The 55,673-nt window shown below is 60.1% G+C and carries 54 protein-coding genes, 1 tRNA gene and 1 pseudogene; 26 read left to right on the forward strand and 30 right to left on the reverse strand.

Going from position 1 to position 55,673, the window contains the following annotated elements:
• From Q0O99_RS11250 to Q0O99_RS11260, 3 genes and pseudogenes are all read left to right on the forward strand, one after another.
• Positions 1 to 385: pseudogene (locus Q0O99_RS11250) on the forward strand (CoA ester lyase); the annotation flags it as partial.
• The gene (locus Q0O99_RS11255; protein WP_293751516.1) at positions 382 to 1,617 is read left to right on the forward strand and encodes a GDSL-type esterase/lipase family protein; all 1,236 of its coding nucleotides are present in this window, start codon (positions 382 to 384) and stop codon (positions 1,615 to 1,617) included. The pseudogene Q0O99_RS11250 and the gene Q0O99_RS11255, both read left to right, overlap by 4 nt.
• Positions 1,614 to 2,060, forward strand: coding sequence for a nuclear transport factor 2 family protein (locus Q0O99_RS11260; protein WP_293751518.1), 447 nt, complete (start codon positions 1,614 to 1,616; stop codon positions 2,058 to 2,060). Before Q0O99_RS11255 ends, Q0O99_RS11260 begins: the two co-directional genes overlap by 4 nt.
• A 125-nt stretch (positions 2,061 to 2,185) precedes the next feature.
• On the opposite strand, the gene Q0O99_RS11265 is transcribed toward Q0O99_RS11260, so the two are convergent.
• From Q0O99_RS11265 to Q0O99_RS11340, 16 genes are all read right to left on the reverse strand, one after another.
• A complete protein-coding gene (locus tag Q0O99_RS11265; RefSeq protein WP_293751520.1) occupies positions 2,186 to 2,485 on the reverse strand; it encodes a hypothetical protein in 300 nt (99 codons plus the stop codon).
• Positions 2,486 to 2,511: 26 nt separating this feature from the next.
• Positions 2,512 to 2,766, reverse strand: a complete 255-nt coding sequence (locus Q0O99_RS11270) for a MoaD/ThiS family protein (RefSeq protein WP_293751522.1) — start codon at positions 2,764 to 2,766, stop codon at positions 2,512 to 2,514.
• Positions 2,767 to 2,781: 15 nt separating this feature from the next.
• Positions 2,782 to 4,122, reverse strand: a complete 1,341-nt coding sequence (locus Q0O99_RS11275) for an FAD-dependent oxidoreductase (RefSeq protein ID WP_293751524.1) — start codon at positions 4,120 to 4,122, stop codon at positions 2,782 to 2,784.
• Between the two features lie 106 nt (positions 4,123 to 4,228).
• Positions 4,229 to 6,076: an aldehyde ferredoxin oxidoreductase family protein gene (locus Q0O99_RS11280; protein ID WP_293751526.1), complete on the reverse strand. Its 1,848-nt coding sequence runs from the start codon at positions 6,074 to 6,076 to the stop codon at positions 4,229 to 4,231.
• 23 nt (positions 6,077 to 6,099) lie between these two features.
• Positions 6,100 to 6,576: a 4Fe-4S dicluster domain-containing protein gene (locus Q0O99_RS11285; protein WP_108355295.1), complete on the reverse strand. Its 477-nt coding sequence runs from the start codon at positions 6,574 to 6,576 to the stop codon at positions 6,100 to 6,102.
• Positions 6,577 to 6,788: 212 nt separating this feature from the next.
• Positions 6,789 to 7,601, reverse strand: a complete 813-nt coding sequence (locus Q0O99_RS11290) for a substrate-binding domain-containing protein (protein ID WP_293751529.1) — start codon at positions 7,599 to 7,601, stop codon at positions 6,789 to 6,791.
• On the reverse strand, positions 7,598 to 8,326 hold the full coding sequence (locus Q0O99_RS11295; RefSeq protein ID WP_293751531.1) for an ATP-binding cassette domain-containing protein: 729 nt from the start codon (positions 8,324 to 8,326) through the stop codon (positions 7,598 to 7,600). Before Q0O99_RS11295 ends, Q0O99_RS11290 begins: the two co-directional genes overlap by 4 nt.
• Complete coding sequence (locus Q0O99_RS11300; protein ID WP_293751533.1) at positions 8,323 to 9,066, reverse strand: ABC transporter permease; 744 nt, start codon at positions 9,064 to 9,066, stop codon at positions 8,323 to 8,325. The genes Q0O99_RS11295 and Q0O99_RS11300 overlap by 4 nt, the downstream gene beginning before the upstream one ends.
• A 129-nt stretch (positions 9,067 to 9,195) precedes the next feature.
• Positions 9,196 to 10,983, reverse strand: a complete 1,788-nt coding sequence (locus tag Q0O99_RS11305) for a TRAP transporter large permease subunit (RefSeq protein WP_293751535.1) — start codon at positions 10,981 to 10,983, stop codon at positions 9,196 to 9,198.
• Positions 10,983 to 11,585 carry a TRAP transporter small permease subunit gene (locus tag Q0O99_RS11310; RefSeq protein ID WP_293751537.1) on the reverse strand — a complete coding sequence of 201 codons (603 nt, stop codon included), beginning with the start codon at positions 11,583 to 11,585 and terminating at the stop codon, positions 10,983 to 10,985. The genes Q0O99_RS11305 and Q0O99_RS11310 overlap by 1 nt, the downstream gene beginning before the upstream one ends.
• A gap of 124 nt (positions 11,586 to 11,709) precedes the next feature.
• The gene (locus Q0O99_RS11315; protein ID WP_293751539.1) at positions 11,710 to 12,840 is read right to left on the reverse strand and encodes a substrate-binding domain-containing protein; all 1,131 of its coding nucleotides are present in this window, start codon (positions 12,838 to 12,840) and stop codon (positions 11,710 to 11,712) included.
• A 95-nt stretch (positions 12,841 to 12,935) separates the two neighbouring features.
• Positions 12,936 to 14,015 carry a TRAP transporter substrate-binding protein gene (locus Q0O99_RS11320; RefSeq protein ID WP_293751541.1) on the reverse strand — a complete coding sequence of 360 codons (1,080 nt, stop codon included), beginning with the start codon at positions 14,013 to 14,015 and terminating at the stop codon, positions 12,936 to 12,938.
• Positions 14,016 to 14,235: 220 nt separating this feature from the next.
• Positions 14,236 to 16,083: a 1-deoxy-D-xylulose-5-phosphate synthase gene (gene dxs, locus Q0O99_RS11325; RefSeq protein ID WP_293751543.1), complete on the reverse strand. Its 1,848-nt coding sequence runs from the start codon at positions 16,081 to 16,083 to the stop codon at positions 14,236 to 14,238.
• Position 16,084: 1 nt separating this feature from the next.
• The gene (locus Q0O99_RS11330; protein ID WP_293751545.1) at positions 16,085 to 16,990 is read right to left on the reverse strand and encodes a polyprenyl synthetase family protein; all 906 of its coding nucleotides are present in this window, start codon (positions 16,988 to 16,990) and stop codon (positions 16,085 to 16,087) included.
• Complete coding sequence (gene xseB / locus Q0O99_RS11335; RefSeq protein WP_293751547.1) at positions 16,987 to 17,241, reverse strand: exodeoxyribonuclease VII small subunit; 255 nt, start codon at positions 17,239 to 17,241, stop codon at positions 16,987 to 16,989. Before xseB ends, Q0O99_RS11330 begins: the two co-directional genes overlap by 4 nt.
• 27 nt (positions 17,242 to 17,268) lie before the next feature.
• Entirely contained in the window at positions 17,269 to 17,403 is a 135-nt protein-coding gene (locus Q0O99_RS11340; protein WP_293751549.1) for a hypothetical protein, read from the reverse strand.
• Between the two features lie 122 nt (positions 17,404 to 17,525).
• On the opposite strand from Q0O99_RS11340, the gene Q0O99_RS11345 reads away from it, so the two are divergent.
• Genes Q0O99_RS11345 through Q0O99_RS11355 form a run of 3 tightly spaced genes read left to right on the forward strand, consistent with a single transcriptional unit; the run spans position 17,526 to position 20,428 of the window.
• The gene (locus Q0O99_RS11345; protein ID WP_293751551.1) at positions 17,526 to 18,653 is read left to right on the forward strand and encodes an aromatic ring-hydroxylating dioxygenase subunit alpha; all 1,128 of its coding nucleotides are present in this window, start codon (positions 17,526 to 17,528) and stop codon (positions 18,651 to 18,653) included.
• 13 nt (positions 18,654 to 18,666) lie between these two features.
• Positions 18,667 to 19,554, forward strand: a complete 888-nt coding sequence (locus tag Q0O99_RS11350) for a DMT family transporter (RefSeq protein WP_293751553.1) — start codon at positions 18,667 to 18,669, stop codon at positions 19,552 to 19,554.
• Between the two features lie 16 nt (positions 19,555 to 19,570).
• Positions 19,571 to 20,428: a sulfurtransferase gene (locus Q0O99_RS11355; protein ID WP_293751555.1), complete on the forward strand. Its 858-nt coding sequence runs from the start codon at positions 19,571 to 19,573 to the stop codon at positions 20,426 to 20,428.
• A gap of 212 nt (positions 20,429 to 20,640) precedes the next feature.
• Here the strand turns inward: Q0O99_RS11355 and Q0O99_RS11360 are convergent, their stop codons facing one another.
• Together Q0O99_RS11360 and Q0O99_RS11365 are read right to left on the reverse strand one after the other, a co-directional pair.
• Positions 20,641 to 21,492 carry a ZIP family metal transporter gene (locus tag Q0O99_RS11360; RefSeq protein WP_293751557.1) on the reverse strand — a complete coding sequence of 284 codons (852 nt, stop codon included), beginning with the start codon at positions 21,490 to 21,492 and terminating at the stop codon, positions 20,641 to 20,643.
• A gap of 151 nt (positions 21,493 to 21,643) precedes the next feature.
• Positions 21,644 to 22,540, reverse strand: a complete 897-nt coding sequence (locus Q0O99_RS11365) for a dienelactone hydrolase family protein (protein WP_293751559.1) — start codon at positions 22,538 to 22,540, stop codon at positions 21,644 to 21,646.
• A 142-nt stretch (positions 22,541 to 22,682) separates the two neighbouring features.
• Between Q0O99_RS11365 and Q0O99_RS11370 the strand changes: the two genes are divergently transcribed.
• Positions 22,683 to 23,345: a glutathione S-transferase gene (locus Q0O99_RS11370; RefSeq protein ID WP_293751561.1), complete on the forward strand. Its 663-nt coding sequence runs from the start codon at positions 22,683 to 22,685 to the stop codon at positions 23,343 to 23,345.
• Positions 23,346 to 23,455: 110 nt separating this feature from the next.
• On the opposite strand, the gene polA is transcribed toward Q0O99_RS11370, so the two are convergent.
• Positions 23,456 to 26,326 carry a DNA polymerase I gene (gene polA / locus Q0O99_RS11375; protein WP_293751563.1) on the reverse strand — a complete coding sequence of 957 codons (2,871 nt, stop codon included), beginning with the start codon at positions 26,324 to 26,326 and terminating at the stop codon, positions 23,456 to 23,458.
• A gap of 349 nt (positions 26,327 to 26,675) precedes the next feature.
• Between polA and Q0O99_RS11380 the strand changes: the two genes are divergently transcribed.
• On the forward strand, positions 26,676 to 27,638 hold the full coding sequence (locus Q0O99_RS11380; protein WP_293751565.1) for a homoserine kinase: 963 nt from the start codon (positions 26,676 to 26,678) through the stop codon (positions 27,636 to 27,638).
• Between the two features lie 4 nt (positions 27,639 to 27,642).
• A complete protein-coding gene (locus tag Q0O99_RS11385; protein WP_293751567.1) occupies positions 27,643 to 28,437 on the forward strand; it encodes a BPSS1780 family membrane protein in 795 nt (264 codons plus the stop codon).
• Between the two features lie 35 nt (positions 28,438 to 28,472).
• Here Q0O99_RS11385 and Q0O99_RS11390 read toward each other — a convergent pair whose 3' ends face one another.
• From Q0O99_RS11390 to Q0O99_RS11400, 3 genes are all read right to left on the reverse strand, one after another.
• A complete protein-coding gene (locus tag Q0O99_RS11390) occupies positions 28,473 to 28,949 on the reverse strand; it encodes a peptidylprolyl isomerase (protein ID WP_293751569.1) in 477 nt (158 codons plus the stop codon).
• A gap of 65 nt (positions 28,950 to 29,014) precedes the next feature.
• Complete coding sequence (locus tag Q0O99_RS11395) at positions 29,015 to 29,608, reverse strand: class I SAM-dependent methyltransferase (protein WP_293751571.1); 594 nt, start codon at positions 29,606 to 29,608, stop codon at positions 29,015 to 29,017.
• Positions 29,609 to 29,669: 61 nt separating this feature from the next.
• A complete protein-coding gene (locus tag Q0O99_RS11400; protein ID WP_293751573.1) occupies positions 29,670 to 32,105 on the reverse strand; it encodes a UvrD-helicase domain-containing protein in 2,436 nt (811 codons plus the stop codon).
• 203 nt (positions 32,106 to 32,308) lie between these two features.
• Here Q0O99_RS11400 and Q0O99_RS11405 point away from each other — a divergent pair, with 203 nt between their 5' ends.
• From Q0O99_RS11405 to Q0O99_RS11415, 3 genes are all read left to right on the forward strand, one after another.
• Positions 32,309 to 32,515, forward strand: coding sequence for a hypothetical protein (locus tag Q0O99_RS11405; RefSeq protein WP_293751575.1), 207 nt, complete (start codon positions 32,309 to 32,311; stop codon positions 32,513 to 32,515).
• Positions 32,516 to 32,835: 320 nt separating this feature from the next.
• Positions 32,836 to 34,077: an MFS transporter gene (locus Q0O99_RS11410; RefSeq protein WP_293751577.1), complete on the forward strand. Its 1,242-nt coding sequence runs from the start codon at positions 32,836 to 32,838 to the stop codon at positions 34,075 to 34,077.
• A gap of 215 nt (positions 34,078 to 34,292) precedes the next feature.
• Positions 34,293 to 35,270, forward strand: coding sequence for a GMP reductase (locus Q0O99_RS11415; protein WP_293751579.1), 978 nt, complete (start codon positions 34,293 to 34,295; stop codon positions 35,268 to 35,270).
• Between the two features lie 61 nt (positions 35,271 to 35,331).
• Here the strand turns inward: Q0O99_RS11415 and Q0O99_RS11420 are convergent, their stop codons facing one another.
• Both Q0O99_RS11420 and Q0O99_RS11425 read right to left on the reverse strand, forming a co-directional pair.
• Entirely contained in the window at positions 35,332 to 36,063 is a 732-nt protein-coding gene (locus Q0O99_RS11420; RefSeq protein ID WP_293751581.1) for a sulfite exporter TauE/SafE family protein, read from the reverse strand.
• A gap of 14 nt (positions 36,064 to 36,077) precedes the next feature.
• Positions 36,078 to 36,983 (reverse strand): LysR family transcriptional regulator, encoded by a 906-nt coding sequence (locus Q0O99_RS11425; RefSeq protein ID WP_293751583.1) that lies wholly within the window; start codon positions 36,981 to 36,983, stop codon positions 36,078 to 36,080.
• 120 nt (positions 36,984 to 37,103) lie between these two features.
• Here Q0O99_RS11425 and Q0O99_RS11430 point away from each other — a divergent pair, with 120 nt between their 5' ends.
• The 6 genes from Q0O99_RS11430 (at position 37,104) to Q0O99_RS11455 (ending at position 42,728) form a co-directional block, all read left to right on the forward strand.
• The gene (locus tag Q0O99_RS11430) at positions 37,104 to 38,081 is read left to right on the forward strand and encodes a tripartite tricarboxylate transporter substrate binding protein (RefSeq protein WP_293751585.1); all 978 of its coding nucleotides are present in this window, start codon (positions 37,104 to 37,106) and stop codon (positions 38,079 to 38,081) included.
• A 16-nt stretch (positions 38,082 to 38,097) separates the two neighbouring features.
• Entirely contained in the window at positions 38,098 to 39,309 is a 1,212-nt protein-coding gene (locus Q0O99_RS11435) for a M20 aminoacylase family protein (RefSeq protein ID WP_293751587.1), read from the forward strand.
• A gap of 151 nt (positions 39,310 to 39,460) precedes the next feature.
• On the forward strand, positions 39,461 to 40,123 hold the full coding sequence (locus Q0O99_RS11440; RefSeq protein WP_293751589.1) for a site-2 protease family protein: 663 nt from the start codon (positions 39,461 to 39,463) through the stop codon (positions 40,121 to 40,123).
• A gap of 31 nt (positions 40,124 to 40,154) precedes the next feature.
• A complete protein-coding gene (locus Q0O99_RS11445) occupies positions 40,155 to 41,471 on the forward strand; it encodes a tryptophan--tRNA ligase (protein ID WP_293751591.1) in 1,317 nt (438 codons plus the stop codon).
• Positions 41,472 to 41,555: 84 nt separating this feature from the next.
• Positions 41,556 to 42,161: a response regulator transcription factor gene (locus Q0O99_RS11450; RefSeq protein ID WP_293751593.1), complete on the forward strand. Its 606-nt coding sequence runs from the start codon at positions 41,556 to 41,558 to the stop codon at positions 42,159 to 42,161.
• Between the two features lie 9 nt (positions 42,162 to 42,170).
• Positions 42,171 to 42,728 carry a nuclear transport factor 2 family protein gene (locus Q0O99_RS11455; protein WP_293751595.1) on the forward strand — a complete coding sequence of 186 codons (558 nt, stop codon included), beginning with the start codon at positions 42,171 to 42,173 and terminating at the stop codon, positions 42,726 to 42,728.
• Between the two features lie 8 nt (positions 42,729 to 42,736).
• Here Q0O99_RS11455 and Q0O99_RS11460 read toward each other — a convergent pair whose 3' ends face one another.
• The gene (locus Q0O99_RS11460; RefSeq protein WP_293751597.1) at positions 42,737 to 42,922 is read right to left on the reverse strand and encodes a hypothetical protein; all 186 of its coding nucleotides are present in this window, start codon (positions 42,920 to 42,922) and stop codon (positions 42,737 to 42,739) included.
• 379 nt (positions 42,923 to 43,301) lie between these two features.
• Here Q0O99_RS11460 and Q0O99_RS11465 point away from each other — a divergent pair, with 379 nt between their 5' ends.
• From Q0O99_RS11465 to Q0O99_RS11475, 3 genes are all read left to right on the forward strand, one after another.
• A complete protein-coding gene (locus Q0O99_RS11465; protein WP_293751599.1) occupies positions 43,302 to 44,483 on the forward strand; it encodes a 4-hydroxybenzoate 3-monooxygenase in 1,182 nt (393 codons plus the stop codon).
• Between the two features lie 237 nt (positions 44,484 to 44,720).
• Positions 44,721 to 45,143: a BLUF domain-containing protein gene (locus tag Q0O99_RS11470; protein WP_293751601.1), complete on the forward strand. Its 423-nt coding sequence runs from the start codon at positions 44,721 to 44,723 to the stop codon at positions 45,141 to 45,143.
• A gap of 1,030 nt (positions 45,144 to 46,173) precedes the next feature.
• Complete coding sequence (locus Q0O99_RS11475; RefSeq protein ID WP_293751603.1) at positions 46,174 to 46,920, forward strand: alpha/beta hydrolase; 747 nt, start codon at positions 46,174 to 46,176, stop codon at positions 46,918 to 46,920.
• Positions 46,921 to 47,133: 213 nt separating this feature from the next.
• On the opposite strand, the gene Q0O99_RS11480 is transcribed toward Q0O99_RS11475, so the two are convergent.
• From Q0O99_RS11480 to Q0O99_RS11495, 4 genes are all read right to left on the reverse strand, one after another.
• Positions 47,134 to 47,223: transfer RNA gene (locus Q0O99_RS11480), tRNA-Ser, on the reverse strand.
• Positions 47,224 to 47,257: 34 nt separating this feature from the next.
• Positions 47,258 to 48,565, reverse strand: coding sequence for a serine--tRNA ligase (serS, locus tag Q0O99_RS11485; protein ID WP_293751605.1), 1,308 nt, complete (start codon positions 48,563 to 48,565; stop codon positions 47,258 to 47,260).
• A complete protein-coding gene (gene ispH / locus Q0O99_RS11490; RefSeq protein ID WP_293751607.1) occupies positions 48,558 to 49,535 on the reverse strand; it encodes a 4-hydroxy-3-methylbut-2-enyl diphosphate reductase in 978 nt (325 codons plus the stop codon). The genes serS and ispH overlap by 8 nt, the downstream gene beginning before the upstream one ends.
• Positions 49,535 to 49,978, reverse strand: coding sequence for an FKBP-type peptidyl-prolyl cis-trans isomerase (locus Q0O99_RS11495; RefSeq protein ID WP_293751609.1), 444 nt, complete (start codon positions 49,976 to 49,978; stop codon positions 49,535 to 49,537). Before Q0O99_RS11495 ends, ispH begins: the two co-directional genes overlap by 1 nt.
• Positions 49,979 to 50,107: 129 nt before the next feature.
• On the opposite strand from Q0O99_RS11495, the gene radC reads away from it, so the two are divergent.
• From radC to galE, 4 genes are read left to right on the forward strand one after another with little or no spacing between them, the layout of a single operon-like run.
• On the forward strand, positions 50,108 to 50,779 hold the full coding sequence (gene radC / locus Q0O99_RS11500; RefSeq protein ID WP_293751611.1) for a DNA repair protein RadC: 672 nt from the start codon (positions 50,108 to 50,110) through the stop codon (positions 50,777 to 50,779).
• A 41-nt stretch (positions 50,780 to 50,820) separates the two neighbouring features.
• Positions 50,821 to 51,819, forward strand: a complete 999-nt coding sequence (locus Q0O99_RS11505; protein WP_293751613.1) for an adenosine kinase — start codon at positions 50,821 to 50,823, stop codon at positions 51,817 to 51,819.
• Between the two features lie 2 nt (positions 51,820 to 51,821).
• Positions 51,822 to 52,958 carry a formate-dependent phosphoribosylglycinamide formyltransferase gene (gene purT / locus Q0O99_RS11510; RefSeq protein WP_293751615.1) on the forward strand — a complete coding sequence of 379 codons (1,137 nt, stop codon included), beginning with the start codon at positions 51,822 to 51,824 and terminating at the stop codon, positions 52,956 to 52,958.
• A gap of 4 nt (positions 52,959 to 52,962) precedes the next feature.
• On the forward strand, positions 52,963 to 53,973 hold the full coding sequence (gene galE, locus Q0O99_RS11515) for a UDP-glucose 4-epimerase GalE (protein WP_293751617.1): 1,011 nt from the start codon (positions 52,963 to 52,965) through the stop codon (positions 53,971 to 53,973).
• Positions 53,974 to 54,073: 100 nt separating this feature from the next.
• Here galE and rfbA read toward each other — a convergent pair whose 3' ends face one another.
• Positions 54,074 to 54,946 (reverse strand): glucose-1-phosphate thymidylyltransferase RfbA, encoded by an 873-nt coding sequence (rfbA, locus tag Q0O99_RS11520; protein WP_293751619.1) that lies wholly within the window; start codon positions 54,944 to 54,946, stop codon positions 54,074 to 54,076.
• 420 nt (positions 54,947 to 55,366) lie between these two features.
• Between rfbA and Q0O99_RS11525 the strand changes: the two genes are divergently transcribed.
• Complete coding sequence (locus tag Q0O99_RS11525; protein WP_293751621.1) at positions 55,367 to 55,651, forward strand: hypothetical protein; 285 nt, start codon at positions 55,367 to 55,369, stop codon at positions 55,649 to 55,651.
• The last annotated feature ends 22 nt before the right edge of the window (positions 55,652 to 55,673 follow it).

Genomic DNA, 55,673 nt, shown 5'->3' on the forward strand with positions numbered 1-55,673 from the left:
CGGCGCCTTGGGCGTGCCTCCCGAGCCGGTTGCGCTGGCCTGGCCTGCACATCAGGTCTTGACCTGCGCTCATGCCCATGGCCTGGCTTGCTGGGGCCTGGCGGGGAGCATCGCGGCTGTGGACGACGTGGCAGGCTTTGAGCACACCGTGCGCGCCGGACGCGCCATGGGTTTCACGGGCTCGGTTTGCATTCACCCGCGACAAGTCCCCATCGTCAACCGCGGCTTCTCCCCTTCGGCCGAGGAGCTCGCCTGGGCTGAACGTGTCGTGGCTGCCGATGAAGCCGCATGCCGTGCGGGCCTCGGTGCGGTGCTGCTGGACGGTCGGATGATCGACCGGCCCATCGTCCAGCGGGCGCGCCGCTGGTTGGGATTGACCCCATGAGCACAGCGCTGCCATCGGGGTCCCACTGGGTGACCGCCTGGGCGGCGTCTGCACAAGGCGCCTACCCGGTGGGTTCCACGATCGCGCAGCCCGACCTGAACAGAGCCTTGCCTGAAATGAAACAAGGCCTTGTCAACCAGTCCCTTCGCATGGTGCTCAGGCCTGCTTTGTGGTCACCGCGTTTCAGATTGCGCTTGAGCAACCGCTTTGGCAACAAGCCGCTGCTGTTGCGTGGGATGAGTCTGGCCTTGCACATGGGTGGCGGCGCCTTGGTACCCGGTACGCGCATTGCATTGCCCGACCAGACGATTGCTGCCGGCTCATTTGAATGGACACCTGCCATAGAGTGGGCAGCGCTGCCCGAATCAGCGCAATCGATGCAGGGCCGCAGCCTGGCCTTCAGTGCCTGGGTGGAGGGTTCCAGCGGCCCCATCACCTGGCATGCCAAGGCGATGGCAACGTCCTACTTGTCCCAGCCAGGCGACCAGAGTGCTGCCGTTTCTGACAGCGAGTTAGGCTTCCCGCACACCACCACTTCCAGCTTTTTCATCGACGCGCTGGATGCTTGGCTTTCGGCCGAAGCTTGCACGCTGGCCGCTTTTGGCGATTCGCTCACCGATGGCACGGCTACGACTCTCAATGGGCATGACCGCTGGACAGACGTGCTGCAACGCGAATTGTGGGCCGCAGGGCGCCAAGATCTGGCGGTTGTGAATGCAGGCATCGGCGGCAACCAGGTGACAGGTCCAGCACCTGGAGCAAGCCCCTGGCGTGGCGGCCCAGCGGCCACAGAAAGACTGGCGCGAGACGTGCTCGACCTGTCTGCCGTTCGTACGATCTTCTGGCTCCAAGGCATCAACGACTTCAGCGACAATGGCCAGGCCGAAGCAGCTGCCGTGTTCGAGGCCATGGCGTATTCAGTCCAGCGCATGCGGGCGCAGGGGGTACGCGTCTTAGGCGCGACAGTCCCAAGTGCCCTTGGCAGCACCCGGCCTGGCCATGGCAGCGAGCGACAGAACAGCCGACGTCGGGCCTTCAATGCCGAAGTGGGCAAAGGTGCGCTTTTCGATGACTTCGTCGATTTGGATCTTGCCCTGACCGACCCGCTCACCGGAAGGCTTCATTCCGCTTTCAACGGTGATAGCACTTTAGGCGAACCTGGCGACGGCCTACACCCTAACCGTGCGGGGCATGCTGCCATGGCCCGCTGCATCCTTAAAAAACTACCGTGAATCCCATCCCGAACCCCTACGACCCTCGGTTGCGCGATGACCTGAGCACCAATGAAACCACTTTGTTGCACTTCATGTCCGACTGCATGCACGGTCACGACATGAGTCTGGTCGATCGATATGTGGCCGAAGACTACATCCAGCACACGCCGGGTATTGGCCAGGGACGAGCTGGCCTGCGTCGTTACCTCGAGGAGGTGGCATGGAAGCGTCCTGGCCGATTGGTATGGCGGCCCATTCACCTGTTCGCTTGCGGTGATTTCGTCATCTTGCACAAGCTGTTGCCTTCCACGGTCATCGCAGACTTCATGCGCTTCAATGCGCAGGGCCAGATGGCCGAACACTGGGACGTGGTGCAGCCCCTGCCAGAGCCCGACTACGACCCGATGCGGCTGTCGGCTGAGAACCTGTCGCGGTTCTCTGCGTTGTTCAAGATCAGCTGAAACCTTGGCGCTTCCACATGCCTACCTGTCGCCCGATTACCTCGCCACCGCGGACAGTGTAATTCCGTGGCATCGCGCCTGCTGCTGTCGTCCGCTTCCAGCCTATTTCAGCCACTCGCCCAAACTCACCCCCCACCCCGCTGCATCGTCAAATCAAAGTGCTTCATGAAGCGCTGGCGCGCTTCTTCTTCTACGTCTTCGAACACAAAAGAGACCGCCAAGCGCTGCAGGCGCAGCAGCGCGATCAGGCGTGGCGGCAGGGTGTGCCATTGCAGTTGCAGATGGCCTTCACCGATCTGCACACGCACCTGGCCGGTGCCCATCACAAAGGCATGGAGGCCCAGTGCGCGGGGCAAGGCCGTCAACCATTCGGTTTCGCTGGTGCCCATGTCGCGCTCGAAGCGCTCGGGGTAGTAGGACTGCACGAAAACAAGACCTGCGTGGGCAGACTTCAGCCACCGGCCACAGGCGGCCAGATGGCCAACACATCGCCCTCGGCCAGGGTGGTGGTGTCCCGGTCTTCGGGTTTGATGTATTTGCCGTTGACCAGCACCAGATGCACGAGCTTCGGGGGCATGCCGAAGGGCTCGATGATCTGGCTGATGCTGGTGTCCTGCGCCACATCCAGCGTGACTTGGTTGCTGCGCCGGGCTTCGGCGGGCAAATAGTCGGTCAGCGTGGCAAACAGTTTGAAAGTGATGTTCATGCGCAGATTGTCGCTTCAGCGGCGACGCGCATCGGCGGCACCACTCCAGCGGCCCTGGCCCTGAGCGCAGTCCAGATAAGCGTCCACCAGCTTGGTCGGATCGTGCATCAGGCGGTCTTTCCAGTCGCCCAGGTGCACCTGGCCTTCAACCAAGCCGCGCATCACGCCCACATGCTCGGTCCAGCCCACGCTGTTGCAGCCGACCATCACATCGTCCTTGAACTGCAAGCTCAGGTGACGGCCTGCGGCCTTGTCGGTCAGCACCGCCGACTGGCCACCGGCCACGCCTTCCCAGTTGCCAAAACTGGTGGAGATCAAACCAAGGGTGTCGAGCACGTTGATTTGCGTCACGCCCTTGAGCACAGCGTTTTGGCCCAGCATGTTGAGCGCGGCCACACGGGCCTGCTCGGCCGCATTGGGCTGGATGGCGCTCACAATGGTTTTGCCGCTGACCATGTCAAAAGCTTCGGCGCAGTCGCCTGCGGCGAAGATGCCGGGCACATTGGTTTGCAGGTGCTCGTTGGTCAACACGCCTTGCAGGCAGGTGATGCCGCTGTCCTTCAAAAAGCCAATGGCCGGACGCACGCCGGTGGCGCTGATGACCAGATCGGCTTCGACGGTTTGGCCATTGGACAGACGCACCTGCAGCGCACCGCTGGCATCGTCAGACCCCAGGCCCACAGCTGCGGCCAGTCTGCCCAGCAAGCTCTTTTCAGCACCTTGGCTGATGGCTTCGACCTTGGTTCCGGTGAACACCTGCACGCCCTTGACTTCACACCAGTCGCGGATCATGCCGCCCGCCACCGGGCCCATCATGCGGGGCACCATGCGGTCGCCCATTTCCACCACGCTGAGCTTGACGCCGCGCGCCGCCAGCGATTCCATGATGATGCAGCCAATGAAGCCCGCGCCCATTTGCAGCACACGGGCACCGGGCTTGGCCAGCGCCTGGATGGCCCGGGCGTCTTCGAGCGTCCAGCAGGGGTGCACACCGGGCAGGTCCATGCCTGCAATCGGGGGGCGCACGGGGTGCGAACCGGTGGCGATCAAGAGCTTGTCAAACGCCAAAGACTTGCCATTTTCGAGGTGCACGGTTTTGCCCGCTGAATCCACACGCGTCACTTTGGCTTTGACCTGAGTGATGCACAGTTCGTCAAAGTGGGCGTCGCTTTTGCGCAAGTAAGTGCCGCGCTCGTCGATGTTGCCAATCAGCAGATAAGGGATGGCCATGCGCGAGTAAGGCGCATCGGGCTCGTCGCCAATCAAGGTGATGGTGTCACCCGGGGCATGCTTGCGGATGGTTTCAGCGGCGATCACGCCAGCAGGGCCTGCGCCCAAAATCACGTGGTGGGTCATGGTGTTCTCCAAAAAAGAAACAGCGGCCCCGGAGAGCCGCTGCGTCGTTGATTTCAGCAAGGCCCAGTGCTGCCCTTGAAGGCGACACTGAGACTTTGGCTGAGCATCACAGGCCCAGACGTTCCCGGGTGGCCGATGTGGGGTGGCCTTCGCCGTCCCAGCCGCGCGCCTCGTAGTACTTGGGCAGCATTTCGTCCAACTTGCTGACCATGCCTTTGCCGGGGCCGGTTTTGGCGGCTTCGGTCATCAGGCGCTTGGGCAGGTTGTCGTCGGCCTTGGTGAAGCCGGCGGCGTTGTTGAACTCGCGCTCCATGTTCCAGATGCGCTCGCCGATGTGGTTCAAGTGCTCCATGGTGAACTCTTCGCCACAAGCGGCTTGCACCTGAGGGGCCACGTCGGCCAGGGTCCAGGCAAAGCTGGTGAAGACGCAGATGCCTGCCGAATCAAAGGCGGCTGTTGCGTCCTGGAAGGCCTTGACCAATTCGGGCTTGCCTTCGTGCTCGGTGGGCTCTGTCTTGACCGGGATGCCCAGCACTTCAGAGGCGATGGTGTAGCCGCGCAGGTGGCAAGCACCGCGGTTGGAGGTGGCATAAGCCAAGCCGATGCCCTGGATCACGCGACCGTCATAGGCCGGGAACTCTTGGCCTTTGACGCTCATGGACAGGTCGGGGTGGCCGTATTTGGCGGTCAGGCGCTTGGAGCCCATGCCAATTTCCTTGCCAAAACCAATGCCCTTGGCGGTCATGTCGACAAACTCGCACAAGGCTTCGGCCGAGCCAAAGGGTGCTTCGACACCAATTTGCTCTTTGGTCAGCACACCCATTTCATACAGCTCCATCACGGCGCCAATGGTGGTGCCAAAGCTGATCGGGTCAAAGCCTTCTTCGTTGCAAATCATGTTGGCGTATTGCAAGGCTTCGAGGTCATTCACGCCGTTGGCTGCGCCCAGTGCCCAAGCCGCTTCGTATTCCAGGCCGCCGTTGGCGCCCCAATACTCAGGCTTGTTTTTGACGGAGAAGTGGCCTTCGTCGATCTTGCTGATGCGGCCGCAAGCGATGGTGCAACCAAAGCAGGCTTGGTTGGTCACCAGGTGCTTTTTGCCGTCGGTTTCGCGGGGCGTGACCATGGCTTCGGCCGAGATGTCTTTGGCGCCTTCAAACTGCACATCGCGGTGATTGCGTGTAGGCAAACCACCGACTTCGTTGATCACGTTCATCAGCACCTGGGTGCCGTACGCTGGCAGGCCCTGGCCCGTGACGGCGTTGTCGGCCAGCACCTTTTTGGCCGCCTTGGCCGCCGCCATGAACGCCTTGGGGTTTTGCATGTTGCCCACGCCTTTGGTGCCGCGCACCGCAATGGCTTTGAGGTTCTTGCTGCCCATGACAGTGCCCACGCCCGAGCGGCCAGCCGCACGGTGCAGGTCGTTCACCACCGCAGCATAAAGCACGCCGTTTTCACCGGCCTTGCCGATGCTGCAGACACGCAGCAAGGGGTCTTGCAAGCTGGACTTGAGGATTTCCTCGGTCTTCCAGACGCTTTGGCCCCACAGGTGGCTCGCATCGCGCAACTCGGCTTCGTCGTCGCTGATGTGCAAGTAAACCGGCTTGGCCGATGCGCCTTCAAAAATGACCATGTCCCAACCGGCCATTTTGAGCTCAGCGCCCCAATAGCCACCCGAGTTGGAGCAGGCAATGGCCCCGGTGAGCGGGCTCTTGGTGATGACGGTGTAGCGGCCACCGGTCGAGGCCATGGTTCCGGTCAGCGGGCCGGTGGCCCAAATGAGTTTGTTGTCAGCCGATAGCGGGTCAACTTTGGGGTCGATCTCGCTGATCAGGTATTTGCTGCCCAGACCGCGTGAGCCGAGGTAGGCTTTGGCCCACTCCATGTTCAGCGGTTCAGACTTGACGGTGCCAGCCGTGAGGTTGACGCGGAGGATTTTTCCAGCCCAAGACATGTTGATGCTCCTTGTGGGGGGATTTAAGAGGCCGAGGGCTGATTGCCCAACTTGTCGGCCCACTGCTTCATCTTGTCGATGCCGGTCCAGTTGGCATCCACAAACGTGATGGCGCCGGTCGGGCAAGCGTCGGCGCAAGCCGGGTCACCGCCGCACAGGTCGCACTTTTGCACCTTGCCGGTCTCTTGCACATAGTTGATGGTGCCGAAGGGGCAGGCGATGGTGCAGACCTTGCAGCCCACGCAGGTAGATTCGTTGACCACTTTGGCGCCGGTGACTTTGTCGACCGTGATGGCTTCCACAGGGCAGGCATGCAGGCACCAGGCTTCGTCGCACTGGGTGCAGGTGTAGGGCACTTTTTTGCCGGTGTGATGGAAATCAAACACCTTGATGCGCGATTTGGAGGTGGCGTAAGTGCCGTAGTTCTCGAAAGAACAGGCCATTTCGCACTGCAAGCAGCCGGTACATTTGTCCGGATTGATGTGCAGGACTTTCTGCATGTGTAACTCCTGTGAGGTGACGGGCTGTTCAAGCCCGCGCTTATGAATCGGGATGCATAGGTATTGTTAATCCAAGCCCCTGCAAACCGATCCGTATTTACCCTATGTTTAGCAGGCTTGTCCTCAAAATTCTCAGCTTGAAACACATCTGACAGGCCCCTGACTGCCCACCCCAGCGATCTATCGCCAAACCAGCTTGCCCAAAGCCGGAATCACTTGACCGCGTTCGGGAAAAACAACTGCTCGCCGCCAATTTTGTAATCGGCAATCACGCCCTGCCCAGCGGCCGAGGTGATCCAGTCGACAAACTTTTGCGCATCGGCTTGTTTGACGTGCGCATGTTTTGCGGGGTTGACCACCATGACGCCGTATTGGTTGAACAAGCGGTTGTCGCCCTCCACCAGGATGGCCAAATCCGCGCGGTTCTTGAAATTGAGCCAAGTGGCGCGGTCGGCCAGCACATAGCCGCCTGAAGACGCCGCGATGTTCAAAGCCGGGCCCATGCCGCAGCCGCATTCCTTGTAGCCGCTGCCTTTTTTGTCAGCCAGATTGGCCATTTTCCAAAAGCGCAATTCGGCCGCATGGGTGCCACTCTTGTCACCGCGCGAGATAAACGCCGCGTTGCCTAAAGACAACTTGGCCAAGGCCGCCACGATGTCTTTGCCTTTGGTGGCTGCCGGGTCGGCTTTGGGGCCAATCAGCACAAAGTCGTTGTACATGACGGGCAAGCGCTTGAGGCCAAAGCCATCGGCCACAAACTTTTCTTCGGCCGCTTGGTCGTGCACAAACACCACATCGGCGTCACCCCGGCGCGCCATGTCAAGCGCTTGGCCGGTGCCCAGCGCCACCACTTTCACGTCCAGCCCACTGGCTTTTTTGAAGGCAGGCAGCAAATGGGCGAACAAGCCCGATTGCTCGGTGGACGTGGTGGACGACATCACGATCGATTGGGCTTGCGCCCACACCGAGGTGGTGGCCAAAACAGCGCACACCAGGGCGCGGCGGGTGAAAGTTTTAAAGGTCATGAAAGTTCTCCTTGAACAAAAGCATGGGCTGCCGGGCTGCACTCGGCAAGCAAAGTAGGGTCGAAAAAATCAGAAACAGGCAGGTCGGCCAAAACGCGGCCGAACTCCAAATAAACCACGCGGGTGGCCAGGCGTTTGACTTGGCCCAAGTTGTGGCTCGCCCAGACCAAAGTCAAAGGCTTGTCGGGTGCTGGGCCTGCGACAAATTCGGCCATCAAGATCTCGATCTCACGCTTGGCGTGCGGGTCCAGACTGGCCGTGGGTTCGTCCAGCAGCAAGACATCGGGCTGACGCGCCCAGGCGCGGGCCAAGGCCAGGCGCTGCTGCTGCCCGCCCGACAACTGGCGACCGTTTTGCTGCGCTACAGACTGCAGGCCCACACGCTGCAAAGCCTGCAGAGCCAAGGTCTTCGAGGCGCGCCAATTCAAAGCCCGCGAACGGTCCAGCCACACACCCAGCGCCACATTGTTCAGGGCCGACAGGCGCAGCATGTGCGGTCTTTGGAACAGCATGGCCTGGCGCACACCCGGTGTTTGAATCACCTGACCTTGAGTGGGCGGCACCAAGCCGTGCAAGGTGCGCAGCAAGCTGCTTTTGCCCGAGCCGTTGGCCCCCACCAGTGCCACGCGTTCACCCGCCGCCATGCGCAAACTCACGCACTTCAGGGCCTGTTGCGCCCCCAGTTGGACGCTGACCGCGTCAAGCGTGATATGCACGTTGCTCATGGCTGCGCGCCCACCAGACCATCGGCCGCCGCTGGCCTCGCATGGCGTGTCTCACCCCAGCGCCGCAGGCCCGCCACCAGCGCGTTGAGCAGCAACACCACCGCCAGCAAGACCATGCCCAGCCCCAGCGCCAGCGGCAAATCGCCCTTGCTGGTTTCCAGCGCAATGGCGGTGGTCATCACGCGGGTGAAACCATCGATGTTGCCGCCCACAATCATGACGGCCCCCACTTCAGAGATGGCGCGGCCAAAAGCCGTCACGCCCACCGTCAGCAAAGCCAGGCGCTCATCCCAAGCCAGCAACAAGCTGCGCACCCAGGGGCCTGCGCCCAAGGATGCCCATTGTTCACCATGCTGGCGCTCCACGTCCTCCACCACCTGGCGCGTGAGCGCCGTGACCACCGGCACCACCAAAATGAACTGGGCCAGCACCATGGCCTGAAAACTGAACATCCAGCCCAAAAAGCCTAAAGGCCCGGTGCGCGACAACAAGAGGTACACCACCAAACCCACCATCACCGAGGGCAGCGCCAGCAAGGTGTTCAGGCCCACCAAAACAAGGCCCCGGCCACGAAAACGCGACACCGCCAACCAAGCGCCCAGCGCCACGCCCACGCCATAGGCCAGCAGGCAGGCCGTGGCACTCACGGCCAAGGAGCGCGTGACCACCACCCACAGGGCAGGGTCGAAAGAAGTGACGAGGTTCAGCGCCGTCAGGACGCTGTCGGAGAAGGTGTTCATACAGCGCTTTGGATGCTAAGGGACAAGCCCCCCGCAAGGTATGAGGGGTGTCCACTATGAACAAGTTTGCATAGGTCAGCACCAATAAAAAAGCCCGGCGAACCGGGCTCTTCTTGGTGCGACAGAAGCTTACTTCTTGCTCGCCTTCATATCGGCTTCCAAGGCTTTGGCCGGGTCGTCCTCATCAGGCTTTTCACCGTCCAACTGAGGGTCTTCCTCTACACCGTCTTGCGACTGGCCTTCGTTTTGCAGCATTTGCTCCAACGCGGCCTCGGCATCGACCTTCACACCCTCTTGCAGGCCACCGGTAACCAAAGACGGCACCATGATGATGGCCGCCACCATGATCAACTGAAGGATGATGAAAGCGATCGAGCCTTTGTAGATTTCGGAAGTCGTCACAGCGCGGATGTTCTCCCCAGTGACCCGGTCTTTGTAATCGTTCTTGGGCGCAACACTGCGCAAATAGAACAAAGCAAAACCAAAGGGCGGCGTCAGGAACGAGGTCTGCAGGTTCATCGCCACGATCACCCCGAACCAGATCATGGCCTGGTCGGCAGTCATGCCAGGCACCAACCCGGGCAAGATCTTCTCGGCCACAGGGGCCAGGATCGGGATCACGATGAAGGCGATTTCAAAGAAGTCGATGAAACAACCCAAGATGAAAATCAGGATGTTCACCACGATCAAGAAGCCGATCGCACCACCCGGCATGTCGACAAACAGATGCTCCACCCAGATGTGGCCATCGGCTGCATTGAAGGTGAAGCTGAACACGGTCGAGCCGATCAGGATGAACAGCACAAACGAGGCCAGCTTGGCCGTGTTTTCCAGCGCCTGGTTCATCAAAGGCATGCTCAAACGGCGCTTGCCAATGGCCAAAATCAAGGCACCCAAAGCCCCCATGGCACCGCCTTCGGTGGGCGTGGCGACACCCAGAAAGATGGTTCCCAGAACCAGGAAGATCAAAATCAGGGGCGGCATCAGAACAAAGGTTACCTGCTCAGCCAATTTGGACAACAAGCCCATGCCGGTGACGCGGTTGACGATGGCCAAGGCCAAAGCCACCAAGGACGCCACAGTCAAGGACATGATGACCATTTCATCGCCGGGGGACTCTTGGGTGCGGTCGAGCCAAGCGGTCATGATGGCATCGTGGGACGAAGCCCATGAAAAACCCACCACCGCGCACAAAATCAAAAGGAACATCAAGGACACATGGCCTGATTTGCCATTGGCTTCGCGGTAAATGCGGGCTTCGGGCGGCAAGGCGGGCACCATGTCCGGCTTGAAAATGGCCACGGCCACTATGAACAAGACGTACAAACCGACCAACAGCAAGCCGGGCACCAAAGCACCGGCGTACATGTCACCCACCGAGCGGCCCAATTGGTCGGCCAACACGATCAACACCAACGAAGGCGGAATGGCTTGCGCCAAGGTGCCCGAAGCCGTGATGGTTCCGGTGGCAATGACACGGCTGTAACCGTAGCGCAGCATGATGGGCAAAGAGATCAAGCCCATGGAAATCACGGCCGCAGCCACGACACCAGTAGTGGCCGCCAACAAGGCCCCCACCAAAATCACCGCGATAGCCACGCCACCACGCACAGGGCCAAACACCTGACCCACCGTCTCCAGCAAATCTTCGGCCATGCCGGATTTTTGCAAAATGATGCCCATGAAGGTGAAAAACGGAATGGCCAGCAAAGTGTCGTTTTGCATGATGCCAAAAATGCGCAAGGGCAAGGCCTGAAACAAGGAAGGCGGGAACAGTCCCGCTTCCATGCCGATGTAGCCAAAGCCCAGACCGCAAGCGGCCAGCGCGAAAGCCACCGGAAAACCGGTCAGCAGCAGCACAAACAAACCGGCAAACATGATGGGCACAAAGTTCTGTGCCAGAAAAGTCGCTTCCATCAACGTGCTCCCTGAACTTGTTCTTGCGCCAGTTTTTCCAGTGCAATCAATTCTTTTTGCTCATCCGACATGGCCTCTTCAGAAGACAAAACGTCTTCGCCCTGCCCCACCAAAAAGTCCAAGCGTTTGATCAGTTCCGACACACCTTGCAGCATGAGCAAGGCAAAGCCGGCAGGCACCAGCGCATACACAGGCCAACGGATCAGGCCACCCGCGTTGGAGGACATTTCGCCGCTGATGTAAGCCTGCATGAACAAGGGCCAAGACAAGTAAATGCACAAGAAACAAAACGGGAACAGGGCCAACAAAATGCCGCCCACGTCAATCCAGTTGCGGGCACGCGCCGTCAACATGGACGAAATGAAGTCGATGCGTACGTGCGCATTTTTAAGAAAGCCATAGCCAGCCCCCAACAAAAACACAGCGGCAAACAGGTACCACTGGATTTCCAGCAAGGCGTTCGAGCTCGAATCAAAAGCCTTTCGCACAATGGCGTTGCCTGCACTGATCAAGGTCGTGGCCAGAATCAACCAGGTGGTGAAAAGTCCCACGCTTTGATTCAAACGGTCAATGCCCCGCGAAATCAACAAGAAAAAAGACATGTTGTCCTCCAGAAATTCAGGTGCTATTGTAATTCTGCGTTAACCGGCCACAGCGTGTTTACACCAAATGCTTGGGTTGATATTTGTCACGGGCGCCATGAGCACATTTCACAGCTGTAAAAAATCAAGGGTTAACCCCAAGGGGGACGCGCGCCGCTCTGAATTGCCACCAAGGCAGCATGCTGCGCAAGGACTGCACCTGACCCGCATCGGCGGTGGTGGTGTATCCGGCCATCGCTTGCAAACGTTGCTGCCAAGCCGACTCGCTGAGCAAAGCGCGCAATTGCCGCACGGGTTCGCTGTCCAACGCCGATGCCAGGCACACCAGCCAATAACGCTCCGGGTACAAAGGCACGAAATCGAGCCCATGCACCTGCGCCGCACTGGCGATGCCCAAGCCTGCGTCGGCCTGACCCGCAGCAATGCAAGCAGCCACCGCGCTGTGCGAATTTTCTTCGTGCGCATAGCCTGTCAGGTCCGATGCCTGCAGACCCAAAACTTGCAGGCACTGGTCCAGCAGCAGGCGTGTGCCTGTGCCCGGACTGCGGTTGACATAAAGCGCGCCGGCCTGGGCCACATCCGCCAAGCTTTGCAAACGCAAATGGTTGCCCGGCGCCACCATCAAACCTTGCGAACGTGTAGCAAAACCAATCAGCTTATGCAACCCAGGCTTGAGCAAAGGTTTGTAGGTGCGGGCCACCAACGAATCCGCATCGGGTTGCCAAGGTGCATGAAAACCCGCCACATGGCAGCGCCCCTCGTTCAGGGCGCGGATGGCGTCGACGCTGCCGCAAAAGCGCAAGTCAAGGTGCAAGGACTGGGCTGCGGCTTCTTCCCGCAGCATGACCAATGCATCGTCGTGGCTGGCATAGATGGCCAAGGCCTGGTGCGTGGGATCAAAGGCCACTGCAAACGTTTTTTCCAGCTCGGCCTGCAAAGCGCTGATTTGGGGCGCCAACCGGGCTTGCGCTTGTCGCTCGGCCCAAAGCAACTTGTCGGCAAAACCGGTCAGCCGGGCGGCCTGGCCCTTCTCCCAAACGATGAGAGGTTGCCCCAATGATTGCTCCCAGCGCTTGAGTTCGCCCCAAACATGGCGGTAGGACAAGTCCAGATGTTTGGCTGCACCGCCAATCGAGCCGGCGTGGCGCACCGCTTGCAACAAGTCCATGAGGGGGTTGCGCAAGGGGCTTTGGCGATTGCGCGCCGTTTCATGGCCCGGCTGGGTCCATTGGTACGAGAGATCGATGTGCTGCATGGATTGAAGTTTGCCCTATAGCCAAGCACCGAGCTGGCTTGGCCAAAACAAAAGGCCCCGAAGGGCCTTTTGTGGTGCATGCATGCGGGCCTGAATTACAGTTTGGCCGATTGCATGTAGTTGTCGAAGCGCGCTTCGGTGAAGCGGAACCACTGGTTGGCTTCCTTGCGGAAAGCCGAGTAGTCGCCGTAGATTTTTTTCCAACCTGGGTTCTTTGTGCCGATTTCTTCGTAAAGGGCCATGGACTCTTTGAAAGCCGCGTCCATCAAATCCTTGGGGAAAGGGAACAACTTGGCACCACCGGCGACCAAGGTCTTGAGCGATGCAGCGTTGCGTGCGTCGTAACGGGCTTGCATGTCGGTTGCTGCAAAACTGGAAGCCGCCTCGATGATTGCCTTGTACTCGCTGGACAGACTGTCGTAAGCTTTTTTGTTGATGTGCAGGTCCAACTGAGGACCGCCTTCCCACCAACCTGGGTACGCGTAGTTCTTGGCCACTTTGTAGAAGCCCAGTTTCAGGTCATCGTAAGGGCCCACCCACTCGGCCGCATCGATCGTGCCTTTTTCAAGCGCTTGGTAAATCTCGCCGCCAGGAATGTTTTGTGGCACGCCACCGATGCGCTCAACCACTTTGCCTGCAAACCCGCCCACGCGGAATTTGGTGCCCTTGAAGTCGGCCAAGGACTTGATCGGCTTGCGAAACCAGCCACCCATTTGAGCGCCTGTGTTGCCCATCACGAAGTTGACGATGTTGTAGTTGTTGTAATGCTCGCGCATCAATTTCATGCCGTTGCCATGCAGCATCCAAGCCGTCATCTGGCGGCTGTTCAAACCAAAGGGAATGGCACAACCCAAGGCAAACACTTCGTCCTTGCCAAAGTAGTAGTAAGGCGCGGTGTTGGACATTTCCACGGTGCCGTCTTTGGTGGCGTCGATGGTGCCGAAAGCGGGCACCAATTCACCGGCCGCGTGGGTGGTGATCTCGAACTTACCGCCGGTCATTTCCTTGACCTTGGCTGCGAACACATCGTTCACACCAAACAAAGTGTCCAGCGCCTTGGGAAAGCTGGAAGTCAGACGCCAGCGCAGGGCTGCTTGGGCGTGAACCGCAGGTGCAACACCGGTAGCCAAAATACCGGCCATGCCGGTGTTTTTGATGAGGGAACGACGATCCATGAATGGACTCCTTGTGAAAATTTGAAAACCACCCGAAACATCGGGCCATGAAAAACAAACACCGGCTTATTGTAGAAAGTGAATCGCCCCCTAAATCTGGGGGTTTACCCTTTTTAAACCAGCAAAAACTTCAAGGTCTTTGAAGATATCTCAATCTTCAGTTGGACACTTGGGAGGGGCACAAAAGCCAGCCCCCCTAAAAAAGGCCATCTCCAAGGCCTCAGTCCGTCCAACGCTGTCGAATTGACGCCTCGATGCCCACCGCATCCAGCCCTTGTAAAGCCAGCAGCTTGGCCGGGTCGCCATGCTCAATGAACACATCGGGCAAGCCCAGCTGCAACACCGAGCGCTGCAGGTTCAGCTGCTGCAAGGCCTCGGCCACCGCGCTGCCCGCGCCGCCCATGGTGCAGCCCTCTTCCACCGTCACCAGGTGCTCGTGGCTTTGCGCAATTTGCGACAGCAGCTCGGTGTCCAGCGGCTTCACCCAACGCATGTTCACCACGGTGGCGTTGAGCTTTTCAGCAGCCTGCAAAGCCGGGGCCAGCAAGGTGCCAAAGGCCAGAATGGCCAGCTTCTCCCCCTGACGGCGCACTTCGCCCTTGCCAAAGGGCAAAGTGTCCAGATCGCGGCCGGGCTCGGTGCCCACGCCTGCGCCGCGCGGGTAGCGCACCGCCACCGGGTGGTTTTGCGCGTAAGCGGTGCTCAGCAACTGGCGGCACTCGCGCTCGTCGGCCGGACAAGCCAAGCTCATGTTGGGGATGCAGCGGATATAAGCGATGTCGTAAGCCCCAGCGTGGGTGGCTCCGTCAGCCCCCACCAGACCGGCACGGTCAATTGCAAACACCACCGGCAAGTTTTGCAGCGCCACATCGTGGATGAGTTGGTCGTAACCGCGCTGCAAAAAGGTGGAATAAATGGCAAGAACAGGTTTGAGCCCCTCGCAGGCCAGGCCTGCGGCAAAGGTCACGGCATGCTGCTCGGCGATGCCCACGTCGTAATAGCGCTTGGGAAAGCGCTGGTGAAAAGCCACCATGCCCGAGCCTTCGCGCATGGCAGGGGTGATGCCCACCAAGCGCAGGTCTTTTTCGGCCATGTCGCACAGCCACTGGCCAAACACCTGGGTGAAGGTGGTTTTGGCGGGCGTGGCGGCAGGCACCAAGCCCACGCTGGGGTCGAACTTGCCGGGGCCGTGGTAGGCCACCGGATCGGCTTCGGCTTTTTCATAGCCCTGGCCTTTTTTGGTCACCACATGCAAAAACTGCGGGCCGCTCAAGTGCTTGATGTTTTCCAGTGTCGGGATCAGCGACTCCAGGTCGTGCCCGTCGATCGGGCCGATGTAGTTGAAGCCGAATTTCTCGAACAGCGTGGCGGGCACCACCATGCCCTTGGCGGTTTCTTCCAAGCGCTTGGCCAGCTCAAAAAGCGGGGGGGCGTTTTTCAGCACGTTCTTGGCCCCGGCCTTGGCGGCCGAGTAAAAACGCCCGCTCATCAGTTGGGCGAGGTAGCGGTTGAGCGCGCCCACAGGCGGGCTGATCGACATGTCGTTGTCATTCAGGATCACCAGCAGCTTGCACTCTTCCACGCCCGCGTTGTTCAGGGCCTCAAAGGCCATGCCCGCCGTCATCGCGCCGTCGCCGATCACCGCAATCGCGTGGCGCGACTCGCCTTTTTGGCGGGCCGCCACGGCCATGCCCAAAGCGGCCGAAATGCTGGTGGACGAGTGGGCCGTGCCAAAGGTGTCGTATTCGCTTTCATCCCGGCGCGGAAAGCCCGACAAGCCATCGAACTGGCGCAGCGTGGGCATGCGTTCGCGCCGACCCGTGAGAATTTTGTGCGGGTAAGTCTGGTGACCCACGTCCCAGACGATGCGGTCTTCGGGGGTGTTGAAGACGTAGTGCAATGCCACGGTCAACTCGACCGTGCCCAGGTTGGAGCTGAGGTGCCCACCGGTTTTGGAGACGTTGTCCAGGACGCAGTGGCGCAACTCGTCGGCCAGTTGGGGCAAATCTGAGCGCTGCAGGCGGCGCAAATCGGCCGGGGAATCGATGTTCTTGAGCAAATCGGTCATGTCAGTTGTTTCTGGTGATCACCATGGCGGTCAGGGCACGCAAAGCGGCCAAACGGGCCTCGGGCAAGCCGGTATCGGCCAGTGCCTGCATGGCCTGAGCAGCCAAAGAGTCGGCATAGGCTTTGGCCGCGTCCAGCCCCATCAGGGCCACATAGGTCGGTTTGTCGGCGGCTTCGTCCTTGCCCGCCGTTTTGCCCAGGGTGGCCGAATCGGCGGTCACATCCAGCACATCGTCTACCACCTGAAAAGCCAGGCCCAGGGCCTCGCCAAAACGGGTCAAAGCCTCTTGAACTGGGGCCGACACGCCCGGCACGCAGGCTGCGCCCATCTGCACGCTGCACAAAAGCAGCGCCCCGGTTTTGAGTCGGTGCATCTGGCGCAATTGGTCCTCCGTCAAGCGCTGGCCCACACTGGCCAGGTCAATCGCTTGGCCCCCGGCCATGCCTTGGTAGCCCGAAGCCCGGGCCAGCAAGCCCACGCAGGCCGCTTGTTCTGCAGCGCTGACGCTGGCATCTTGGGGGGTGAGCATTTCAAAAGCCAAAGTCTGCAAGGCATCGCCCGCCAGCAGGGCTTGCGCCTCGCCAAACTGCACATGCACTGTGGGTTTGCCGCGCCGCAAAACATCGTTGTCCATGCAGGGCATGTCGTCGTGCACCAACGAATAAGCGTGGATCAATTCGATGGCACAAGCGGCGTTAAGCGCCGAGGGGCCGTTTGAAGCACCGCCCACCGCCTCGGCTGTGGCCAGCACCAGCAAGGGCCGCAAGCGCTTGCCGCCGTCCAACACGGCATAGCGCATGGCCTCGCCCAAAGCGGCGGGCGAATGGGCCTCAATGCCTTCAGACAAGGTGTTTTCAACACGATCGAGGTGCGGCTGCATCCATGTTTTGAGGTCCAACGGACTCATGCGCCACTCCACGGTTTGAGTTGTCCGCCATCCAGCACCTGAATTTGGTCTTCGACGGCTTTGAGCTTGTCACGGCAAAAGCACAGCAACACAGCGCCGCGCTGGTAACCCGTCAGCAGCTGGTCCAAAGGCATTTGCCCCGACTCGAGCTGCCCCACCAGTGTTTCCAGCTCCGACAAAGCCGCTTCGTATGAGGCAGGCACATCCGCCGCAACGGCATCGGCGAGGTCAGCTTGAACAGCCTTGGGCATGGGGTCTTCCAACAAAAAGAACCGATTTTAGGCTTTAAGACTGAACTTGGCTGACGCTTGGGTAGTCCCATCCAGCAGCAGCAGGGTGTTGCCCAGTTTGATCTGGCTCAGCATCGACTGCAGGCTTTCCATTGGATTGGCCTTGTCAGCCCCTGCTAGCATTCCCCGGGGTTAGAATGATCAACCCGCGACAGTAATTTCTGTTATTTTTTTGCGCCGTTTTCCATGAATTCAGCGCTTTGTTCCTGCCCCTTCATAGGGGGAGTCTCTAGGTCAGGTCATCCATGTCTGATTTAAGTCTTCAACTGCAGCAGGCCGCAAGCCAACTACCAGTTTCTGCTTATTTCGAAGAAGCGCTGTTTCAGCGCGAATTGAACACGCTCTTCCGGCAAGGCCCTCGCTATGTGGGCCACCAGTTGGCGGTGCCCCACCCGGGCGACTATTTCACCCTGCCCCATGAGGCCGAAGGCCGAGCCCTGGTGCGCAACGCCCAAGGCGGGGTCGAACTGGTTTCCAATGTCTGCCGCCACCGCCAAGCCGTGATGCTGAGCGGCAGGGGCAACCTGAACACCCAACAAAAAGGCAGCGCGGGCGGCAACATCGTTTGCCCTCTCCACCGATGGACGTATTCGCCCAGCGGCCAATTGCTGGGCGCGCCGCACTTTGCCCAAGACCCCTGCCTGAACCTGAACAACTACAAGTTGCAAGAGTGGAACGGCCTGCTGTTCGAGGACAACGGCCGCGACATTGCCACCGATTTGGCAGGCATGGGGCCACGCTCTCAACTGAGTTTCGACGGCTATGCCCTCGACCGCGTGGAGCTGCACGAGTGCAACTACAACTGGAAGACCTTCATCGAGGTGTATCTGGAGGACTACCACGTCGGCCCCTTCCACCCGGGGCTGGGCCAGTTTGTCACTTGCGACGACCTGAGCTGGGAGTTCAAGGAGCACTATTCGGTGCAGACTGTGGGCGTGTCGGGCGGCTTTGGGCAGCCAGGCTCGGACACCTACAAAAAATGGCACGAGGTGCTGCTGAAATACCGCAATGGCCAACTGCCCGAGCGCGGTGCGATCTGGCTGACGTACTACCCGCACATCATGGTCGAGTGGTACCCGCATGTGCTCACCGTCTCCACCTTGCACCCGATCAGCCCGATCAAAACGCTGAACATGGTGGAGTTTTACTACCCCGAAGAGATCGTGGCCTTTGAGCGCGAATTCGTTGAGGCCCAGCAAGCGGCTTACATGGAAACCTGCATCGAGGACGACGAAATTGCCGAGCGCATGGACGCGGGGCGCAAAGCCCTGCTGACCCGTGGCGACAACGAGGTCGGCCCTTACCAAAGCCCCATGGAAGACGGCATGCAGCACTTCCACGAGTGGTACCGCCGCCAGTTGAACGCCCTCTGAACCGAAGGCAACGATGCAAGCCTCCTGGATGATCCTGGCATCCTTGTTCTTTTCGATGATGGGGGTTTGCGTCAAATTTGCATCGGCCCATTTCCACGCCTTCGAGCTGGTTTTTTTTCGCGGCCTGATTGGCGTGCTCTTCATGGCCAGCTTGTGCCGAATTCAGGGCGTCCCCTTGTGCACTCCGATCCCCATGATGCACGTTTGGCGCTCGGTGGTAGGCGTGACCTCGCTTGCGGCCTGGTTTTATGCCATTGGCTACCTGCCTCTGGCCACCGCCATGACACTCAATTACATGAGCAGCATCTGGGTGGCGGTTTTTCTGGTGGGGGGTACCTTGGTCATGGGCAACCTGCAACACGCGACCCGGCAAGGGCCCATCGTGCTGACGGTGATCGCTGGGTTTGTCGGCGTCATCTTGTTGTTGCGCCCCACCATCGAACAAGACCAGTTATTTGCCGGCATCGTCGGTCTGCTCTCGGGCCTGATCGCGGCTTTGGCTTACATGCAGGTGGCCGCTTTGGGCCGTCTGAACGAGCCCGAAGCCCGCACGGTGTTTTATTTTTCCGTCGGCACCGCCGTGGTCGGCGCCGCGCTGATGCTGGTCACGGGCATGAGTCTCTGGGTGTGGCCCAGCGTGCTGTGGTTGCTGCCCATTGGCGTGCTGGCCGCTCTGGGGCAGTTGTGCATGACCAACGCTTACAGCCGGGGATCGACCCTGGTGGTGGCGAACCTGCAGTATTCGGGCATCGTCTTTGGTGCCTTGTTTGGCCTGATGTTGTTTGGCGACTACATCCCGCTCATGGGCTGGTTGGGTATGGCCCTGATCATGGCCAGCGGCATCGCCTCCACCGTGCTGCGCAACCGTACACTGCCCAGCGCCCCTGCTGAAAACCATTGAACCTTGGAGACACACCATGTACAACCTGCTGATCAACGCCCCCCAATTGCAAACCCTGCTGGCGCAAGGCACACCCTGCGCTGTGTTCGACTGCAGCTTTGACCTGATGAAGCCCGAGCTGGCGGGTGGTTTTTTTGCAGACGAGCGCCTCGCGGGTGCCCTGCCCGCCGACCTGGACAAGAACCTGAGCACGCACGAGGTGGGCCTGGCCGTGAATGGCGGTCGCCATCCCTTGCCCCAGCGCGAAGCCTTGGCCCGGTGGCTGGGCAGTCTGGGGGTACACAACGGCATGCAAATCGTGGTGTATGACCGCAACAAAAGCATGTACTGCGGTCGTTTGTGGTGGATGCTCAAATGGCTAGGGCATGATGCTGTAGCCTTGCTGGACGGCGGCTTGCAGGCCTGGAAGGACGCGGGTGGCGCCACCGACTCGGGTCCCTTCACACCGCCTGCGCCCGCGTCATTTGAATTGAAAACACCATTGCGCCAACTGGTGCTAACCGATGCCGTTTCGGCCGCCTTGGGCCAAACCACTCAAACCGTGGTCGACGCCCGCGCCGGAGCCCGTTATCGGGGCGAAATGGAACCGCTGGACCCTGTGGCGGGACATATTCCCGGCGCACTCAACCGGCCTTTTGCCGATAACTTCACCGAAGACGGCCGTTTCAAAAGCCCCGAGTTGCTCAAAGTCGAATGGGACCGGGTACTCGCTGGCCGCCCTGCCAGCAGCGTGGTGCACCACTGCGGATCTGGCGTGACGGCGGTGCCCAATTTGATGGCGATGGAGATGGCCGGTTTCGGCCCCACCGCGCTGTATGCCGGCAGCTGGAGCGAGTGGTGCCGCACGCCGGGCCTGCCCTGCGCCAAGGGCTAAGACGGATGGCATGAAGCTCAGCAAGGCCAGTCCAGTGGGGGTGTCAGTTTTTGTAGGTCGGCGCCTTCATGTCCGACTTTGTGCACCAACGCCCCTTGAAAATGTCGCTTCGCGAGAGCATGGCTGTCGGACCGTAAAGGCCCGACCTACGGGGGAAAGTCGGTCATCAAGTCCCAACCGACGGAATGCCCTGACTCCGCGCTGTAGCCGCGTCAGTGCTGGTGCCCTGCCAAGGCGCTGACGATGACCACCATGCCCATGCCCAAGCCTAGCCACAGAATTTGTGCGGCGGTTTCGCGTGCGGACAGGCGCTTTTGCAGTTGCGGGATCAAATCGGCCAGAGCCACATAAACAAAGCTGCTGCTGGCCACCACCAGAAAATACGGCAACCCGTCGTGCAGGGCATCAACCAGCAAATAGCCCACCGCCCCGCCCAAAGCGGTGATGGCCCCGGCCATCGACACCTTGACGATGGCCGCCTGGCGGCTGCTGCTGCCTTGGCGCAACACGGCCAAGTCGCCCATGTGGTGCGGCACCTCGTGTGCCAACACGGCCAAGGCCGCAATCACGCCCAAGTGCATGTCGGCGATGAAGGCCGAGGCGATCAGGATGCCGTCGCCAAAGCAATGCACGCTGTCGCCCGCGAGCACGGCCCATTGACCGCGCACTTTCTCTTCGGCATGGTGCGCATGTGGGTGTCCGTGCGCTTCGTGGCCATGGCTGGAGGCCTGCGCATCATCATGCCCATGGGCATGGTGGCCGTGGGCATGGTGGCCATGGCCATGGCCATGTTCGTGCCCGTGGTGCCACAGCTCAGCCTTGTCGAGCAAAAAGAAAAACACCAGGCCGATCAGCAAAGTCATGAACAAGGCGTGGGCCCCGGCTTCACTTTCAAAGGCCTCGGGCAGCAAGTGCAAAAAAGCTGTGGCCAGCAAGGCCCCGGCGGCCAGGCTGAGCATGTGTTGGGTGTAGCGGCTGAGCACGCCAAAACTCAGCCAAGCAGCCAGCCAGACGCTGCCAATGCCCGCCACCAAAGTGCCCACCAAAATCGCCAATAAAGTCATCTTGCTTCCATGAAGTGCTTGGCACTCCAAAACAAACCGCCCTAAAGGGCGGTTTTCAAAGTTCTCGCCCTAAAGGACTGTTTTCAAAGTTCTCGCCCCAAAGGACTGTTTTCAGAGTTCTCGCCAAAAGGGCGGTTGTTGCATCAAAAAATCAGGCCACCCCCTGGCGTTTGAGCCAGGCCAACAAGCGTTGCCAACCGTCTTCAGCGGGCCCCTTGCGGTAGCTGCCACGGTAATCGGCATGAAACGCGTGCGGAGCCTCAGGATAAACCACAAACTCACTGGCTTTAGCCGCTGCGGGCCCTTGGGCCAGTGCTTGTTTCATCTTATCGACCGTGTCAAGGGGGATACCGGTGTCGGCCGCGCCGTACAAACCCAGCACCGGGGCCTTGAGTTGGCCCACCAAAGCCAGTGGGTGCGCGGGGGTTTGCGCCGTGGCATTGCCCACCAGTCGGCCATACCAGGCCACGCCCGCCTTGAGCTTGGGTTGGTGGGCCGCATACAACCAGGTGATGCGCCCGCCCCAGCAAAAGCCGGTGATCGCCAGCTTGTCGGTGTTGCCGCCGTTGGCTGCGGCCCAAGCCACGCAAGCATCCAGGTCGCCCATGACCTGCGCATCGGGCACTTTCGAAATGATTTCAGCCTGCAGCTTAGCAATTTCGCCGAACTCATTGGGGTCACCCTGGCGTACAAACAGCTCGGGGGCAATGGCCAGATAACCGGCCTGGGCCAAGCGGCGCGTCACGTCGGCAATGTATTCATGCACGCCAAAAATCTCAGAGATCACCAGCACCACCGGCAAGCCGGTCTTGCCCGCCGGTGCGCTGCGGTAGACGGGCATCTTGAAACCATTCACGTCAATGGTCACTTCACCCGAGACCAAGCCCGTCAACGGGGTTTTGATGGCAGTCTGCGCCATGATGGGCATGGCCGCTGCGGCGTAACCCACGCCGAGTGCCGCTTGCAGTGCCACGCGGCGGGTCGCTCCGGCATCAGCCAGGCGCCCACCCAGCAGGGCTTGCGTGTCTTCAATCAGGTTATGGTTCAAGGCATGTCTCCTCGGTCGTGCAATAAAAAGGGCTTTATCTTGGCACAGTCGCTTCGGGCTCGCACAAAAGTGGCAATGGGCGGCCGGGATGGGGAGCCCTGGTGTGTCGTGGGCGCTTGAGTCAGGCATTTACACTGCCGCCATGTCGGAATCCGCTCTGCCCGTTCTTTACTCGTTTCGCCGCTGCCCTTACGCCATGCGGGCCCGCTTGGCGCTGCACGCCAGCGGCATTGCCACCGAACACCGCGAAGTGGTGCTGAAAACCAAACCCGCCCACCTGCTGGCCCTGTCACCCAAAGGCACGGTGCCGGTGTTGTGGCTGCCTGGGGCTGCCGACGGCGGGGTGCTGGAGCAGAGCCTGGACATCATGCTGTGGGCCCTGCGCCAGCACGACCCGCTGGGCTGGTTGCCTCCGTCGGATGCGGGCATGGCCGATGCGCTGGCCCTGATCGCGCACAACGACGGGCCTTTTAAGCAGCAACTGGACCGCTACAAATACCCCAACCGCTCGGGTCTGAAGAGCGGTGTGGCCGACCGCGATGAGGCGGCAATTTGGTTGCGCACGCTGGATGCGCGGCTGCAGGCACAGCCTTTGTTGTCTGGCGAGCACTTCGGCCTGGCAGACGCAGCACTGGCCCCCTTTGTGCGGCAATTCGCCCACACCGACCCCGGCTGGTTTGCAGCGCAGGCTTGGACAGCGATGGCAAAGTGGCTGGCCAGTTTTGAGTCCTCCGAGCTGTTCAAAGCCATCATGCACAAACACGCACCTTGGCAAGCGGCCCATTCAGAAAATGTCGGGCCATAAAGGCACCGACCTACAAAATGCGGCCTTCATGGTCCGACGTTTGACAAGATGCGGCCTTTGTAGGTCGGTGCCTTCAGGTCCGACATGAGACCTGTGCCCCAGAAAGGGGTTCAGTGCGCCTGCTCCCAATTCGGCCCAAAGCCCACTTCGGCCAGCAGCGGGACCTTCAGGTCGGCCACACTGGCCATGATGCGCGGGATCTCGGTGCGCACCCATTCCACTTCTGATTCCGGCACCTCGAACACCAGTTCATCGTGCACCTGCATGATGACTTTGGTGGCCTTGCCTTGTTCGTCCAGCGCTTTTTGTACCGCGACCATGCTCAGCTTGATCAGGTCGGCGGCGGTGCCCTGCATGGGCGCGTTGATGGCCGCGCGCTCGGCCCCGGCGCGGCGCGGGCCGTTGGGGCTGTTGATTTCGGGCAGCACCAAACGGCGGCCAAACACGGTCTCGACATAACCCATCGCCTTGGCCTGCTCGCGGGTGGCGTCCATGTAGTGCTTCACCCCGGCAAAGCGCTCAAAGTAGCGGGTGATGTAGTTCTTGGCCGCCGTGTTGTCGATGGAGAGCGCCTTGGCCAAACCGAACGCACTCATGCCGTAAATCAGGCCAAAGTTGATGGTTTTGGCGTAACGGCGCTGCTCGCTGCTCACCGTGTCGGGCGTCATGCCAAACACCTCGGCCGCTGTGGCCTTGTGCACGTCCAGCCCTTCGTGAAAGGCTTTGAGCAAGGCCGGGTCGTCGCTCAGGTGCGCCATGATGCGCAGCTCGATCTGGCTGTAATCGGCACTCGCAATCACGCAGCCCGCAGGCGCCACAAAAGCTTCGCGCACCTTGCGCCCTTCTGCGGTGCGCACCGGGATGTTTTGCAGGTTGGGCTCGTTGCTCGACAAACGGCCTGTGACGGCCACGGCCTGCGCGTAATGCGTGTGCACCCGGCCGGTGCGCGGCAAGGCCAGTTGCGCCAGCTTGTCGGTGTAGGTGCCCTTGAGTTTGGAAAGACTCCGGTGCTCCAGGATGCGGGCGGGCAGCGGGTAGTCTTCGGCCAGTTTTTCCAGCACTTCCTCGTCGGTGCTGCGTGCGCCGGTGGCGGTTTTCTTGACGACGGGCAGACCCAGCTTGTCAAAAAAGATCTCGCCCAGCTGCTTGGGGCTGGCCAGGTTGAAGGGCTGGCCCGCAATCTCGTAGGCTTCGGTTTCGAGCTGCACAATGCGCTCGCCCAGCGCCTGGCTTTGTGCGGCCAAAGTCGGCGCGTCAATCAGCACGCCGTTGCGCTCGATGCGGTACAACGATTCGCTGGTCTGTATTTCCAGCTCGTACACATATTTGAGCCCCGCATGGGCCGCGATCTGCGGCCACAGCGCCAGGTGCACGTCCAGGCACTGGTCCGAGTCTTCGCACGAGTAATGCGCCGCCTTGTCCACGTCCACCTGCGCAAACGGGATCTGGTGCGCGCCTTTTCCGCACAGGTCTTCATAGGTCACGCCCCGGCGCCCCACATGCCGCTCGGCCAAGCTGGAAAGGCCGTGCGGCTTGTGCACTTCGAGCACATAGCTTTCCAGCATGGTGTCGTGCGCATAGCCCTGCACTTCGATGCCGTGGTTGGCGAACACATGGCGGTCGTATTTGACGTGCTGACCCAATTTCAGGCGGGCCGGGTTTTCCAGCCAGGACTTGAGTTTGGCCAGCACATCGGCCAGCGGCAACTGCTCGGGCGCACCGGGGCCGTTGTGGGCCAACGGAATGTAAGCCGCCTGGCCGGGTGTGACGCTCAGCGAAATGCCCACGATCTCGGCGCGCATGGCGTCCAGAGACGTGGTTTCGGTGTCGACGGCCGTGAGCGGCGCTTGCTCGATGCGGGCCAGCCACGTGTCGAACGCGGCCCAGTCGAGCACCGTGTCGTATTTCAAATCGCCCTGCACGGCGCTGGCCGCGCTGTCCAAGGCTGGCAATGCGGCAGGTTCATCTTCTTGAGCCGAGCCAAACAGATCCCCAATGCCCGTGTCTACCCCCCGACTTGGTGGCTTGGCCGTTTTGACTTTGGGCACGGGCGCGGGCGCAGGCACAGCCCCGCCCAGCGACTGCACCAAGCCCTTGAAGCCATAGGTTTGGTAGAAGTTGAGCAATTTGTCTTTGTCAGGCGCGTGCAGGTGCAGACTGGCCAATGACGGCAAGTCGGGCACCCAGTCATTCAAGTCGCAATCGGTTTTCATGGTCACCAGCGCCCGGCCCTTGGGCAACCAGTCCACCGCTTGGCGCAGGTTCTCGCCCGCAACGCCTTTGATGTCTTGCGCGTTTTCCATTAATTTGTCGAGCGAGCCGTATTCCATCAGCCACTTGGCGGCCGTTTTGGGGCCGACCTTGGCCACGCCGGGCACGTTGTCCACCGTGTCGCCCACCAGGGTTTGGTAGTCGATCATGAGCGAGGGCGGCACGCCAAACTCGGCCGTCACGCCGGCCACATCGCGCACCTTGCCGTTCATGGTGTCGATGATGGTGATGTGCTCGTTCACCAACTGGCTCAGGTCCTTGTCACCGCTCGACACCGTCACCCGAATGCCCTGCTGCGCGGCCACATGGGCCAGCGTGGCGATCACGTCGTCGGCCTCCACGCCGGGCATGTCCAGCACGGTCCAGCCCATCAGTCGCACCAGTTCATGGATCGGCTCGATCTGCGAGCGCAAATCGTCGGGCATGGGACTGCGGTTGGCCTTGTACTCGGGGTACAGCGCATCCCGAAAGGTCGGCCCCTTGGCGTCAAAAACGCAAGCCGCATAGACGGCGGGCACATCTTTGCGCAGCCGCTCCATCATGTTGATCATGCCGCGAATGGCCCCTGTGGCGGCGCTCGTCGGGTCGCCCGGAACCGCCCGCAGGTCGGGCATGGCGTGAAAGGCACGGTACAAATAGCTGGAGCCGTCGACCAGCAAGAGGGTCGGTTGGGCGGTGTTGGGGAGGGTGTCGGGGGTGGTGTCGCTCATCCCTCGATTGTGTACCGGGTTGACACCCAAGTGACCAAGAAGGATTGGGGGCCGGGCCTGTGACAGGGTGATGTGGCAAAGCGAAGCGCCTCTGAACCTTGGCACAGGCCCGGCCCCCGATCCCCACCACCGAACCACGCAGACCCGGCCACCCAATCGCCCCGCCTGTCCTGGGCCAACCAGGGCAGACCCGGCCAGGGCTGACTGCGCGTGGCTCAGAGGCGCTTCGCTTTGCCACATCGGCCCCGCGCAGTCAGCCCTGGCCGGGTCATTGAGGGCTTTGCGCGCTCTACAATCGTCACTTTCTCACCTCAGCCAGCCTTCCTCCTGGCGCTTTGACCCTCTTCCCATGGCGGTATACACCGAAGTCACCGAAAGCCAGGCCAACGACCTGATGCAAGCCCTGAATCTGGGCCAGCTGACCGCTTTGCGCGGCATCAAGGGCGGCATTGAGAACACCAACTACTTTGCGTCGACCGATCAGGGCGAGTACGTGCTGACCTTGTTCGAGCGCCTCACGCACGAGCAACTGCCTTTTTACCTGCTCCTGATGAAGCACCTCGCCAAGCGCGGCATCCCGGTGCCCGACCCGGCCGCCAACCGCGACGGCGATGTGCTGCACACCGTGAACGGCAAACCCGCCGCGGTGGTCAACAAACTCGCGGGCAAAAGCCAGCTGCAGCCCCAAGCCGTGCACTGCGCTGCCGTGGGCGACATGCTGGCGCGCATGCACCTGGCCGGTGCCGACTACCCCCGCAGCCAACCCAATTTGCGCGGTCTGCCCTGGTGGAACGAGACCGTGCCGGTGGTGCTGCCCTATTTGGACGAAACCCAGGCAGGCCTGCTGCGCAGCGAGCTGGCCTACCAAAACCACATCGCTCAGGGCGCAACTTATGCCGCCCTGCCCCGGGGCCCGGTGCATGCCGACCTGTTCCGCGACAACGTCATGTTCGAAGGCGAACAGCTGACGGGGTTTTTTGACTTTTACTTTGCGGGCGTGGACACCTGGCTGTTTGACTTGTCGGTGTGCCTGAACGACTGGTGCACCGACTTGCCCAGCGGGAAACACGACGCCGAACGCGCTCGGGCCTTGGTGCAGGCCTACAACCACACGCGCCCTTTGAGCGCGGCCGAGCGCACATTGTTGCCAGCCCTTTTGCGTGCGGGGGCTTTGCGTTTTTGGATTTCGCGCCTGTGGGACTACCATCTGCCCCGCGAAGCCGCCATGCTCACGCCGCATGACCCGACCCATTTCGAACGCGTGCTGCTGGGCCGCGTCCATCACCCTGTCTGCACTTCTGAGCTCTTGTGACACCATGAACCTGCAAATTGTTCCCGCCAGCGCTGGCATGAAATGGGCCCGACAAGGCATGCGCACCTTCTGGCGTCAGCCGCTGGCCATGTCGGGGCTGTTTTTCATCTTCATGATCACCGTGTCGCTGGTCTCGGTGGTGCCGTTCATCGGCGGCGCGTTGGCCTTGGTGGTTCTGCCCGCGCTCACCCTGGGCATGATGGCGGCCACACAAGTGGCCTCTGATGGCAAATTTCCCATGCCCAGCCTGCTGTTTGTGGCGTTCAAGGCGGGGCCGCACCGCAAAAACATGCTCCAGCTGGGCGGGCTGTACGCGCTCATTTTCTTGCTGGTCATGGGCGTGTCCACGGTGGTCGATGGGGGCACCTTTGCCAAGGTCTACTTTGGCGGCGCACCCATGACGGCCGAAGTGGTCACAGCCGAATCCTTCCAGACCGCCTTGTGGGTGTCGATGCTGTTTTACGTGCCGCTGTCGATGATGTTTTGGCATGCGCCAGCCCTGGTGCACTGGTACGGCATGCCTGCAGTCAAAAGCCTGTTTTTCAGTTTCATGGCTTGCTGGCGCAACCTTAAGGCATTTGTGGTTTACGTGGTAGCCTGGGCCGCGATTTTTCTGACTTCAGGGGTGCTGGCCTTGTTGATCACCAGCCTGCTGGGCAACCCCCAGCTGATGATGGCCACCTTCATGCCCATGGCACTGATGGTGGCGGCCATGTTCTTCAGCTCCATGCTGTTTTCTGTGCGCGACTGCTTTGCCACCAACGTGCTCGACGAAGCGGCGCCCGAGCCGCTCAACTGAGGCGCTCGGCAGAACCGGGAACGGCCCGGGGCTGATCAGTGGTGGTGGCCGTGGGCACCGTGCGCGTGACGGTGCGTCACCTCATCGGCACTGGCGGCGCGCACCTCCAATACCTTGAGCGTCAGCGTCAGGTGTTGACCTGCCCAGGGGTGGTTGGCGTCCAAAATCACCTTATCGCCCTTGATCTTCACCACATTGAAGACCTGCTCCTGCCCCTCAGCAGAGCGCCCACGCAGCTGTCCACCCACCTTCACACCCGGTGGAAATTCGCTTTTGGGGATGGTCTGAACCAGGCTCTCGTCTCGCTCACCAAAGGCGTCGGCCGGGGCCAGCTTGAGCGTAGTGCTGAAGCCCACTTCCTGCCCTTCCAGCGCTTGTTCAATTTTGGGGAAAGTGTTGTCGTAGCCCCCATGCAGGTAAGCGGTGGGCTCTTGCGTCTTGTCGAGCAACTGGCCTTGAGCGTTCACCACTTTGTGGTGCATGGTGACGACGGTGTCTTGGGTGATTTTCATGAGAAGGGTCGGGTTAAAAAGTCATCGCTCAAAGATCGGGTTATGAATTCGTGCATCCATTGGAACTATTTGCCAATGGCCACGAACTCCCAAAGAATGTGTGCCATACCACCTCGCAGTAATTGACGGTGCACACGTCGCATGGTTTTACGCCATGGCGGTTGGTTCAAATCATAAACATTGGCAGGGGCTTCCCAACGAACTTGCAAGGCTTCAAAAGCCCCCTGAAAGCCGTACATGGCCCCGCTGGGCTTGGACCCCACAAAATATTCGTGCGTTTTCTCGGTAATGAAGTTCACATGGGTGGGGTCTGTGAAGGCTTCCGCCCGGGGATAAGCAGGCGTAAATGCCAACAAACGCCCGCCAGGCACCAACACTCGGTGGATCTCGCTCATGACGTTGATGAACGGATTGGTCACATCGCCGTTGGGCAAAACCATTTGCCTTGGCATGTGCTCCAGAAAATCAAAGGCCGAGACCGAGTCAAAAAAACCATCGGGGTAGGGAATAGGCTCGACCACGAGATTGACACGCTTGTAGTCAAAGCCAATCTTCTCCACAGCCAGGTCGATGTCGCGCACATCGCAGCCAAAGGTCGCATCGGCCCCGTAGGGGTTGCGCGGTTTCAGGCCACAGCCCAGATCCAAATGTTTTGTCATCGTTTGAGAGTTCCATCAAAAGTGGCTTGCACTGGCCACAAAAAGGGGGGCACAAAGGGGCTCACACCAAGGTGAGTTTAGCCACACTCAGCGCCAGCCATTTGATGCCATGGCGCGGAAAGTTGACCTGGGCTCGGGCATCGTTGCCCACACCCTCAACAGCCAGGACTTTGCCTTCGCCAAACTTGGTGTGGAACACATTTTTGCCTGCGCTGATGCCGTGCTCGGGCTCGGCTTTTTGCACCGGCACGGGCGGGCTTTTGTAGGTTTCGGTGCTCAGGCTGCTTTGGCCCCAGGCAGGACGGACGTGGCGGTTAAAGGCCGGGGTTTGCGGCCAGCCGCCGCCCGAGGTCCCAGCGCCATTGCCACTCCCACCACTCCCACCGCCCGTGCTGCCCAGGTTCGAAAACCCGGCGCTTTTGGGCGTCACCCACTTCAGACACTCTTCGGGCAACTCGTCCAGAAAGCGGCTTTTCAGGTTGTAGCGGGTTTGACCGTGCAGCATGCGGGTTTGCGAATGGCTCAGGTACAAGCGCTTGCGGGCGCGTGTGATGGCCACATACATCAGTCGGCGCTCTTCTTCCAGGCCGTCAAAGTCGTTCATTGCGTTTTCGTGCGGGAACAGGCCTTCTTCCAGTCCGGTAATGAACACCGCGTCAAACTCCAAGCCCTTGCTGGCGTGTACCGTCATCAGCTGCACCGCATCTTCGCCGGCCTGCGCTTGGTTGTCGCCCGCCTCCAACGACGCATGGGTGAGAAATGCTGCGAGCGGGCTCATGGTCACACCGTCTTCTCTGAACTCGTCAACCGTGCCAAGGTTGGATTCGGGAGAAGCGCTCAGACCTTGGCTGGCCGGGCTTTGCGACAAAGCTTGCGGCAAGGCCACCGCGCTGCGGCCAAAGCCTTCTTGGGTGACAAAGCTCTCGGCGGCGTTGACCAATTCTTCCAAGTTCTCCACCCGGTCAGCGCCTTCTTTTTCGGCGCGGTAGTGGTTCACCAGCCCGGTCTTGTCCAGCACCAGGTCGATGATCTCACGCAGCGTCATGCCCTCGGTCTGCTCGCGCAGCACATCGACCATGGCCACAAACGCCGCCAGATTGGCCCCGGCCTTGCCGGTGGTGGCGCTCACCGCATCGTGCAGCGAGCAACCCGCGGCACGCGCCGCGTCTTGCAGTTGCTCGATGCTGCGCGCCCCAATGCCGCGTGGCGGAAAGTTGACCACCCGCAAAAAACTGGTGTCGTCGTTGGGGTTCTCCATCAGGCGCAGATAGGCCAGCGCGTGCTTGATTTCGGCACGTTCAAAGAAACGCAGACCGCCATACACGCGGTACGGAAACCCGGCATTGAACAGCGCGGTTTCCAGTACCCGGCTTTGCGCGTTGCTGCGGTACAGCAGGGCCACTTCCTTGCGCTCAAAACCGTCTTGTTTCACCAATTGGCGCAGCTCTTCCACCAGCCACTGCGCCTCGGCAAAGTCTGACGGCGACTCCACCACCCGCACCGGCTCGCCCGCACCTTGGTCTGTGCGCAGGGTTTTGCCCAATCGGGTTTTGTTGTGGCTGATCAGGTGGTTGGCCGAATCGAGGATGTTGCTGAAACTGCGGTAGTTTTGCTCCAGCTTGATCTGGTGGCGCACCTGAAACTCGCGCACAAAGTCGGCCATGTTGCCCACGCGGGCGCCACGAAAGGCGTAAATACTCTGGTCATCGTCGCCCACAGCCAGGATCGCACACCCATCTCCTTCAGGGCTGCCCTCACCCGGCAAACCCGCCAGCTGCTTGAGCCAGGCGTATTGCAGTTTGTTGGTGTCCTGAAACTCGTCCACCAGGATGTGCCGGAAGCGTCGGCGGTAATGCTCGCGCACATGCATGTTGTCACGCAGCAGCTCATAGGAGCGCAGCATCAGCTCGCCAAAGTCCACCACGCCCTCGCGCTGGCATTGCTCTTCGTACAGCTGGTACAGCTCCACCTTGCGGCGGGTTTCGTCGTCGCGCACCGGCACATCGCCGGGGCGCTGGCCGTCTTCCTTGCAGCCCGAAATGAAATACTGCACCTGCTTCGGGGGGAAGCGGTCTTCGTCCACATTGAACTGCTTGCACAGCCGCTTGACAGCCGACAGCTGGTCTTGGGTGTCCAAAATCTGAAACGTCTGCGGCAGGCCAGCCAACTGGTAATGCGCCCGCAAAAACCGGTTGCACAGCCCGTGAAACGTGCCAATCCACATGGCGTTCACATTCACCGGCAACATGGACTGCAATCGCAGCTTCATCTCTTTGGCGGCCTTGTTGGTGAAAGTGACGGCCAAAATGCCGCCCGGCGAGACCTGCGAGGTCTGCAACAGCCAAGCAATGCGCGTGGTCAGCACCCGGGTCTTGCCCGAACCTGCCCCAGCCAGAATCAATGCATGCTCAGACGGCAAGGCCACGGCACGGAGCTGCTCTTCGTTGAGCTGGGCGAGCAAGGGGGAAGAAGTGTTCGAGGAGGTGTCTGAGAGCATATTCAAGGATTGTAGAAGCTGCACCGTATGTCCCGGCCTGCTCAGCGCATCCACCAGCCTCTGCCCAATCGCCAGGGATTGATCGCTCAAAAGGACTGACATCTCTGTCAAATCAAGGGTTTACCATAAAGCCAACAGAAACTAAAAGCACCATACTGTATGTGGCGTTTATTGATCGATTTTCATCCCCCAAAGGCCTTCACATGCTTCGCCAATTTTTCTCGCAGCTCATGAGCCGCCTGGCGTGCTACATGTACAAGCCCAGCGCCACAGGCTCCTATGATTGCGGTTCTCCACAACTGGGCATGGTGGCCGCATCCAACGTCGAACATGCCCATTGGCCTGCCGCACCGCAAAATGACGCACCCCAGCTGAAAATTGACTTGCGACCCAAGCCCAAGCAAGACTAATTCAACTCATCGGCTGCAATGGCCCGTATTCAGCTTCACTGTCGCGCTTATTGATCTGGCACCCTAAAAGCAGGTCGGTAGCTTCAGCCGCAACCTTGCTGGCTCCAGCGTAGAAACTTATCTACTCTGTTGCTGCCAAGGTACAAGTTAGAACGCACAGTCGGTCTAATGCGGGACATATCACTTCGTTCTGACGTGCCAACATGCATACAAGCCATGCTCCATGTAAAAGCACACCCCATGACACCGCCAGTTTGGCCAGTCCCAATTCACAGAACCCTCCCTAGACCAGCGCGTGGTTTGCACTTAGGGGGCTCTTGGTGAAGGTGTTTTACGGCTGGCGCATGGTCGGTGCCGCTTGTGGCATCCAGTTCCTGTTGGCGGCTTTCCTCACCCAAGCACTTGGCCTGTACATCGCTGTGCTGTCGGACGAGATGGGCTGGAGCAAAACCACCTTGTCCGGTGCTGCAGCGTTGCAGTCGGTCGAAGCGGCCATCATCGGCCCGGTTTTGGGCTGGGTGATGGACCGGGTAGGCCCTCAAAAAATGATCCGCTGGGGGATCGTGCTGTTCAGCACAGGTTTGTTACTGCTGAGCCAGGTCAATAGCGTGACCACTTTTTATGTCAGCGCCGTGCTGATGGCGGTGGGTGCCAGCTTGAGTGGCTACTTTCCTCTTTCGGTGGCCCTGGTGCAGTGGTTCGAGAAATTCCGTGCCCGCGCCCTGTCCATCATGAGCCTGGGCCTGGCCATGGGCGGGTTGGTGGTGCCGCTGATGGCTTGGTCCATGCAGCAATGGGGCTGGCGTGCCACGGCGGCCGGTTCGGGCGTGCTGGTCCTGCTGACGGGCCTGCCCATGGCCGGCATGATCCGCAGACGCCCCGAAGACCATGGCGAGCACATCGACGGCATCAACCCCGCCATGCGCGCGGCGGCCGAGCGCGAAGGTCACGCAGTGCCCCCGCCCCAGATCGAGTTCACCGTCGCTCAGGCCTTGCGCACCCGCGCCTTCTGGATGCTTGCGATTGGCCACGGCTTGGCCCTGCTGGTGGTTTCGGCTGTCAACGTGCATGCCATCACCCACATGAAAGAAGGCTTGGGCTATTCGGTAGCCACGGCCAGCTGGGTGATCCTGATCATGACCTTTGGCCAACTGGCCGGTGTGCTGATGGGGGCCAGCATGGGCGACTGGTTTGAGAAAAGAAAGGTGGCCGCGCTGTGCATGTTGGCCCACGGCATCGGCATGCTGTGCCTGACCTATGCCACCAGCATGGTCATGCTGTTGGCGTTCGGGGTGTTCCATGGCATCGCTTGGGGCTTGCGCGGCCCCTTCATGCAGGCCATCCGGGCCGATTACTTTGGGCGCAACGCGATTGGCATGATCATGGGACTGTCGGCGGCGATCATTGCTCTGGGGCAAATTGCCGGCCCCATGATCGCCGGGGTGCTGGCCGACCTGACGGGCGATTACCGACTGGGCTTCAGCCTCTTGGCCTTGCTGGCGGCCTTGGGATCGCTCTCCTTCATGCTGGCCACCAAGCCGCAACGGCCTCTTTCCGACTGAAAATCAGCTGTCGTCCGGACCCCTGGCTGGCGGTCAGGCTGATGAAGGTTCGGGCAAATTGAAACGGGTAGAATCAGCCACCGGGCCCAAGATTCTTGCGCCCGGTTTTTTTTGCCCTGAATCTGCAATGGGTTTACTTCAGGGGCCAGAAAACCGGCCAAGCCAAGCGCTCACTCGTTCTTTCAACGAATCCTTTTTTGGAGCTTGGTTTTTTCATGGAAATTTTTGACTACGACAACATCCTGTTGCTGCCACGCAAGTGCCGCGTGGAAAGCCGTTCCGAGTGCGACGCGGGCGTCGAACTGGGTGGACGCAAGTTCCGCCTGCCAGTGGTGCCCGCCAACATGAAAACGGTGATCGACGAAAAGATCTGCCTGTGGATGGCACAAAACGACTACTTTTATGTGATGCACCGCTTTGACCTGGACAACGTCCAGTTTGTGCGCGACATGCATGGCAAAGGTGTTTACGCCTCGATCTCGCTCGGCGTCAAGGCGCCCGACCGCGCCACGGTGGACCAGCTGGCCGCCGAGAACCTGGTGCCCGAATACATCACCATCGATATCGCGCACGGCCATGCCGACAGCGTGCGCGACATGATCGGCTACATCAAGGCCAGACTGCCCAAAAGCTTCGTGATCGCCGGCAACGTGGCCACACCCGAAGCCGTGATCGACCTGGAAAACTGGGGCGCCGACGCCACCAAAGTGGGCGTGGGCCCTGGAAAAGTCTGTATCACCAAGCTTAAAACTGGTTTTGGCACTGGCGGCTGGCAACTCTCGGCGCTCAAGTGGTGCGCCCGCGTGGCCACCAAGCCCATCATCGCCGACGGCGGCATCCGCAGCCACGGCGACATCGCCAAGAGCGTCCGCTTTGGCGCGAGCATGGTCATGATCGGCTCCTTGTTTGCGGGCCACGAAGAGTCGCCCGGCAAGACCGTCGAAGTCGATGGCGAGATGTTCAAGGAGTACTACGGCTCGGCGTCGGACTTCAACAAGGGCGAGTACAAACACGTCGAAGGCAAGCGCATTCTGGAGCCCATCAAAGGCAAGCTGGCCAACACACTCATCGAGATGGAGCAAGACGTGCAAAGCTCCATCAGCTACGCCGGTGGCACCAAGCTGATGGACATCCGCAAGGTGAACTATGTCACCCTGGGTGGTGACAACGCGGGCGAACACCTACTGATGTGAACCCACCGCTGCACTCACAGCAAAGGGAGCCCAAGGGCTCCCTTTTTTGACTTGAAAAGTCTCAGCGCAAAGCCCCCAGCGCCAGCATCAAACCGCTGACCACCAGCAAGGCGCAGATGCACTGGCGCAAACGCGCCACGGGCACGCGGTGCGCCATGCGGTGACCCAGCCAAACACCCGTCAAGGCCACGCCAATCAACAGGCTCCAACGCTGCCACATGTCACCGCTGGACAAGCGACCGTCCGAGGCCATGACCAGCAAGACCGTGGCCGCCGCCGTGGCAATGACCATGGGCGTGCTGGCGCGCAGTTGCTGCACATCGGTCACGCGGCGGCTCAGCCAGGCCACCACCAAGGGGCCGGCCGTGCCAAATAGCATTTCCACCAAGCCAATGGCCCCGCCCACCGGATGCACCCAAACCGGGGCCGGTGGCTGCAAAGGCGCAGCCCTGACGCGCAAGGCATTCAGGCCCACGGCCGCCACGTACAACCCCAGCAACAGCAAAGGCCATCGGGCCTGCAGGTGCTGCATGAGCCACAAGCCCAACAGCGTGCCCATCACCATGCCTGGCAGCAGGCGGCGCAGCTCGCGCCACTGCACCTGCCGCCAATTCAGCCCGCTGTGAAACGCGGAGGCGGGCACGTCCATCAGCAGGGTCAAAGCCACCACGGCAGGCAGTGGCCAGTTCCAGGCCAACAGGGGCACCACCACCAAAGCCGAGCCAAAGCCCGTGAGGCCCAGCACGCTGTACCCCAACAAAACCACCCCCATGGGGTAAAGCCATTCCTGCATCCCGATTCCTTTTTTCAATCGCTCAAATGGTTTTGTACAAACGCACGAAACACCGACATGACGGGCAACTCGGTGCGGCCCGCCAAGGTGATCAGCGCCAACCGCGCCTGGCCCTTCAGGGGTATTTGCATGGGCAACTCCACCAAACGGCCCTGGATAAGGCCCTCTCGGGCCGCGCCCACAATGCCTAAGTAAATCGCATCGGTCTGACTCACCACATCCAGCAAGCTGGCGATGTCTTCGCACTGCAAGGTGGTCATTTGTGCCGGATTGGCCTGCGGGCCATAGTGGTCCACCAGCAAACGGGCCACCTCTTGCGACAGCTGGATGGAGGCGATGGGGTAGGACAGCAGAGCATCAAAAGGCAAGCCCTCGACGGCGCCACCCAGCAACGGGTGGCCCTGGCGGCAGACAAAGCCTGCGCGCATCTCGACCACCTGCGTCATCATCAAATCCGGCGCCGCTTCGACACGCCGCACATCCACCACCAGGGCATCGAGTTGCCGCTCGCGCAGTTGGGTCAGTTGCAGTTCGGTCGACCCGCGCGAGACCGTCACCTGCACCGTGGGGTGGTGCTTGGCCATGTAGACCAGCCAAGGCGTCATCAGCATGGCCCCTGGGCCTGAACCCAGACCCACCCGCAAGGCACCCAAGCCGCCTTGCTGGAGCAAGGCAGCGCCTTGTTTGAGCTCCTGAGCCTCGTGAACGATGCGCCGCGCCCGCTCCAACACAGAGCGGCCCAGAGGTGTGAGTTCGTTTTTTTTGCCCACACGGTCAACCAAGAGGCCCCCCAGGTCGTCCTCCAGCGCCTGGATGCTTCGGCTCAGGGCGGACTGGGTGATGTGCAGTTTTTCAGCCGCACGGCTGAAGGAGCCGGTATCGGCCAGCGCCAACCAATGTTCAAGGTGCCTGAGGTTCATCCATTCATTTTACGAATGGTTACCAGAAAAATAAGTCATTGGACACATTGATTTGTAATTTTTACGATTTGACTATGGTTATTTCAACCATGCAGAACCCTTGAACCTAACGGAGACACCATGAACTTCAAAACCCTCATCACCAGCCTGGCCGTGGCTGCCAGCGCTTTCGGCCCGGCCCTGGCACAAACCTATCCCGCCAAAACCATCAACCTGATCGTGCCCTACCCGGCCGGTGGGCCCTCTGACTTCTTCGCACGCAAGGTCCAACCCGATGCCGCCGCCAGGCTGGGCCAGACCATGATCATCGAAAACATCGGTGGCGCGGGCGGCGCCATCGGCATGGCCAAACTGGTCAACGCCCCGGCAGACGGTTACACCCTGAGTCTGGGCAGCCCCATGGAGCTGGTGCTGGCACCCATGGCCATCCAGGGCGTCAAGTACAAATCTGAAGACTTCAAACTGGTGGCGCAATTTGCCACCACCACGACCATTTTGGCCGTGCGCAACTCGCTCAACGTGAAGACCGTGGACGATCTGCTGGCATTGGCCCGCAAGAACGCCAACAAGCCTCTGAGCTATGGCAGTGTGGGTCCGGGCTCGCTGTACCACCTGGTGGGCGAGAAGTTCTCGCAGTTGACCAAGGTGGATATGCTGCACGTGCCCTACAAAGGCATAGCACCACTTTTGACCGACTTGATGGGTGGCCAGATCGACATGGCCTTCCTGCCCATGGCCGGCTCCATTCCGCAGACCCTCATCGACGGCAAAATCCAGGGCTTGGCCGTGACCGCCAAAACCCCACACGCGCTGTTCAAGCAATTTCCGGCCATGGCCGCCATGAAAGGGCTTGAGGCGATGGAATTTGACATCTGGGCCGGTGTGCAGGTGCACAAAAACACCCCGGACGCTGTGATCAACACCCTGAACAAGGCCTTCTATGCGGCGGCTGAAGTGTCCGAAACACGGAAGGCGCTGGAAGCCAGCGGCAACGAGGTCCTGCCTTCACGCACACCGGCCGAGCTGGCCCGCATTTACCTTGGCGACATCGAGCGCTACCGCGCCATCGCCAAATCGATTAATCTGCAAGCCCAGTAATCGACGAGGTCCCGCCATGAACGCCCCCACCGACGCTTTCCTGCATGACAAACTGCACGCCTTGCAAGCCCAGGCCGACGAATTCATTGCGGTGCGCCGCGACATTCACAAGCACCCGGAGATGGGCTACAAGGAGTACCGCACCAGCGACCTGGTGGCCGAGCAGCTGAGCGCCTTGGGCTACCGAGTGACACGCGGTCTGGGCGGCACCGGTCTGGTCGGGCAGATCAAAAAGGGCTCGGGCCACCGCGCCATTGGCATCCGCGCCGACATGGATGCGCTGCCGATTGACGAGGCCACCGGCCTGCCCTATGCCAGTTGCAACGTGGGCATCATGCACGCCTGCGGCCACGACGGGCATACCGCCATGCTGTTGGCGGCGGCCAAGCACATCGCTCAAAAAGGGGTGTTCTCGGGCACTGTCAATCTGATTTTTCAGCCCGCCGAAGAAGGCTTGGGTGGGGCGAAAAAGATGATGGAAGACGGCCTTTTCCAGCAGTTTCCGTGTGATGCCATCTTTGCCATGCACAACATGCCCACCCACCCGCAAGGCCACCTGGTCTTGCGCGACGGCTCGGCCATGGCGTCGTCGGACAACGTCACCATCACCTTACACGGCAAAGGTGGGCACGGCGCCATGCCGCATGTGGCCGCTGACCCGGTGGTGGCCGGGTCGGCCATCGTCATGGGCTTGCAAAGTATTGTGGCCCGCAACATCGACCCACAGCAAATGGCCATCATCACCGTGGGCGCGTTCAATGCGGGCGTGGCCAACAACGTGATCCCGCAGACCGCCACGCTGCGCTTGAGTGTGCGCTCGCTGGACCGCGATGTGCGCATCCTGCTCGAAAAGCGCATCACCGAACTGGTCCATGCCCAAGCCCAAAGCTACGGTGTGACAGCCGACATCGACTACCAACGCGGCTACCCCGTGCTGGTGAACCACCTGGCTGAAACCGACTTCGCCCGCGATGTGGCCGAAGAACTGGTGGGGGCTGACAAAGTGGTGCGCCAAGGCCGCGCCCTGACGGGCAGCGAAGACTTTGCCTTCATGCTCGAAGAGGTGCCTGGCTGTTACTTGCTCATTGGCAATGGAGATGGCTCGGGCGATGGCCACGGCGCCTGCATGGTGCACAACCCCGGCTACGACTTCAACGACCAGAACGTGGCCGTGGGTTCGGCTTATTGGTCTTTGCTGGTGGAGCGCTTTTTACCCGCGCAGGGATAAACAGCCCCAGCCTGGCCTTGGGGCATGGCCTGGCGCTGGCGGCCAAGGCCACGCGCATGGCCTTGGCCGCCGCTGCTGGACTCTCCCTTGATAGGCGCCAAGCCTTGTCCAGATCGGCACCTTGACGGGTCTGACACAATCAGGGGTGAACATGTCTGACCTCATCCAAACCGTTTTGATTTACGCCCTGCCGGTGATCTTCGCGATCACCTTGCACGAGGCGGCTCACGGCTTCGCCGCGCTGCGCCTGGGCGACAACACCGCCTCGATGCTGGGGCGCGTCACACTCAACCCTTTTCCGCACATCGACCCGTTGGGCACCATCTTGCTGCCGCTGCTGCTGTACTTCAGCACCAGCGGTGCGTTTTTGTTCGGCTACGCCAAGCCGGTACCGGTGCGTTTTGACCGGTTGCGCCACCCCAAACGCGACATGGTCTGGGTGGCGCTGGCCGGGCCGGGTGCCAACCTGTTGCAGGCATTGGTTTGGGGCGTGTTGTTTTATGTGCTGACAGGCAACGGCATCAGCGAGCGCTTTTTCATTGAGATGTGCAAAGCCGGCATGCTGACCAATGTGGTCATGTTCGCCTTCAACCTGTTTCCGCTCCCGCCGCTGGATGGGGGGCGCATCCTGGTGGGCGTGCTGCCCTGGCGCCAGGCGGTGCTGGTCTCCCGTGTGGAGCCCTGGGGCTTTTTCATCGTGATGGCGCTGGTCCTCACCGGCCTCATCAGTGCCTGGTGGATGCAGCCCCTCATGGCTGCAACCTTTGAGTTTCTCAAGTTCACGCTCAGCCCCCTGGCCGCTTTCTTGCGCTGATTTTTCAATTCTCAGTTTTTTTGTTTTTGTCATGACACCCCCAACCCGCACACGCGTTCTCACCGGCATCACCACCACCGGCACCCCCCACTTGGGCAACTACGTGGGCGCGATTCGCCCCACCGTGCAAGCCAGCCGCGACCTGAGCACCGATGGTTTTTACTTCCTGGCCGACTACCACGCCCTCATCAAATGCGATGAGCCCGCCCGCATCCAGCGCTCCACGCTGGAGATCGCCGCCAGCTGGATCGCCTCGGGGCTGGACCCAGACAAGGTCATCTTCTACCGCCAGTCGGACATTCCTGAAATACCAGAGCTCACTTGGCTGCTGACCTGCGTCACAGGCAAAGGCGTGCTCAACCGCGCCCATGCCTACAAGGCAGCAGTGGACAAAAACAACGCCGCTGGCCACGACCCGGACAGCGACGTGAGCGCAGGCCTCTTCATGTACCCGGTGCTGATGGGCGCAGATATTTTGATGTTCAAGGCGCACAAAGTTCCCGTGGGCCGGGACCAGATCCAGCACATCGAGATGGCGCGCGACATGGCTTCCAGCTTCAACCATTTGTATGGCGAGCATTTCGTGCTGCCCGAGGCCGTGATCGAAGCATCGGTGGCCCTGCTGCCAGGGCTTGACGGCCGCAAGATGAGCAAGAGTTATGACAACACCATCCCGCTGTTCGCGCCCGCTGCACAAATGCGCAAGCAAATCGCGGCCATCGTGACCGACTCCCAAGCGCCGGGCGAGCCCAAGACCACCGAAGGCTCGACGCTGTTTCAGATTTACCAGGCCTTTGCCAATGCCAACGAGACCGCCGCCATGGCCCGTGCCTATACCGATGGCATCGGCTGGGGCGACGCCAAGCACATGCTGTTCGAACGCATCGACCGCGAAATCGCCCCCATGCGCGAGCACTACCAAAGCCTGATTGACAACCCTGCGCACATGGACAAAATTTTGCTGTCCGGTGCCGACAAAGCCCGCCAACTGGCCACACCCTTTATGCGCGAATTGCGCCATGCCGTGGGCCTGCGGGCCTTGTCATTGGGCAGCGCTGCGCCGGTGGCGAAAGAAGCCAAAACCGCGCTGCCCAGCTTCAAACAATACCGCGAAAAAGACGGTCAGTTCTATTTCAAGCTGGTGGATTCAAAAGGTCAGATCTTGCTGCAAAGCCTGGGCTTTGCCTCGGCCAAAGAAGCCGGACAAACCATTGTCCGGTTGCAGTCCGAAGGCCCGGACGTCTTGGCCGATCTGCAGCCCATTCTTGAATTCGCCCCCCAAACTGCTGATTTTTTGAGCGAAGTTCTGACATTGTTGAAGGCCCACAACGCGGCCAGTCAAAAATGATTTTGATGATTTAGATGAAAAATATGGCGAAAATATCGCTAAACTGATATCGTTGTACTTTTAGATTAGCGCGGAGATTAAAACATGACTGTTTACGTCATTGACGACCACCCCCTGATGCGTGACGCATTGACGATGTTGCTGCATCGGGTCAAACCAGGCCTGAAGATCATCCCGATCCACAAACTGAACGTCGTGGAATCTACGGTTGAAAAAAATGGCCTCCCAGAGCTTTTTTGCCTTGACCTTCAACTGCCCGATACCTTGGGTATGTCCGGTGTTCAGGTGCTCAAAGCCAAGTTCCCCGACATCCCTTTGGCGGTCGTGACCAGCTCCAGCGCCAGCGAATACGAAGCGCGTTGCCTTGAGGCGGGCGCCGATGCCTTCATCGAAAAATCCAACAGCCCCGCCCAGATCATTGCCGCCTTGCGCAGTCTCCTGGTGACCGAGGAGCAAGCGGCGATTGAAGACGCGGCAACACCCAACGCACCCACCAAACTGTCCAAACGCCAAAAGCAACTGATCCTGATGCTGGACCAGGGCTTGTCCAACCGTGACATCGCCGAAAAACTCGACATCAGTGAGCACACCGTGAAGGTGCACTTCTGGCGCTTGTTCCGCCGCTTGGGCGTGAACAGCCGTACGCAAGCGTTGCACTTTGCCCGCACCAACGGCTGGTTGGGTATCTGATTCGAACCCATGCCTGTTGTATCGATCACCTTGCTGCCGGGCTACGCACCGGACACCCAGCACCGCATGGTCAACCGTGTGGCGCAGGCCGTGCGGTCCGTGATCGACACACCGGAAGCGGGTACCACGGTCTTTGTCAACGAGGTCAGCACCTACCGGCGTGACGGCAAGGTGTTCAGCGGTGGCCGTGCCGCGCATCCGGTGGCTTCAGAGGTGGTGCGTTCTTTTTTGCAAGCCACGCAAGAGCGTGACTTGCAAAAAGCCCAAAGTTTTTTGCACGCCGACTTTGGTATGTGTTTCCCGGGTGGGGTGAAGATGCGCACTTTACCCGAGATGATCGGCTGGGCGCAGCAGCGTTACAGCGCCATCCGGAAGAATTACGAGCAGTTTGAAGAGAGTTGGCATGGCGATGCCACCGTGGTGTTTTGCCATGGCACCTTGCAGGGTACCTGGCTCGAAGGTGAGCCTTTTGAAGGCATCCGTTTCATCGACCGGATAGAAGTGCGCGATGGCCTGATCACTCGTCAGGATGTGTGGAACGATCTGGCCGAGCACCGCCAGGCCTGAGCCCACACTCAATCCTTCTTTTTGCTTTTGTCCCGGTTGATGATGTCGGGTGTGATGGAATCGACCACGTTGACGGCCGTCTTGACTCCATAAATCACTGTCGAAGCGGCCACATCCGCGATGGCCAACACCGTACAGCCTTGCAGCAAAGGCATCGTCAAAAAGGCGACGATCAGGATATGGGTTTTCATCATTTTTTGCATTTCGGATTCAAACAGGTGGCTTGCGCCAGCAAGACATTCAGTTGGTCATTGAGGCGCTCACCGAGCGCCAAGAGTGAGTGATTAGACAGTCAAGACTTCCATTGACACAGGTTCTTCGCACAAGGCAACAAAATGCTTGTATTTTAAAAGCATTGACCTCAATCCTATACTCAGGCCATGACCCACGCCAACGACACACCGCTTGAACCCGGGATGCCCGGCGAAACCCACGAAGAGTTTTTGACAATCCGCAAGGTCCTGGAGAACGTCTGATGGCACGCATTGTCGCCCACAGCGCGCAAAAAAATCATCGCCATGACCACGCGCCAATCTCGACTGGCGTGGGTATGATCACACTGGAAGAGTGGCAATGATACGGACACAAGTGGGCATCGTTGGCGCTGGCCCCGCGGGCTTGATGCTTTCTCACCTGCTGCACTTGGAGGGCATCGAGTCGGTCATCATTGAACGCTCGCAAAAAGACCATGTGCGCTCCCGTCTTCGCGCCGGGGTGCTCGAACAGGGCACTGTGGAGATGATGCGCGAGGTCGGCCTGGGTGAACGCATGGACCGACTTGCGCTTGTTCAACACGCGCTGGATTTTCGCTTCAACAACCGCTCGCATAGGCTGGACTTCCACGAGGCATCGGGCGGGCGTAGCGCCTGGGTCTATCCACAACACGAAGTGGTGGCCGATCTGATGCAAGCTCGCGAGGAGGCCGGTGCCCAGATTTTTTATGCCGCACCCGTGCAGCACATCGACGGCCTGGAGGGCAGCCGACCCACCATCCATTTCGAGTCAGAAGGCCAAGCACTCGAATTGTCATGCGATTTCGTTGCGGGTTGTGACGGCTTTAGGGGCATCAGCCGCAGCGCCATCCCTGAGGACAAGCTGCGGCTTTATGACCGTGTTTACCCCTTTGGCTGGCTGGGCATTTTGGCTGATGCACCACCGGCCATCCAAGACATCACCTGGGGTTGCCATCCCGATGGTTTCGCCATGATGAGCATCCGCACGCCCGAGGTCACCCGCTTGTATTTGCAGTGCGACCCAGACGACAGCCCCGACAACTGGTCAGACGATCGCATCTGGGCGGCATTGCACAAGCGGCTCGATGTCGATGGGCTACCCCCCATCAACGAAGGTCGCATCACGCAAAAAGCCATCACAGCCATGCGCAGCTTCATCTGCGAACCCATGCGCTTTGGCCGCCTGTTTCTCGCTGGCGATGCCGCCCACATCGTTCCACCCACAGGTGCCAAGGGTTTGAATGCTGCGATGGCGGATATCAAGGTGCTTGGCCGCTCGCTGGTGGAACACTACAAACGCCATGACCCACGCTGGCTAGACAGCTACGCCGACACTTGCCTTGAACGCATGTGGTTGGTCCAGCGGTTCTCGGCGGGCCTGTGCTCGATGGTCCACCAATTTCCGGGGCAAAGCGCATTCGATCGCCGAATGCAACTGGCAGATCTGAACTACATGACCGGCACTCGCGAAGGGCGTGCAGTGTTCGCGCACAACTTCACCGGCCTGCCCGTACTCGCCTGATGGGTTTCACCTGCTAGGTCTATATGCCCCAAGGGAGCAAGAGGCCACCGAGAAAAGCATCAGCCCCGCTTAAGCTTGTCGGTGACCGCTCATTGCCAGTCCAATGAATCAAATGCATGCCACCTTGTGGCTTTGTGCCGGTTGCATCCAAGCAGTTCAAGTAAGATGGCTTTGGGCACAGACAATCACCCAATGACCGCCGCAGATTGCTTTCCCAAACCATGAAAGAAATCACACATGTTGGTAAGCCTTTTATATGTCAGCCAGCCTGTAGGACCGATCACTACGACGGTCACGACGTCGATCTTAGTGAAATCCCAAACCAATAACAAAAAGGCCAATATCACCGGTATTTTGTGCCAAGGCGCGGGCTTATGGCTGCAGGCATTAGAGGGTGAAAGAAGTCAAGTCAACCGTCTTTACTCTCGCATCATAGGGGACCGCCAGCACCAAAATATCGAGTTATTGTCGATGAAAGAAATTAAGCACCGACAATTTGAGCAGTGGACCATGGCACTCGTTCATCTGGACAAAGATGATCCGATGGTCAAGATGGCGCATCCAGAATTTGATCCTTACTCAGCCTCAGCAGACGACGCCATGTCGTTGCTGGATGTATTGATCAAATCAAGCAGCCCAATCACCATGATGGATGCGTGACTTGAAAGAAGTCACGTTGTAAGACAAACGGGGTTTGAACGACTTTCCCGTGCCGCAGCAGCAGTTCGCTGTCAAAATCCCAATCCAAAAAGCCCCGCGTGGTGCGGGGCCTGAGGCTGCCTCAATGCCTGCTGAGCAGGTTTGAAGTCTTTGTACTGGCGGGGCAGAACATGCTTCATCACAAACCGTCTAAGTTTTTGATGGGCAGGCAAATCAAGCACTTGAGGTTCAATTCATTGCTCTAAAAGTTGAGACAGCCACTTGTGGCATGAGTTTCCAGTACCCATTTTTTGTGGGGTCAGAGATTCGAATTCGAGTCAGATTTTTGCACTCCGATGGATCAGTGTATTCCCGGGGATTGTTTGCACTAAAGACTGGAATCGGCATACTGAAGCCGAACCAGATAACAGGAGCCAGCTATGCCAAGAGCAAAGAAAACATGGGGTGAAAAGATGAAGGCAAAACCGCCCCATGATGTGATCATCGAGAAGGATTTCGCGGGAATCCCCAAAGGGTCCAAATTGCACATTTCATGCCCAGTTGAGATCGCGGCAGAACTCAAGACGATCACGCCTGGCTACACCATGTCGATCCAGGCATTCAGGCATTCAGGCATTCAGGCATTCAGGCGCAAATTAGCCGAGAAAAACAACTGTGACGCGACGTGCCCAGTCTCTACATCCTTTTTTTAAGAATCGTGGCTGAGCACTCATGGGAGGAATACAGCCGTACGGTCAGCACCCGGGACGTAGCCCCTTTTTGGCGGGTTGTCGAAGCCAGTTCATCCATGGCTAAAAAGCTGAGTTTTGATCCAGCTTGGATTGACCTACAGAGGGAACTTGAATTAAAAATGAACACCTAAGCAGCACCATGGGCTATACCTGCATGGATTTCTTAGAGATGGATTTTCGAGGCCAAAGTGCGGCAACCCTCACTCGATGAGCTCAGGGTTAACGGTCGCGGCCGCTACCTGCCGCTCAGAGGGGGGCTGACCCACGTCATTGAAGAGGGTCAGGACGATCAAGCTGCGATGCTGCTGGTGCACGGCGCCACGGTTCCGGCATGGGAGTTCGACCGACTGATCCCGCATCTCCGGTCCGCAGGCTGGAGGACCATCCGATTCGACCTGTTCGGGCACGGGCTTTCAGACCGCCCTGCAGTCCGATATGACTTCAGCTTCTTTCTTGAACAGGCGTTGGAGGTCCTGGACGGCATTGGCTCCCACCGCCCACTGACCTTGCTCGGTCATTCGTTTGGCGCGGCGCTCGCGGCTGCGATGGCCAGCCAGCGACCCGAGCGCATCGAGCGATTGGTGCTGGTCGCGCCGCTCCTGGACTTCATGGCGAACTCCTTCTGGGGCCAAGTCTTCTCGCTGCCTGGCATTGGCGGCCTGATGATGCGCCATGTCGGCCTTCCGGTACTGGAGCGACGCCGCGCACGCAGGTACCAAGCCATTGGGGCTGAGGATCTGACCTGGCGCTTCATCAGCGAGGCGCGTGCGCCAGGATACGCCGATGCCTTGGCCTCCATGTTTGCCAACCGAACGCTGGGCCCGCAGAGGGAACACTACCAAAGCCTGCAATCGAGCTCATCTGAGATCTTCGTGGTGGCGGGCAGCGCCGACCGAATCGTTCCCCTGCGTGATGTGGCCGAAGTTCGCTCCCTGTTGCCAATGCATGCGTACCGGCAGATTGAGAACGCGCAGCACAATCTGCTGCTGACCCATCCCGCGCTGGTGACATCGGTCCTTCCGCCGCCTCATCCGGGGACCAGATGAGAAAGATCGCTCAACGCGGATGTGGACGGCGACAATTTCAAGATCGATTTGACGGGTCTATATTCGGCCCAGGTGCAATCTCCAAGTCGTCGACTCGGATGTGGCTGCGTGCTGGATGTGCGTGGATGCAGAGGGCAGGAACAAAAAAGCCCCGCGTGGAGCGGGGCTCTGAGCGCCAGGCAACCCTGCTGAGCAGGTTTGAGGTCTTTGTACTGGCGGAGAGGGAGGGATTCGAACCCTCGGTAGTGTTGCCACTACGCCTGATTTCGAGTCAGGTACATTCGACCACTCTGCCACCTCTCCTGGTTCGGTTTCGTTTGTCGAAGCCAATATTCTATCAGGCCGACAGCGTCTCCAAGCCGCCCATGTAGGGCCTCAACACCTCGGGCACTGTGACGGTGCCATCAGCATTTTGGAAGTTCTCCAGCACCGCCACCAGCGCACGGCCCACGGCCAAACCAGAGCCGTTCAAGGTGTGCACCAGCTCATTTTTGCCTTGGGCATTCTTAAAGCGTGCCTGCAAACGGCGTGCCTGAAAAGCCTCGCAGTTGGACACCGAGCTGATCTCGCGGTAGGTGTTCTGCGCAGGCACCCAGACTTCCAAGTCATAGGTCTTGCTCGCGCCAAAGCCCATGTCACCCGTGCACAGGCTCATCACCCGGTAAGGCAAGCCCAGCTTTTTCAAAATGGCTTCGGCGTGGCCTGTCATGGCTTCCAGCGCTTCGTAGCTGTGCTCGGGATGCACGATTTGCACCATCTCGACTTTGTCGAACTGGTGCTGCCGAATCAAGCCACGCACATCGCGCCCGCCGCTGCCCGCCTCGGACCGAAAGCACGGGGTGTGTGCCGTGAGCTTGATCGGTAAATCGCTCTCGGCCAACACCTCGTCGCGCACGACGTTGGTGAGGGTCACTTCTGAGGTAGGTATCAGGTACAGCGCCTGGCTTTCTTCGCCCTCTTGGCCGCCTTTGTTGGCCGCAAACAAATCGGCCTCGAACTTGGGGAGCTGGCCCGTGCCGCGCAGCGTCTCAGCGTTCACGATGTAAGGCGTGTAGCACTCGGTGTAGCCGTGCTCGCTGGTCTGCACATCCAGCATGAACTGCGCCAGCGCGCGGTGCAAACGGGCCACAGGGCCGCGCATGAAGGTGAAACGCGAACCGGTCAACTTGGTGCCGGTGGCAAAGTCCAGGCCCAGCTTTTCGCCGATGTCCACATGGTCCTTGAGCTCAAAGTCGAAACTGCGCACCGTCCCCCAACGGCGCACCTCCACGTTGCCTTCTTCACCCTCGCCCAGCGGCACGCTCTCGTGCGGCAAATTGGGCACCGCCAACAGCAGGTCTTGCAGCTCAGCCTGTAGCACCTCCAGGCGCTGGGCCGAAGCATCGAGCTCGTCTTTGATCGCGCCCACTTGCGCCATCACGGCCTCGGCCTCGGCGTGCAGGCCCTTGCCCTTGAGCATGCCAATTTGCTTGGACAGGCTGTTGCGCTGGCTTTGCAGCTCTTCGGTGCGGGTTTGCAGCGTTTTGCGCTCGCTTTCCAGAGCGCGAAACGCGTCCACGTTCAGGAAGAGCTGAGGATTTTTTCGGGTCTGCAAACGCACGACCACGGCGTCCAGATCTTTGCGGAGAAGAACAATATCAAGCATGGGGCGATTGTAGTGAGCCAGCTTCCGGGCTTTCTGGGGTGTCTATCTTCAAACCCTTGGGCAGCGGGAACTTGATGGTTTCCTGAATGCCGTCCAAGGTGCGCACCGACACCGCGCCCATGGCTCGCAGGCGCTGAATCACGTCTTGCACCAGCACATCCGGGGCCGAGGCACCGGCGGTGAGCCCCACTTTTTGGGCGCCTTCAAACCAGGTGGAATCCAGGTCGGCCGCGCTGTCCACCATGTAGGCGGGCGTGCCCAAGCGGTCGGCCAGCTCGCGCAGGCGGTTGCTGTTGGAACTGGTCGGGCTGCCCACCACGATCACCACGTCCACCATGGGGCTCATGAGCTTGACGGCATCTTGCCGGTTCTGGGTGGCATAGCAAATGTCCTGCTGCTTGGGCTCGCGCACTTGCGGAAAGCGCGCCCTGACGGCGGCCACGATCTCGGCCGCATCGTCCACGCTCAGGGTGGTTTGCGTGACCACGGCCAACAACTCGGTCTGCGCAGGTTGCACATGCGCCACATCTTCCACGTCTTCCACCAAATGGATGCCGCTGTCCAGCTGGCCCATGGTGCCTTCCACCTCAGGGTGGCCCTTGTGGCCGATCATGATGAACTCATAGCCCTCTTTGTGCAGCTTGGCCAGCTCCACATGCACCTTGCTCACCAAGGGGCAGGTGGCATCAAAAATCCTGAATCCGCGCTGTACCGCTTCGTCCTGGATCGCCCGGCTCACCCCATGGGCGCTGAAAATCAGTGTGGCTCCAGGCGGCACATCGGACAACTCTTCGATGAAGATCGCGCCCTTTGTTTTCAGATCATCCACCACATAGGTGTTGTGCACGATCTCGTGCCGCACATAAATCGGGCGGCCAAATTTGGTGAGCGCGTGCTCCACGATGTCGATCGCACGGTCCACCCCGGCACAAAAGCCACGCGGCTCGGCCAACAGCACTTCAGATGTCATCACAGCACTCCAATCAGTTGAACTTCAAAGGTCACAGTCTGACCGGCCAAGGGGTGGTTGAAGTCAAACCACACCGCGCCCTGCGCATTCACTTCCAGCACCGTGCCCGCATACGAGCCTAAACCATCGGGCGTGGGGAATTGCACCACATCGCCTGCCACGTATTTTTCGGTCCGATCACCCAATTCGTTCAGCAGTTTGCGGGCCACCCATTGCTGCATGTCAGCAATGCGTTCGCCAAAGGCTTCGCCGGCCGGGATCTCCATCACCACTCGGGTGCCTTCCGCCAAGCCCAATAAGCGCTGCTCGAGGGCGGGCGACAAGGTGCCCGAGCCCAGCGACAGGGTGGCGGGCTTCTCATTGAAAGTGTTGATGATGTCGCCCTGCGGCCCGGCCAGGCGGTAGTGAAGCGTCAAAAAAGAACCGGGTTCGACAATGGGCATAAGGGTTTTCTGGAATGCCGCAAACGCGGCCAAACGGGCATAAAGGAGCCATTATTGTAAAAAAACCCGGCCAAGCAGCCCCACCCAAGGGAATAAAAGGACCGAGGTCGCTCCAGGGAGGAGCAACGCATGAGCATGAAGGACTTGCCGGTCGACGCGCGCCCGCGCGAAAAATTGCTCGCCCGTGGCCCGCAGGCGCTGAGCGACGTGGAGTTGCTGGCCATCTTGCTGCGCACCGGCATGGTGGGCAAAAATGTCTTTCAGCTGTCCGAAGAACTGCTGGGGCCGGACGGCATCGCGGGCTTGTTGCAGGCCACCGTGCAGTCACTCCAATTGGTCAAGGGCCTGGGCCCGGCCAAACAGGCCGAGCTGCTGGCCGTGTTCGAGCTGGCCCGTCGGGCCTTGAGCCAGCGCCTGAAGGAGCGAGAGGCCTTCGAAACACCCGACGCCGTCAAACAGTATTTGCAGCTGCAACTGGCCCATAAAAACCACGAAGTCTTCGCGGTGCTGTTTCTGGACAATCAAAACAGAATGTTGGCCATGGAAGAACTTTTTCGGGGCACCCTCAGCCAGACCAGCGTTTACCCCCGCGAAGTGGTCATGCGCGCCCTGCACCACCAGGCGGCCGCCGTGGTGCTGTCGCACAACCACCCCAGCGGCTCGGTGCAGCCCAGCCGGGCCGACGAGCACCTGACCCAGACACTCAAGGCCTCCTTGGCGCTGGTCGATGTGCGCGTGCTTGACCACATCATTGTGGGTCAAGGGCAGGCCTTGTCCATGGCAGAGCTGGGCTTGATGTGAGCGACCGCTAAACTCGGTGTTTTTCATTTTTGAAACCCGTCATGTCCCACTACCACCTCTATGCCATTGGCAACGCCCTGGTCGATACCGAATACGAAGTCTCCGATGACCTGCTGAACACCATGGGTGTGAGCAAGCGGCACATGACGCTTATTGACACCCCCCAACGCGCCGAACTGCTGACCCATGTGCAAGGCCTGCACGCTCGCCGCACCGGTGGCGGCTCGGCCGGCAACACCGTGGTGGCGCTGGCCCAATTGGGCGGCAAAGCGTTTTATTCGTGCCGTGTGGCCGACGACGAATTGGGTGCTTTCTACAGCCATGACCTGCAAGCCAACGGCGTGGCCACCAACCTGACCCACACACAAGCGCAAGAAGGCCAAACCGGCAGCTGCATGGTGCTGGTCACACCCGACGCCGAGCGCAGCATGTGCACCTTTTTAGGCGCCACCTCGCAGCTGGACGCCTCGGCCCTGCACCCGCAAGACATTGCCAAGTCCAAAATTTATTACATGGAAGGCTACCTGGCGGCTTCGCCCTCGGGCCTCGAAGCCGCTGTCCAAGGCCGCCAAATCGCCATCGAGCACAAGGTGGCCACGGCACTGACGCTCAGCGATGTGAGCATGATCAACTTCTGCCGCGCAGGCCTCGATGCCATGATCGGCGACGGCCTGGACTATTTGTTTGCCAACGAAGAAGAAGCGCAAACCTGGTGCGGCACCACCGATCTGGACGCCATCATTGGCCAGCTGTCGGCTTTGGCCAAAACCGTGTGCCTGACGCGCGGCCCCAAGGGCTGCGTCGTTGTGCAAGGCCAGCAGCGCACCGAAGTGCCCGCCGTGCCCACCCAAGCCGTGGACACCAATGGTGCCGGCGACATGTTTTCCGGTGCCTTTTTGTTTGGCATCACCCACGGCCAAAACCCGGCGCAAGCGGCAGCCCTGGCCAACCGCGCAGCCGCTGCGGTGGTCAGCCAGCACGGCAACCGCCTGACAGCAGCGCAACTGCAGCAGATTCATGCCGACTTCCAGAAGGCCTGAACATGAAAAAAATACTGCTTTTGGGTTCTGGTGAACTCGGCAAAGAATTCGTCATCAGTGCCAAACGCCTGGGCTGCCACGTCATCGCCTGCGACAGCTATGCGGGTGCGCCCGCCATGCAAGTGGCTGACGAGTTTTGCGTGTTCAGCATGCTCGATGAAGCCCCACTGCGCTCCGCCATTGCTAAATACCGACCTGATTTGATCGTGCCCGAGATCGAAGCCATCCGCACCGAAGTGCTGCTGGACGTGGAAAAGCAAGGCTTTGAAGTCATCCCCAGCGCCCGCGCCGCCAACCAGACCATGAACCGCGACCGCATCCGCGATGTGGCCGTGGGTCTGGGCGTGCGCACCGCTCAATTCAGCTACGCCGGCTCGGCCACCGAGCTGCAGGCCCGAGCCACCGAAATCGGTTTCCCGGTCGTCATCAAGCCCGTGATGAGCTCATCGGGCAAAGGCCAAAGCGTCGCCAAAACCGCCGCCGACGTGCAAGCCAGTTGGGACTACGCCTGCGCTGGCATGCGTGGCGACCGCCAAAAAGTCATCGTCGAAGAGTTCATCCACTTCGAGTTTGAAATCACCCTGCTCACCATCCGCCAGCGCAACGGTCAAACCCTTTTTTGTCCACCCATTGGCCATGTGCAAGAGCGTGGCGACTACCAATACAGCTGGCAGCCTCAAGGCATGAAGCCCGAGCAACTGTTGGCAGCACAGCAAATGGCCGAAAAAGTCACCACCGACCTAGGGGGAGCGGGCTTGTTTGGCGTGGAGTTTTTCGTGACGCAAGACGAAGTGATCTTCAGCGAACTGAGCCCCCGCCCTCACGACACCGGCATGGTCACCCTCATCAGCCAAAACCTGAGCGAATTTGATTTGCACGCCCGGGCCATTTTGGGCTTGCCGATCCCGAACATTGAATGCGAGGAAGGGGCCAGCGCCGTGGTGCTGGCCGACAAGGATGGCCAAAACCCCCGCTTCACGGGCGTCGAAGCTGCCCTGAGCGAGCCGGGCGTCGACGTGCGAATTTTCGGCAAACCCACCACGCGGCCTTACCGCCGAATGGCCGTGGCGCTGGCCCAAGGCGCGAACGCCCTGCAGCGCGCACGCGAAGCCGCGGCCAAGATCTCGGTGGTGGTCTAAACCCATGAGCAACATCCTGGTCACGGGCGGCGCGGGCTACATCGGCTCGCACACGGTGGTGGAACTCTTGAACGCGGGGCACCAGGTGGCCATCGTCGACAACCTGTGCAACAGCAGCGCCAAGGTGCTCGACCGGATCGAGGCCCTCGCAGGAAAGAACTTCAGCTTCATGCAGGCCGATGTGCGCGATGGCGCCGCGCTCGACCGGATCTTTGCCGAACACCGCATCGACGGCGTCATCCACTTCGCGGGCCTCAAAGCCGTGGGCGAGTCGGTGGCCCAACCGCTGCGCTACTTCGACAACAACGTGGGCAGCACCTTGGCCTTGCTGCAAGCCATGGACCGCGCGAACTTACGCCGCATCGTGTTCAGTTCGTCCGCCACGGTGTACGGCGACCCCGAGCAGGTGCCCATCACCGAAGGCAGCCGCCTGCAAGTGACCAACCCCTACGGCCGTACCAAACTGATCTGCGAAGACATCCTGCGCGACCTGCAACAGGCCGACCCACGCTGGCATGTGGCCATCCTGCGCTACTTCAACCCGGTGGGTGCGCACATCAGCGGCACCATCGGCGAACACCCCCATGGCATCCCCAACAACCTGATGCCTTTCATCACCCAAGTGGCGGTGGGGCAACGTGAGTTTTTGAGCATCTTCGGCCAGGATTACCCCACACCCGATGGCACAGGGGTGCGCGACTACATCCATGTGGTCGATCTGGCGCAGGGGCATCTGGCCGCGCTCAAGTACCTGCATGACCGCCAAGCCAGCATCACCGTCAACCTGGGCACCGGACGCGGCGTGAGTGTGAAAGAACTGGCCGACACTTTTGCCCGTGTGACGGATGTGCCTGTGCCCTACCGCTTTGTGGAGCGCCGCCCTGGTGATGTGGCCGCTTGTTTTGCCGACACACGCCTGGCCCAAGAAGCGCTGGACTGGCAGGCGCAGCTGGGCGTTGAGCGCATGTGCCAGGACGCCTGGCGCTGGCAATCGAACAACCCCAAAGGGTATTGACCCAAGCAAGCGCTCAGCCATGGCCGCCCGCCATGGCCTGGACGCTGGGCTATTGAGTGTGGGGTCGTCTCAGCGCAGGCGGCACCCGCATGCAAGTGGCTTATTTCAGCAAGTTCAAGAGGTATTGGCCGTAGCCGTTTTTGGCCAAGGGCGCGGCCAGTTTCTGCACGGCCGCCGCATCGATCCACTTTTGCGTGAAAGCAATTTCCTCAGGGCAAGCCACCATCAAACCTTGGCGCTTTTGCAGCGTGGCAATGAAGCCTGCGGCTTCGAGCAAGCTGTCGTGTGTGCCTGTGTCCAACCAGGCATAGCCCCGGCCCATGATTTCCACGTTGAGCTGGTTCAGCGCAAGGTAGCGCTTGTTCACATCGGTGATTTCCAACTCACCACGGGGGGAGGGCTGGATGTCGGCGGCGATGTCGCACACCTGCTGGTCGTAAAAGTACAAGCCCGTCACGGCGTAATTGCTCTTGGGGGCCTTGGGCTTTTCTTCAATGCTCAAGGCACGTTGCTGGTCATCAAAGTCCACCACCCCATACCGCTCCGGGTCGTGCACATGGTAGGCAAACACACTGGCGCCGTGGGTGCGTTCGTTGGCATTGGCCAAGAGCTTCACCAAATCGTGACCGTAATAAATGTTGTCGCCCAGCACCAGGGCGCTCGGGTCATGGCCAACAAAGTCCTTGCCAATGATGAAAGCCTGCGCCAAGCCATCGGGGCTGGGCTGCACCGCGTACTGGATGTTCATGCCCCACTGGCTGCCGTCGCCCAGCAATTCGTTAAAACGTGGCGTGTCCTGCGGGGTGCTGATCAGCAGCACATCGCGAATGCCCGCCAGCATGAGCGTGGTCAGCGGGTAATACACCATGGGCTTGTCGTACACCGGCATGAGCTGTTTGCTCACCGCTTGGGTCACGGGGTACAGACGGGTGCCAGAGCCGCCTGCGAGGATGATGCCTTTTCGATTTGTCATGGAATTCATTTTAGGCCACCCCGCTTGACATGAACGGGCCATGCCGGCCAGGTGCAGCACGCGATGGCATGGTCAAGCCACACGCAGTGGAGAATTCGCCTGCCGGATTCCGTCGCAGCGCCGGATGAATTTCGACACGGGGCAGACGCCCCGAACAACCCTCAATTGGGCTGAATTTGCACGCGTACGGGTGGTGGCACATTGGTCTGTGGGACAAGCGGCGCAATGGGCCGGGTCACCCCTTCTGGGACTTCCAACACAACATTAGGAATGGTGCGAATTTCGACCGGAGGGGTTGACTCGGTTTTGATTTCAACGGTCCTTTCAACCGGCTGACGCACCTGCACGGTGGGCTCGCTGCCGGCTGTTGCATTGGGCTCGACCGCTTTGTCGGCAAGCTTGGGCTCTTTGCCATCTTTATTGTCTGAAGCATTTGAAGAAGACTTGTTCTCGGCCGCCTTGTCATCAGCACCCGCAGAGCTTTTCGCCTCTGAGGATCCGGCAGAGGCAGAAGCGCCTGAAGCAGCGTTAGACCCGGCAGCCCCCTCAGCGCTTGATGTAGCCGTTGAGCCACTGGACCCTGACGTTCCTGCAGTGCTTGTGCTGCTGGCACTGCCTGTGCTGGTGGTCGCGGCACCCGCAGATGGGGATGCGCCAGGCGAGGCGGCCGAAGGGGCCGCTGCTGCTGCCAAACCACCACCTTGAATGGGGGTCGAGACAGGCGCTG

The sequence above is a fragment of the Limnohabitans sp. Rim8 genome, from assembly GCF_945901735.1.
Classification (GTDB): domain Bacteria; phylum Pseudomonadota; class Gammaproteobacteria; order Burkholderiales; family Burkholderiaceae_C; genus Limnohabitans_A.

Excerpts from the sequence above, each read along its gene's own strand:
- Q0O99_RS11255 (WP_293751516.1), top strand. The coding sequence starts at position 382 with ATGAGCACAGCGCTGCCATCGGGGTCCCACTGGGTGACCGCCTGGGCG.
- Q0O99_RS11270 (WP_293751522.1), bottom strand. The coding sequence starts at position 2,766 with ATGAACATCACTTTCAAACTGTTTGCCACGCTGACCGACTATTTGCCC.
- Q0O99_RS11275 (WP_293751524.1), bottom strand. The coding sequence starts at position 4,122 with ATGACCCACCACGTGATTTTGGGCGCAGGCCCTGCTGGCGTGATCGCC.
- Q0O99_RS11280 (WP_293751526.1), bottom strand. The coding sequence starts at position 6,076 with ATGTCTTGGGCTGGAAAAATCCTCCGCGTCAACCTCACGGCTGGCACC.
- Q0O99_RS11285 (WP_108355295.1), bottom strand. The coding sequence starts at position 6,576 with ATGCAGAAAGTCCTGCACATCAATCCGGACAAATGTACCGGCTGCTTG.
- Q0O99_RS11290 (WP_293751529.1), bottom strand. The coding sequence starts at position 7,601 with ATGACCTTTAAAACTTTCACCCGCCGCGCCCTGGTGTGCGCTGTTTTG.
- Q0O99_RS11295 (WP_293751531.1), bottom strand. The coding sequence starts at position 8,326 with ATGAGCAACGTGCATATCACGCTTGACGCGGTCAGCGTCCAACTGGGG.
- Q0O99_RS11300 (WP_293751533.1), bottom strand. The coding sequence starts at position 9,066 with ATGAACACCTTCTCCGACAGCGTCCTGACGGCGCTGAACCTCGTCACT.
- Q0O99_RS11305 (WP_293751535.1), bottom strand. The coding sequence starts at position 10,983 with ATGGAAGCGACTTTTCTGGCACAGAACTTTGTGCCCATCATGTTTGCC.
- Q0O99_RS11310 (WP_293751537.1), bottom strand. The coding sequence starts at position 11,585 with ATGTCTTTTTTCTTGTTGATTTCGCGGGGCATTGACCGTTTGAATCAA.
- Q0O99_RS11315 (WP_293751539.1), bottom strand. The coding sequence starts at position 12,840 with ATGCAGCACATCGATCTCTCGTACCAATGGACCCAGCCGGGCCATGAA.
- Q0O99_RS11320 (WP_293751541.1), bottom strand. The coding sequence starts at position 14,015 with ATGGATCGTCGTTCCCTCATCAAAAACACCGGCATGGCCGGTATTTTG.
- dxs (WP_293751543.1), bottom strand. The coding sequence starts at position 16,083 with ATGACCGATTTGCTCAAGAACATCGATTCCCCGGCCGATTTGCGCCGC.
- Q0O99_RS11330 (WP_293751545.1), bottom strand. The coding sequence starts at position 16,990 with ATGAGTCCGTTGGACCTCAAAACATGGATGCAGCCGCACCTCGATCGT.
- xseB (WP_293751547.1), bottom strand. The coding sequence starts at position 17,241 with ATGCCCAAGGCTGTTCAAGCTGACCTCGCCGATGCCGTTGCGGCGGAT.
- Q0O99_RS11340 (WP_293751549.1), bottom strand. The coding sequence starts at position 17,403 with ATGCTAGCAGGGGCTGACAAGGCCAATCCAATGGAAAGCCTGCAGTCG.
- Q0O99_RS11345 (WP_293751551.1), top strand. The coding sequence starts at position 17,526 with ATGTCTGATTTAAGTCTTCAACTGCAGCAGGCCGCAAGCCAACTACCA.
- Q0O99_RS11350 (WP_293751553.1), top strand. The coding sequence starts at position 18,667 with ATGCAAGCCTCCTGGATGATCCTGGCATCCTTGTTCTTTTCGATGATG.
- Q0O99_RS11355 (WP_293751555.1), top strand. The coding sequence starts at position 19,571 with ATGTACAACCTGCTGATCAACGCCCCCCAATTGCAAACCCTGCTGGCG.
- Q0O99_RS11360 (WP_293751557.1), bottom strand. The coding sequence starts at position 21,492 with ATGACTTTATTGGCGATTTTGGTGGGCACTTTGGTGGCGGGCATTGGC.
- Q0O99_RS11370 (WP_293751561.1), top strand. The coding sequence starts at position 22,683 with ATGTCGGAATCCGCTCTGCCCGTTCTTTACTCGTTTCGCCGCTGCCCT.
- polA (WP_293751563.1), bottom strand. The coding sequence starts at position 26,326 with ATGAGCGACACCACCCCCGACACCCTCCCCAACACCGCCCAACCGACC.
- Q0O99_RS11380 (WP_293751565.1), top strand. The coding sequence starts at position 26,676 with ATGGCGGTATACACCGAAGTCACCGAAAGCCAGGCCAACGACCTGATG.
- Q0O99_RS11385 (WP_293751567.1), top strand. The coding sequence starts at position 27,643 with ATGAACCTGCAAATTGTTCCCGCCAGCGCTGGCATGAAATGGGCCCGA.
- Q0O99_RS11390 (WP_293751569.1), bottom strand. The coding sequence starts at position 28,949 with ATGAAAATCACCCAAGACACCGTCGTCACCATGCACCACAAAGTGGTG.
- Q0O99_RS11395 (WP_293751571.1), bottom strand. The coding sequence starts at position 29,608 with ATGACAAAACATTTGGATCTGGGCTGTGGCCTGAAACCGCGCAACCCC.
- Q0O99_RS11400 (WP_293751573.1), bottom strand. The coding sequence starts at position 32,105 with ATGCTCTCAGACACCTCCTCGAACACTTCTTCCCCCTTGCTCGCCCAG.
- Q0O99_RS11405 (WP_293751575.1), top strand. The coding sequence starts at position 32,309 with ATGCTTCGCCAATTTTTCTCGCAGCTCATGAGCCGCCTGGCGTGCTAC.
- Q0O99_RS11415 (WP_293751579.1), top strand. The coding sequence starts at position 34,293 with ATGGAAATTTTTGACTACGACAACATCCTGTTGCTGCCACGCAAGTGC.
- Q0O99_RS11420 (WP_293751581.1), bottom strand. The coding sequence starts at position 36,063 with ATGCAGGAATGGCTTTACCCCATGGGGGTGGTTTTGTTGGGGTACAGC.
- Q0O99_RS11425 (WP_293751583.1), bottom strand. The coding sequence starts at position 36,983 with ATGAACCTCAGGCACCTTGAACATTGGTTGGCGCTGGCCGATACCGGC.
- Q0O99_RS11430 (WP_293751585.1), top strand. The coding sequence starts at position 37,104 with ATGAACTTCAAAACCCTCATCACCAGCCTGGCCGTGGCTGCCAGCGCT.
- Q0O99_RS11435 (WP_293751587.1), top strand. The coding sequence starts at position 38,098 with ATGAACGCCCCCACCGACGCTTTCCTGCATGACAAACTGCACGCCTTG.
- Q0O99_RS11440 (WP_293751589.1), top strand. The coding sequence starts at position 39,461 with ATGTCTGACCTCATCCAAACCGTTTTGATTTACGCCCTGCCGGTGATC.
- Q0O99_RS11445 (WP_293751591.1), top strand. The coding sequence starts at position 40,155 with ATGACACCCCCAACCCGCACACGCGTTCTCACCGGCATCACCACCACC.
- Q0O99_RS11450 (WP_293751593.1), top strand. The coding sequence starts at position 41,556 with ATGACTGTTTACGTCATTGACGACCACCCCCTGATGCGTGACGCATTG.
- Q0O99_RS11455 (WP_293751595.1), top strand. The coding sequence starts at position 42,171 with ATGCCTGTTGTATCGATCACCTTGCTGCCGGGCTACGCACCGGACACC.
- Q0O99_RS11460 (WP_293751597.1), bottom strand. The coding sequence starts at position 42,922 with ATGATGAAAACCCATATCCTGATCGTCGCCTTTTTGACGATGCCTTTG.
- Q0O99_RS11465 (WP_293751599.1), top strand. The coding sequence starts at position 43,302 with ATGATACGGACACAAGTGGGCATCGTTGGCGCTGGCCCCGCGGGCTTG.
- Q0O99_RS11470 (WP_293751601.1), top strand. The coding sequence starts at position 44,721 with ATGTTGGTAAGCCTTTTATATGTCAGCCAGCCTGTAGGACCGATCACT.
- Q0O99_RS11475 (WP_293751603.1), top strand. The coding sequence starts at position 46,174 with ATGCTGCTGGTGCACGGCGCCACGGTTCCGGCATGGGAGTTCGACCGA.
- serS (WP_293751605.1), bottom strand. The coding sequence starts at position 48,565 with ATGCTTGATATTGTTCTTCTCCGCAAAGATCTGGACGCCGTGGTCGTG.
- ispH (WP_293751607.1), bottom strand. The coding sequence starts at position 49,535 with ATGACATCTGAAGTGCTGTTGGCCGAGCCGCGTGGCTTTTGTGCCGGG.
- Q0O99_RS11495 (WP_293751609.1), bottom strand. The coding sequence starts at position 49,978 with ATGCCCATTGTCGAACCCGGTTCTTTTTTGACGCTTCACTACCGCCTG.
- radC (WP_293751611.1), top strand. The coding sequence starts at position 50,108 with ATGAGCATGAAGGACTTGCCGGTCGACGCGCGCCCGCGCGAAAAATTG.
- Q0O99_RS11505 (WP_293751613.1), top strand. The coding sequence starts at position 50,821 with ATGTCCCACTACCACCTCTATGCCATTGGCAACGCCCTGGTCGATACC.
- purT (WP_293751615.1), top strand. The coding sequence starts at position 51,822 with ATGAAAAAAATACTGCTTTTGGGTTCTGGTGAACTCGGCAAAGAATTC.
- galE (WP_293751617.1), top strand. The coding sequence starts at position 52,963 with ATGAGCAACATCCTGGTCACGGGCGGCGCGGGCTACATCGGCTCGCAC.
- rfbA (WP_293751619.1), bottom strand. The coding sequence starts at position 54,946 with ATGACAAATCGAAAAGGCATCATCCTCGCAGGCGGCTCTGGCACCCGT.